Annotated in this window: 53 protein-coding genes and 1 pseudogene (1 of these 54 cut by a window edge); 49 read left to right on the top strand and 5 right to left on the bottom strand. The window is 63.1% G+C overall.

All coding sequences use genetic code 11. The features are described 5' to 3' along the window. From KJQ12_RS08045 to ytxJ, 7 genes are all read left to right on the top strand, one after another. Window positions 1–255 carry the 3' portion of a DinB family protein gene (locus KJQ12_RS08045; protein WP_213484202.1) on the top strand. 240 nt of this gene lie to the left of the window's left edge, so only the last 255 of its 495 coding nucleotides appear in the window; its start codon lies beyond the left edge, outside the window; the stop codon is at window positions 253–255. Then, window positions 252–1,214 carry a serine hydrolase domain-containing protein gene (locus tag KJQ12_RS08040; protein ID WP_015254488.1) on the top strand — a complete coding sequence of 321 codons (963 nt, stop codon included), beginning with the start codon at window positions 252–254 and terminating at the stop codon, window positions 1,212–1,214. The genes KJQ12_RS08045 and KJQ12_RS08040 overlap by 4 nt, the downstream gene beginning before the upstream one ends. A 101-nt stretch (window positions 1,215–1,315) precedes the next feature. Next, window positions 1,316–2,230: a peptidylprolyl isomerase gene (locus KJQ12_RS08035; protein WP_213484201.1), complete on the top strand. Its 915-nt coding sequence runs from the start codon at window positions 1,316–1,318 to the stop codon at window positions 2,228–2,230. Between the two features lie 81 nt (window positions 2,231–2,311). Further along, the gene (locus KJQ12_RS08030; protein ID WP_015254490.1) at window positions 2,312–2,800 is read left to right on the top strand and encodes a metallophosphoesterase family protein; all 489 of its coding nucleotides are present in this window, start codon (window positions 2,312–2,314) and stop codon (window positions 2,798–2,800) included. Between the two features lie 93 nt (window positions 2,801–2,893). Beyond that, complete coding sequence (locus KJQ12_RS08025; RefSeq protein ID WP_213484199.1) at window positions 2,894–4,117, top strand: metallophosphoesterase; 1,224 nt, start codon at window positions 2,894–2,896, stop codon at window positions 4,115–4,117. 14 nt (window positions 4,118–4,131) lie between these two features. Further along, window positions 4,132–4,668, top strand: a complete 537-nt coding sequence (locus tag KJQ12_RS08020; RefSeq protein ID WP_015254492.1) for a DUF420 domain-containing protein — start codon at window positions 4,132–4,134, stop codon at window positions 4,666–4,668. Window positions 4,669–4,705: 37 nt separating this feature from the next. Continuing rightward, window positions 4,706–5,047, top strand: a complete 342-nt coding sequence (gene ytxJ, locus KJQ12_RS08015; RefSeq protein WP_015254493.1) for a bacillithiol system redox-active protein YtxJ — start codon at window positions 4,706–4,708, stop codon at window positions 5,045–5,047. 73 nt (window positions 5,048–5,120) lie between these two features. Here ytxJ and KJQ12_RS08010 read toward each other — a convergent pair whose 3' ends face one another. Beyond that, a complete protein-coding gene (locus KJQ12_RS08010; protein WP_213484198.1) occupies window positions 5,121–5,579 on the bottom strand; it encodes a chemotaxis protein CheX in 459 nt (152 codons plus the stop codon). Between the two features lie 473 nt (window positions 5,580–6,052). Here KJQ12_RS08010 and KJQ12_RS08005 point away from each other — a divergent pair, with 473 nt between their 5' ends. The 27 genes and pseudogenes from KJQ12_RS08005 (at window position 6,053) to KJQ12_RS07880 (ending at window position 35,334) form a co-directional block, all read left to right on the top strand. Next, window positions 6,053–6,703 carry a chromate transporter gene (locus KJQ12_RS08005; protein WP_244860509.1) on the top strand — a complete coding sequence of 217 codons (651 nt, stop codon included), beginning with the start codon at window positions 6,053–6,055 and terminating at the stop codon, window positions 6,701–6,703. A gap of 51 nt (window positions 6,704–6,754) precedes the next feature. Then, window positions 6,755–7,606, top strand: coding sequence for a hypothetical protein (locus KJQ12_RS08000; protein ID WP_213484196.1), 852 nt, complete (start codon window positions 6,755–6,757; stop codon window positions 7,604–7,606). Between the two features lie 48 nt (window positions 7,607–7,654). Then, window positions 7,655–8,995 carry an amidohydrolase gene (locus KJQ12_RS07995; RefSeq protein WP_213484195.1) on the top strand — a complete coding sequence of 447 codons (1,341 nt, stop codon included), beginning with the start codon at window positions 7,655–7,657 and terminating at the stop codon, window positions 8,993–8,995. Between the two features lie 38 nt (window positions 8,996–9,033). Then, window positions 9,034–10,263: an aromatic ring-hydroxylating oxygenase subunit alpha gene (locus KJQ12_RS07990; protein WP_213484193.1), complete on the top strand. Its 1,230-nt coding sequence runs from the start codon at window positions 9,034–9,036 to the stop codon at window positions 10,261–10,263. Further along, the gene (locus KJQ12_RS07985; RefSeq protein WP_213484192.1) at window positions 10,241–11,044 is read left to right on the top strand and encodes an alpha/beta fold hydrolase; all 804 of its coding nucleotides are present in this window, start codon (window positions 10,241–10,243) and stop codon (window positions 11,042–11,044) included. The genes KJQ12_RS07990 and KJQ12_RS07985 overlap by 23 nt, the downstream gene beginning before the upstream one ends. A 4-nt stretch (window positions 11,045–11,048) precedes the next feature. Further along, window positions 11,049–12,419, top strand: coding sequence for a RidA family protein (locus KJQ12_RS07980; RefSeq protein ID WP_213484191.1), 1,371 nt, complete (start codon window positions 11,049–11,051; stop codon window positions 12,417–12,419). A 13-nt stretch (window positions 12,420–12,432) separates the two neighbouring features. Next, entirely contained in the window at window positions 12,433–13,227 is a 795-nt protein-coding gene (locus KJQ12_RS07975) for a maleate cis-trans isomerase family protein (protein ID WP_213484190.1), read from the top strand. Between the two features lie 162 nt (window positions 13,228–13,389). Beyond that, on the top strand, window positions 13,390–14,994 hold the full coding sequence (locus KJQ12_RS07970) for a PucR family transcriptional regulator (protein ID WP_213484189.1): 1,605 nt from the start codon (window positions 13,390–13,392) through the stop codon (window positions 14,992–14,994). Window positions 14,995–15,009: 15 nt separating this feature from the next. Continuing rightward, on the top strand, window positions 15,010–16,332 hold the full coding sequence (locus KJQ12_RS07965) for a 5'-deoxyadenosine deaminase (protein WP_213484188.1): 1,323 nt from the start codon (window positions 15,010–15,012) through the stop codon (window positions 16,330–16,332). A gap of 25 nt (window positions 16,333–16,357) precedes the next feature. Continuing rightward, window positions 16,358–17,389, top strand: a complete 1,032-nt coding sequence (locus KJQ12_RS07960) for an XdhC family protein (RefSeq protein ID WP_213484187.1) — start codon at window positions 16,358–16,360, stop codon at window positions 17,387–17,389. Beyond that, on the top strand, window positions 17,319–18,014 hold the full coding sequence (locus tag KJQ12_RS07955) for a nucleotidyltransferase family protein (RefSeq protein ID WP_213484186.1): 696 nt from the start codon (window positions 17,319–17,321) through the stop codon (window positions 18,012–18,014). The genes KJQ12_RS07960 and KJQ12_RS07955 overlap by 71 nt, the downstream gene beginning before the upstream one ends. Window positions 18,015–18,087: 73 nt before the next feature. Continuing rightward, the gene (locus KJQ12_RS07950) at window positions 18,088–19,284 is read left to right on the top strand and encodes a BMP family ABC transporter substrate-binding protein (protein WP_213484185.1); all 1,197 of its coding nucleotides are present in this window, start codon (window positions 18,088–18,090) and stop codon (window positions 19,282–19,284) included. A 59-nt stretch (window positions 19,285–19,343) separates the two neighbouring features. Further along, window positions 19,344–20,882, top strand: a complete 1,539-nt coding sequence (locus KJQ12_RS07945) for an ABC transporter ATP-binding protein (RefSeq protein WP_213484184.1) — start codon at window positions 19,344–19,346, stop codon at window positions 20,880–20,882. Then, entirely contained in the window at window positions 20,879–21,997 is a 1,119-nt protein-coding gene (locus KJQ12_RS07940) for an ABC transporter permease (RefSeq protein ID WP_213484183.1), read from the top strand. The genes KJQ12_RS07945 and KJQ12_RS07940 overlap by 4 nt, the downstream gene beginning before the upstream one ends. A 31-nt stretch (window positions 21,998–22,028) precedes the next feature. Next, on the top strand, window positions 22,029–22,958 hold the full coding sequence (locus KJQ12_RS07935; protein WP_213484182.1) for an ABC transporter permease: 930 nt from the start codon (window positions 22,029–22,031) through the stop codon (window positions 22,956–22,958). Window positions 22,959–23,011: 53 nt separating this feature from the next. Next, window positions 23,012–23,929 carry an FAD binding domain-containing protein gene (locus tag KJQ12_RS07930; RefSeq protein ID WP_213484181.1) on the top strand — a complete coding sequence of 306 codons (918 nt, stop codon included), beginning with the start codon at window positions 23,012–23,014 and terminating at the stop codon, window positions 23,927–23,929. Next, a complete protein-coding gene (gene pucD, locus KJQ12_RS07925; RefSeq protein WP_213484180.1) occupies window positions 23,926–26,310 on the top strand; it encodes a xanthine dehydrogenase subunit D in 2,385 nt (794 codons plus the stop codon). Before KJQ12_RS07930 ends, pucD begins: the two co-directional genes overlap by 4 nt. After that, window positions 26,307–26,825 carry a (2Fe-2S)-binding protein gene (locus tag KJQ12_RS07920; RefSeq protein WP_213484179.1) on the top strand — a complete coding sequence of 173 codons (519 nt, stop codon included), beginning with the start codon at window positions 26,307–26,309 and terminating at the stop codon, window positions 26,823–26,825. The genes pucD and KJQ12_RS07920 overlap by 4 nt, the downstream gene beginning before the upstream one ends. Further along, on the top strand, window positions 26,818–27,312 hold the full coding sequence (locus KJQ12_RS07915; RefSeq protein ID WP_244860507.1) for a nucleoside deaminase: 495 nt from the start codon (window positions 26,818–26,820) through the stop codon (window positions 27,310–27,312). The genes KJQ12_RS07920 and KJQ12_RS07915 overlap by 8 nt, the downstream gene beginning before the upstream one ends. After that, window positions 27,207–27,788, top strand: a pseudogene (uraD, locus tag KJQ12_RS19595) (2-oxo-4-hydroxy-4-carboxy-5-ureidoimidazoline decarboxylase); the annotation flags it as partial. The gene KJQ12_RS07915 and the pseudogene uraD, both read left to right, overlap by 106 nt. A 135-nt stretch (window positions 27,789–27,923) precedes the next feature. Beyond that, window positions 27,924–28,310 carry a hydroxyisourate hydrolase gene (uraH, locus tag KJQ12_RS19590; protein ID WP_280529254.1) on the top strand — a complete coding sequence of 129 codons (387 nt, stop codon included), beginning with the start codon at window positions 27,924–27,926 and terminating at the stop codon, window positions 28,308–28,310. Between the two features lie 11 nt (window positions 28,311–28,321). Continuing rightward, entirely contained in the window at window positions 28,322–29,695 is a 1,374-nt protein-coding gene (allB, locus tag KJQ12_RS07905; RefSeq protein WP_213484178.1) for an allantoinase AllB, read from the top strand. A gap of 50 nt (window positions 29,696–29,745) precedes the next feature. Next, the gene (allC, locus tag KJQ12_RS07900; protein ID WP_213484177.1) at window positions 29,746–31,014 is read left to right on the top strand and encodes an allantoate deiminase; all 1,269 of its coding nucleotides are present in this window, start codon (window positions 29,746–29,748) and stop codon (window positions 31,012–31,014) included. Continuing rightward, window positions 31,011–32,255, top strand: a complete 1,245-nt coding sequence (locus tag KJQ12_RS07895; RefSeq protein WP_213484176.1) for a pyridoxal-phosphate-dependent aminotransferase family protein — start codon at window positions 31,011–31,013, stop codon at window positions 32,253–32,255. Before allC ends, KJQ12_RS07895 begins: the two co-directional genes overlap by 4 nt. 77 nt (window positions 32,256–32,332) lie before the next feature. Then, on the top strand, window positions 32,333–32,728 hold the full coding sequence (locus KJQ12_RS07890; RefSeq protein ID WP_213484175.1) for a hypothetical protein: 396 nt from the start codon (window positions 32,333–32,335) through the stop codon (window positions 32,726–32,728). Window positions 32,729–32,896: 168 nt separating this feature from the next. Further along, window positions 32,897–33,793: a type II pantothenate kinase gene (gene coaW / locus KJQ12_RS07885; RefSeq protein ID WP_213484174.1), complete on the top strand. Its 897-nt coding sequence runs from the start codon at window positions 32,897–32,899 to the stop codon at window positions 33,791–33,793. Window positions 33,794–34,008: 215 nt separating this feature from the next. Continuing rightward, window positions 34,009–35,334 (top strand): deoxyguanosinetriphosphate triphosphohydrolase family protein, encoded by a 1,326-nt coding sequence (locus KJQ12_RS07880; protein ID WP_213484173.1) that lies wholly within the window; start codon window positions 34,009–34,011, stop codon window positions 35,332–35,334. A 25-nt stretch (window positions 35,335–35,359) separates the two neighbouring features. On the opposite strand, the gene modA is transcribed toward KJQ12_RS07880, so the two are convergent. Then, window positions 35,360–36,181 carry a molybdate ABC transporter substrate-binding protein gene (modA, locus tag KJQ12_RS07875; protein WP_213484172.1) on the bottom strand — a complete coding sequence of 274 codons (822 nt, stop codon included), beginning with the start codon at window positions 36,179–36,181 and terminating at the stop codon, window positions 35,360–35,362. A 186-nt stretch (window positions 36,182–36,367) separates the two neighbouring features. Between modA and KJQ12_RS07870 the strand changes: the two genes are divergently transcribed. The 6 genes from KJQ12_RS07870 (at window position 36,368) to KJQ12_RS19585 (ending at window position 42,089) form a co-directional block, all read left to right on the top strand. Then, on the top strand, window positions 36,368–37,534 hold the full coding sequence (locus KJQ12_RS07870) for an iron-containing alcohol dehydrogenase (RefSeq protein ID WP_213484171.1): 1,167 nt from the start codon (window positions 36,368–36,370) through the stop codon (window positions 37,532–37,534). 76 nt (window positions 37,535–37,610) lie between these two features. Beyond that, complete coding sequence (locus KJQ12_RS07865; protein ID WP_015254500.1) at window positions 37,611–37,946, top strand: hypothetical protein; 336 nt, start codon at window positions 37,611–37,613, stop codon at window positions 37,944–37,946. Between the two features lie 177 nt (window positions 37,947–38,123). After that, complete coding sequence (locus KJQ12_RS07860; protein WP_213484170.1) at window positions 38,124–39,086, top strand: AAA family ATPase; 963 nt, start codon at window positions 38,124–38,126, stop codon at window positions 39,084–39,086. 10 nt (window positions 39,087–39,096) lie between these two features. Further along, window positions 39,097–40,224, top strand: a complete 1,128-nt coding sequence (locus KJQ12_RS07855) for a DUF58 domain-containing protein (protein ID WP_213484169.1) — start codon at window positions 39,097–39,099, stop codon at window positions 40,222–40,224. Next, window positions 40,221–41,498, top strand: coding sequence for a DUF4129 domain-containing protein (locus tag KJQ12_RS07850; protein ID WP_213484168.1), 1,278 nt, complete (start codon window positions 40,221–40,223; stop codon window positions 41,496–41,498). Before KJQ12_RS07855 ends, KJQ12_RS07850 begins: the two co-directional genes overlap by 4 nt. Window positions 41,499–41,666: 168 nt before the next feature. Then, entirely contained in the window at window positions 41,667–42,089 is a 423-nt protein-coding gene (locus tag KJQ12_RS19585) for a WGxxGxxG family protein (RefSeq protein WP_244860506.1), read from the top strand. Between the two features lie 58 nt (window positions 42,090–42,147). Here the strand turns inward: KJQ12_RS19585 and xerS are convergent, their stop codons facing one another. The 3 genes from xerS to KJQ12_RS07830 all read right to left on the bottom strand — a co-directional run bounded on the left by xerS (window position 42,148) and on the right by KJQ12_RS07830 (window position 44,673). Continuing rightward, entirely contained in the window at window positions 42,148–43,233 is a 1,086-nt protein-coding gene (gene xerS / locus KJQ12_RS07840; protein WP_213484167.1) for a tyrosine recombinase XerS, read from the bottom strand. A 103-nt stretch (window positions 43,234–43,336) separates the two neighbouring features. Continuing rightward, entirely contained in the window at window positions 43,337–43,786 is a 450-nt protein-coding gene (locus KJQ12_RS07835; RefSeq protein WP_213484166.1) for a GNAT family N-acetyltransferase, read from the bottom strand. A 77-nt stretch (window positions 43,787–43,863) separates the two neighbouring features. Continuing rightward, entirely contained in the window at window positions 43,864–44,673 is an 810-nt protein-coding gene (locus KJQ12_RS07830; RefSeq protein WP_213484165.1) for a GNAT family N-acetyltransferase, read from the bottom strand. A 172-nt stretch (window positions 44,674–44,845) separates the two neighbouring features. Here KJQ12_RS07830 and KJQ12_RS07825 point away from each other — a divergent pair, with 172 nt between their 5' ends. From KJQ12_RS07825 to KJQ12_RS07785, 9 genes are all read left to right on the top strand, one after another. After that, window positions 44,846–45,454, top strand: coding sequence for a Type 1 glutamine amidotransferase-like domain-containing protein (locus KJQ12_RS07825; RefSeq protein WP_244860504.1), 609 nt, complete (start codon window positions 44,846–44,848; stop codon window positions 45,452–45,454). 524 nt (window positions 45,455–45,978) lie between these two features. Continuing rightward, entirely contained in the window at window positions 45,979–47,274 is a 1,296-nt protein-coding gene (locus KJQ12_RS07820) for a M20 metallopeptidase family protein (RefSeq protein WP_244860502.1), read from the top strand. Between the two features lies 1 nt (window position 47,275). Beyond that, entirely contained in the window at window positions 47,276–48,931 is a 1,656-nt protein-coding gene (locus tag KJQ12_RS07815) for an ABC transporter substrate-binding protein (protein ID WP_213484163.1), read from the top strand. 194 nt (window positions 48,932–49,125) lie between these two features. Beyond that, window positions 49,126–50,814 (top strand): ABC transporter substrate-binding protein, encoded by a 1,689-nt coding sequence (locus KJQ12_RS07810; RefSeq protein WP_213484162.1) that lies wholly within the window; start codon window positions 49,126–49,128, stop codon window positions 50,812–50,814. A 12-nt stretch (window positions 50,815–50,826) separates the two neighbouring features. After that, complete coding sequence (locus tag KJQ12_RS07805) at window positions 50,827–51,771, top strand: ABC transporter permease (protein ID WP_213484258.1); 945 nt, start codon at window positions 50,827–50,829, stop codon at window positions 51,769–51,771. Beyond that, window positions 51,768–52,667 (top strand): ABC transporter permease, encoded by a 900-nt coding sequence (locus KJQ12_RS07800; RefSeq protein WP_425315966.1) that lies wholly within the window; start codon window positions 51,768–51,770, stop codon window positions 52,665–52,667. The genes KJQ12_RS07805 and KJQ12_RS07800 overlap by 4 nt, the downstream gene beginning before the upstream one ends. Window positions 52,668–52,683: 16 nt before the next feature. Continuing rightward, a complete protein-coding gene (locus KJQ12_RS07795; RefSeq protein ID WP_213484161.1) occupies window positions 52,684–54,684 on the top strand; it encodes an ABC transporter ATP-binding protein in 2,001 nt (666 codons plus the stop codon). Between the two features lie 32 nt (window positions 54,685–54,716). Then, the gene (locus KJQ12_RS07790; protein ID WP_213484160.1) at window positions 54,717–55,901 is read left to right on the top strand and encodes an MFS transporter; all 1,185 of its coding nucleotides are present in this window, start codon (window positions 54,717–54,719) and stop codon (window positions 55,899–55,901) included. Window positions 55,902–56,230: 329 nt separating this feature from the next. Next, entirely contained in the window at window positions 56,231–57,643 is a 1,413-nt protein-coding gene (locus tag KJQ12_RS07785) for an extracellular solute-binding protein (RefSeq protein WP_213484159.1), read from the top strand. The last annotated feature ends 28 nt before the right edge of the window (window positions 57,644–57,671 follow it).

Below are 57,671 nucleotides of genomic sequence, written 5' to 3'. Positions count from 1 at the left end.
CGGCTCAGGCCGTTCGTGGAAGAGACGGTCAGGTCCTGGACGCCGGAACGCGACCGCGAAATCCGGGTTGTGCAGCATGAGGACGGAACGGCATCCGAGTTGGTGTTCGGTGACATTCTGCGCTGGCTCGTCCAGCATGAGGCCTATCACGCCGGACAGCTCACGGTCTGGTCGCGGGAGCTTGGATTCGATCCGGTCCCGCTTGCCTGCGCTTGGCCGGCGGGCGACTCGATGGATGCGGAAGGAGCCGGATGAAGAAGATGGGCCGCATCGCGTGGGACTTCGAGCGGCTGGAAGCGATGCGCGGTCTTCTTGAAGACCGCGGCATGCGGAGCATCGCGGTGGCCGAGGGCGGAGAGACGGTCTGGTCCTGGCATGCGTCGGGGCAGGACAGGCTGTCGGCGGTCTATTCGATCACGAAGAGCGTCCTGTCGCTGCTCGTCGGCATTGCGATTCATGAGGGGTTGATCGGCGGGCCGGACGACCGGATCGGCGACTATCTGCTGCTGCCGAAGGACGGGCATCCGCGGTTGTCGTCGATCCGGCTTCGCCATCTGCTGACGATGACGTCCGGCATCGATTGGCCCGATTTCGACAAGCCTTACTGGGCGATGAAACGAAGCGCGGACGGCGTAAAATTCGTATTGTCCCGGCCGGTCGCGCATGAGCCGGGAACGGTGTTCGCGTACAATACCGGCGGTTCCCATCTGCTCGCGGCGATTCTCGCGGCGGCGGCGGGCTCAAGCGTGCTGGATTACGCCCGCAAGCGGCTGTTCGAACCGCTGGGCATCCGCCGCGTCAAGTGGAATGCACTGCACGGCATCCACGAGGGCGGCACCGGGCTGTACCTCAAGACGGAGGATTTGCTCAAGATCGGGATGCTGACCGTTCAGGAAGGCGTATGGGAAGGCCGGCGGATCGTGCCGGCGGAGTGGATCCGGGAATCGACCCGGCCCGCGTCGAAAGGGCTGGCGCTGTACAAACCGCCGATCTTCGGCCGGTACGGCTTCCACTGGTGGGTCGCGGATCCCGCGGAAGACCGGCCGGGGTACGCCTTCGCGCTCGGCTTCAGCGGCCAATATCTGGCGGTCGTGCCTTCGCTCGGCATCGCCGCCGTGCTGCGCCGGAATGCCACCACGCGGGCGGATTCGATGAAGTCGCGGTCGCTGCTCGACGAGTACATTTTGCGCGCGGCAACGGGATCCCGGACATGAAATCGGGTGACGGGTGACATTTTTCAGGTTCATTTAAGGCAAGCGTTCTCCATTCGTGGTACAGTGGTTGACGTACGCGAATGGAGAGGAGCAATTGGACGATGAATGAACGCAACCATGACCAACCGACGGCGGGAACCCTCGGCTGGAAAATTTCGACCGCCGTGCTGGCCGTGCTTCTGATCGTCTCGCTTCTGCTGCATGTTTTCGGCAGCCGGGCGGGAAGCGCCGAAGCCGTGGCGACCGTGAACGGGGTCAAGATTACGAAGGACGAGCTGTTCGATGAAATGGCGGCATACGGCGGGAGCAGCGTGCTCGACGATCTGATCCGTCAGGAAGTGATCCGGCAGGCGGTCGAGGAAGCCGGAACGACGGCATCTGATGAAGAAGTGCAGGCGCGGATGGAGAAATTCGCCGAGCCCTACGGATCGATGGACGCGTTCCTGGCAGAGATCGCGTATTACGGCTATTCCGAGGAAATGCTGCGGGAGCAGGTTGCAACGCAGATCAAGATCGAGAAAATCATCGGGGCGGACGTCGCCGTCACGGACGAAGAAATCGCGGCGTATTTCGAAGAGAACAAGGACAGCTTCGACCAGCCGGAGACGGTGAGGGCGTCGCACATCCTGGTCGAGACACGGGAAGAAGCGGAATCACTGCTCAAGCAGCTGGAGGCGGGAGCGGATTTCGCCGAGCTTGCCGCCGAGCATACGCTCGATGAAATGACGAAAGAAAGCGGCGGCGATGTCGGCGATTTCGCACGCGGCGAGATGGAGGAAGGATTCGAGGAAACGGCGTTCGGCCTTGAAATCGGCGAAACGGCCATCGCCGAGACGAGCTACGGCTTTCACGTCGTTCGCGTGACGGACAAGTCCGCCGCGCAGGAAGCGACGCTGGAATCGGCGCGCGAAGAGATCGTCGATTATTTGACCCAATCGAAGCTTGCCGATCTGGTCGACGGCTGGATCGCGGATCGCGAAGCGGAAGCGGACATCGAGTATCTGATGGAATGGTAACGGGCTCGGCACGGGGTGACTCCGCGGCGCTTGCGGCGCATACAATGTCTGTTAGATCAATCAACCGGAAGGAGGGCGGCCATGCGGATTATCGTCGTATCGGACACGCATATGCCGCGCAGCGCGAAATCGATACCGGCTCCGCTGCGGGAAGCGCTGACAACGGCGGACTATATTCTGCACGCCGGCGATTGGTGCGTGCCGGACGCGGTCCGGGCGTTCGAAGCATACGCCCCGGTCGACGGCGTAGCCGGCAACAACGATGTCCGGGAACTGGCGGAGCGGTTCGGCTGGCGGAAACGGCTGAATCTGGGCGGCATCCGCATCGGAATCGTGCACGGTCACGGCACGGGCGGAACGACCGAGTCGAGGGCGCGGCAGGCGTTCAAGAACGAGAAGGTGGATGTCATCCTGTTCGGCCATTCCCATGTACCGCTCAACCGGCGGGACGGAGGCGTCCTGATGTTCAATCCGGGCTCGCCGACCGCGCGGCGGAGGCAGCCCCATCATTCATTCGGCATCTGGGACATCGAGGACGGTATTCTGCAGGTGAGGCACGTCTTTTTCTGACGAATGAAGCGGCGGCGCATTTGAGGGCAGCGCTCCGGATATGATACGATGGTATTTGAACCTGTTTCCGGAACAAGGGGTCGTCATTTCGTCATGAAACGGATGCTGTTCGCGCTGCCGTTAATCCTCATTCTCTACATCGGCCTGAATGTCTATATCGGATGGAACTTGCGGATGTTCCTGGAATGGCTGGCCGGACCGATTCCGGGAGCGGTCTTCTGGATTCCGTTCCTGCTCGTCGCCTTCGGCTTCCCGATCGGCCGGATCGGGCGCGGCGCCGGCCCCGTCCTGCGTCTGCTCAAAGTGGCCGGCGCCTACTATTTTGCCCTGTTCGAATACGGCTGCCTGCTGCTGCCTCCGGCCGACATCGCGGGCTGGCTGCTCAGGGAAGCCGGGTACGGCGCATCGATACATATCGGCGTGCCGGGCGCGGCCGTTGCGATGGTGCTGCTTGTGCTGTTCATCACCGGCAGCATCAACGCCTGGTCGCCCGTGGTGCGTGAATATCGCCTTGAAGTGCCGAAGGATGCGGGGGGCCTCGGCTCGCTGCGCATTCTGGCCGCTTCGGACCTGCACCTCGGCAATATCGTGGGCAACCGGCACCTGCGCCGGCTGATCGGGGCGGCGGAAGCAAGGAAGCCGGATCTGATTCTGCTGGCCGGCGATGTCATTGACGATGACATCGAACCGTTCATCCGCAACCGGATGGACGAGACGCTCGGCCGGTTGAAAGCGCCATACGGCATCTATGCCGTCCTCGGCAACCATGAATATTACGGCGGCCAGATCGAAGCCTATGTGCGGCGCGCCGCGGATGCCGGCATTCGCGTGCTGCGCGACGAGGCGGTGACGATTGACGGCTGCTTCCAAATCGCGGGCCGGAAGGACAAGACGGCGGAAGGCGCCGGGCCGGACGGACGGCTGCCGGTGAGCCGGCTGCTGGAACCGCTCGATCCGAAGCTGCCGATTCTCCTGATGGATCACCAGCCGCTGGCTCTCGGCGAGGCGGCGCAGGCGGGAGCGGATCTTCTGCTGTCCGGCCATACCCACCGCGGCCAGTTCGCGCCCAACCATCTGGTGACCAGGCGGCTTTTCGAACTCGATTGGGGCTACAAGCGGATCGGCGGCATGCACGCCCTTGTCTCGTCCGGCTTCGGCACATGGGGACCGGCCATCCGGCTCGCCAGCCGCTCCGAGCTGCTGGACATCACACTCGTCTTCACGGGAAGCCAACGTTCGGAAAATCGTGACAAACCGGGCGGCGCGGAAGCCGGAGGATCGTTTACAATAGAGGATGGACAAGCCGCCAATTCGTGAAGGAGGGGCCGTCTGTGCCTTCGGTACGTGAACGCAACTGGATTCCGCTCATTTTCATTTTCACCTTTGTTCTCGTCGGCATCATCACGCTGCTGTTTTTCCTGCCGGGGTACGAGGGCGAAGTCGGTTTTGACGTGACGGTGCTGCCGCTCCTGAACGCGGTCTACAACTGCTTCACCTTCAGCTTCCTGGTCATCGCGCTGGTTGCCGTGAAGCGGAAAAATATCAAGATGCACCGCACCTTCATCTGGGCCGCATTCGTTACCACGGCGCTGTTTCTCGTCACTTACGTGGTCTATCACTACCTGACGGAGCCGACTGCATACGGCGGCAGCGAAGTGATGCGCTATATTTATCTGTTCGTCCTGGCCACGCACATCATCCTGGCGATCGTCAATGTGCCGCTGGCGCTGATCTCAGTCACGCTCGGGCTGGGAGGACGCATCAAGCAGCATCGCCGCATCGGGAAATGGACGATGCCGATCTGGCTGTACGTCAGCTTTACGGGCATTGTTGTCTATCTGCTCATTTCGCCGTATTATGGATCTTGACGCTTGAACCGGCATGCCGGTTGGGAGGAGGATGCATATGACGGCATGGCAGGAGATTTCGACACTGGAAGCGTGGGACAAGGTGAGATCGGATTCCGCAAACCGGCAGATCATCGTGCTCAAGCACAGCACCCGTTGTCCCGTATCGGCCAGCGCACTCGAGGAATTTGAGGCTTATCTGGCGGACAAACCGAATCCGGATACAGACTACTATCTCGTCAAGGTGATCGAGTCCCGCCCGGTATCGAACAAGATTGCCGAAGACCTGGGCGTTGTCCATGCTTCGCCGCAGATGATTCTGGTGAAAGACGGCAAAGCGGTATGGAACACGTCGCACTGGTCGGTGACGAAGAAACATATGACCGCCGTGCTGGATTGAAGCAGCCGGCAAGGCAGCAACACCCCCGCTGCGCCCGTTCAAGGCGCGGCGGGGGTGTTGCCGTTCCGGTATGTCATGCGCTCTCTGCAAACATGTAAATGTTGAATTTGCCGATATCCGACAGATCGAGCGGAATCGCAATCGCCTTCTTCTCCACGTAGCGGCTGTGATCCGCCACGATGTCGGGCGGGGTGATGTCGACGGCGATGCCTTCGTTGGAGAGCATGGTGGTGGCGTTGCCGCTGATCATGTTTCCGAGTTCGGCGATGGCGCTGCAGCACATGTCATCGAGTTCGGAAACCGGGTATCCGCCCATCATGACCGAGACGATGCGCAGAGCCACCTGGTGCGGGAAACTGAAGACGACGTCGCCCTGAAATTGACCGAGTATGCCGATCTTGAGCAGCAGGGAATCGCTGCGGCTGTCCACGGATTGCAGCGCGACCTGGCCGACGGACGGCTTCACTAGCATCATGGCTTCAATGACGTGAATGGATGATGCGAGAAACGGGTTGATGTAATTGACGTTCATGGCTGCTGCCTTCTGTTGCATGATTTGAACCCCATATGAAAAAGCGCTTCCGGAACCGGAAGACGCTGATGTTCGGAAGCTGAGCCTGTCCGTCTGATCGGGCTCCCGGCCACGCGGGAAAACCGATCCGGTCCGGCGGCATTGCGTCCCCCTGTCTAATGTCTGGTCTGCGGTTGTCAATTGAAGGGTCTTGCGGACTATTGGTTGTGAATGCCAGGTCCGCTGTATCCCATGTTATCACAAGGAAAGTATGACGAAAAGTACAAATTGCTTGCCCGATGGCAAACCCGCTTTCCTCGTCGGCTTCCGGCATCATTCGTCCGCACCATGACTTTCGTCCGACGCCTCATGCACGGCAACCAAGCAATTCATTCCCGATTGGGTGATCTTACAAAATCCCGGCCCGTTCATTGAAGCGGTTTTTCGCTTCGCCTTACAATGGGGAAGCCAACCGGAACGGGAGGATCGTGAATGTGGAATCTGATGTCCCGCTGCGGCATGGCAGCGGCGCTGCCGATCCGCGGGCGAAGGGCGCGGTCGATTGGCAAGCCGGAAGGGAGGTGGCGGCGATGCTTTCGGATTTGTGGCGGCTGTTTGTCGCATTCGGCACGGCGACGATGCTCGGGTACGGCGGCGGCCCCTCCATCATTCCGCTGTACGAGTCGCAGGTTGTCGACCGGTACGGGTGGATGACGACGGACGAATTCGGGCGGGCGCTCGCGTTCGGAAACGCGCTCCCCGGACCGATCGCGACGAAATTGGCCGCCTACATCGGATTCAAGGTCGCGGGCTGGGCCGGAGCTGCCGTCGCGCTCGCGGCGGTCGTGCTGCCGACGGCGATCCTGATGGCCGCACTGGCCGGCATCATGATGAAATTGTCCGGGCATCCGGTCGTCCGCGGCATGATCCGCGGCGTGCAGCCGGCGATCTTCGTCATGATGGCCATGCTGGCCTACGATTTCGCCCAGTATGTCTTCAGGCCTGCGGGCGGCGCGCTGCCGTTCCTGACGCTGCTTATCGCCGTGGTTTATTTCGTGATGGTGCATTATTACCAGCTGAATGCGGTATGGGGGATTCTGTTCGCGCTGGCGGTCGGCGCGCTCTTCCTCCGGGGGGACGCTTGACCGGAAGAAGCGGAATCGGCCGTCGCGACCGCGTCCATAACGCCGGAGGAGGTGATTTCCATCTGCACGATCGGCGCCATGCGATGCATGAAGGAGGACGGCACGCCCGCCGTGTTCGGATTCAAAACGTCGGATTCACCGCCGGTCTTGTTCTGGCACGGGAAGGCCGCCGGACCGTCGCGACACGCCATCCTGGCGTACGGACTGGCGCCGCAGCAGGGCATCAATGCCGGACTCAACGATCAGGGGCTGCTGCTCATCAGTTCGTACTTCGATTATGCCGATCCTTCGGAACCGTCCGCTCTCCGCGAGACTGCCGACTATTGGCAGGGCGATCTGCGCGGCCGGCTCCAGGCTGAAGCGCTCGCGGTCTGTACGGACGCCCGGGGCGCGCTGGAAGTGCTGGAACGGGGCATCGCGGAAGGCGGGCCGTCCATCGGGGGAAGCCACATCATCGCCGACAAGAACGGCACGATCCTTGTATTTGAGCATTGCCGGGGACGGACCGCCTGGCAGGACGCGTCGTCGGCCGGATGGGCGGTGCGGAGCAACCAGGCGTTCGGACTGTTCCCGGGAAAGCAGCGGCGTATGTCCGCCCGGCTGCGCGCAGACCGCGGGCGGCGGTACGAGACAGCGTCGGCGGCGCTGCGTCTGCTCGCCGGCAGGCCGTTGGACAGCCGGACGGCCGTGGACGCGCTGAAACGGCTGACCGCGACCCATGAACGGGACGGCACGGGCAGCGGCAGCATCTGCGCCCACGGCATCCTGCACGGGAGGTCGAATGCGCCGCTTCCGCATATGACGCTCAGCGCGATGGTCTGGGACGTCACGGCAGGCGAGATGCACTACACGTCGGGCAGGCCGTGCGTTTCCGGGTGGAAGCGCATGGCGTTCGCGGAGTAGATGCCGTGTCGCGCACGGAGATCATTTTTCCGGAAGGGAGATGGCGATATGGACGTTAAGCCGCTGCTCATCACCGGCGGCACGGTTCTGACGGTGAACGGGCAGGACGAAACGATCGAAAGCGGCGCGCTGCTCATTGAAGGCACGCGGATCGTCGACATCGGACCGGCGGATGTACTCGGGGCGCGCTATCCGGCGGCGGAGCGGCTGGACGCGTCCGGTTCCGTCATCATGCCCGGCCTGGTCAACCTGCACATGCATTCGGGACTGATCCGCGGCACGGCTGAAGATCTGCCGGTGTTCGAATGGCTGGCGAAGCATGTCGATCCGAAACATCGGGCTTTGACCGAGGATCTTGCGCACGCGGCGGCTCGGCTCTGCTACGCCGAAGCGCTGTTGTCCGGCACCACCTGCGTGCTCGACATGTACCGCTTCATGCACAAATGCGCGGTTGCGGCGGACGAGCTCGGACTTCGCGCCGTGCTGGCGCCGTACGTCGTCGACAAACCGGGCATGGATTGGTTCGAGACGCTCGAGACGAACCGGCGGCTCGTCGAGGAGCGGAACGGCACATCGGAAGGACGGATTCACGTCTGGTTCGCCCTCGAGCATCTGACCTACAACACGGAGGAAGCGTACCGGAAAGCGGCCGAACTTGCAGCGAAGTACGACACCGGCATCCATACCCACGGTGAGGAATCGCGGGACATGGCGATCAGCCTGAAACTCCGGACGGGGAGATGGCCTGTGGAACTGTTCCACGACCGCGGCATCCTCGGACCGCGGACCGTGCTGGCCCACTGCGTCTGGCTCCGCCGGGAAGAGCGCGAGCTGCTGGCCCGGACGGGCACCGCCGTCGCCCATTGTCCCGTCAGCAATCTGAAGCTGGCGTCCGGCATCGCGCCGGTCAAGGAACTGCTCGAGATGGGCGTGACGGTCGGCATCGGCACCGACGGGGTGAAGGAGAACAACAACCTCGACATGCTCGAGGAGATGAAGTTCGTTCCGCTGCTGCAGAAGGCGCGGCTGCTTGACGCCCGCGTCATGCCGGCGGAAACGGTGATCCGGATGGCCACGATAGGCGGCGCGAAGGCGCTCGGACTGGACCGCGAGATCGGTTCGCTGGAGGTCGGCAAGAAAGCAGACCTGATCGTCATCGATTTTCGGAAGCCCCATTTGACGCCCGTCATGGGCGGAAAATACAACAACGCCGCGAGCAACGTCGTCTACGCCGCAACCGGTGCCGACGTGAAGCATGTGTTCATCGACGGACGGCAGGTTGTACGGGACCATCGGCTGGTCCGCGCCGACGTGTCGGAGATCATCGCTTCCGGCCAGACGGCGGCAGAGCGGCTGTTCAGGCTGCGCGAGCCGTTCGTCCCGGCTTGACGGCCGACCGATCATCAAGATCAAGGAGGTTGTGAGGCATGGGTTACAAACCGACCGAAGAGGTGCTCGAGATTCTGGCCGAACTCGGACCGTCGCTCATCGAATCGAAGGAGGCGCGTTCGCTTCCGCCCGCATGCTATACGTCGCAGGCGTTCTTCGAATTCGAGAAGGAAGCGATCTATTACCGGAACTGGCTGTGCATCGGCCGGCAGGAAATGGTGCCGAATCCCGGCGACTATTTCACGCTGACGCTGCTCGACGATCCGCTCATCGTGGCGCGGGGCCATGACGGCAATATCCATGTCCTGTCCGCCGTCTGCCAGCATCGCGGCCATCTGGTGGCGGAGGGCAAGGGCAACTGCAGCTCGTTCCGCTGCCCGCTCCACTGGTGGACGTACGGGCTGGACGGAGAGCTCTTGTCCGCCCCTGAGATGATCCGCATCGAGCCGTTCGAGATTTTGCGCCATGACCACAGCCTGCCCCGATTGAAGGTCGAAATCTGGAACGGGTTCATTTTCTGCCACTTTGATCCCGACGCCCCTCCGCTTGCCCCGACGCTTCAGAAATTGGACGATGAAATGCGCAACTACCGGATGACCGAACTCGTCTCCATGCCGACGGTCGACCTGACCGATCTTCCCTGGAACTGGAAAATCATGATCGAATCTTCCCTCGAACCGTACCACACGAACTACCTGCACAAAGGGCCGCACGATTTCGCGCCGAGCCGCCTGGCCACCTTCATTGAATTCGAAGACGATGACGGACAGATCATGCATCCGACCGGATTCACCCATATGGACGCCGGCTTCTCGCCGGACATGAAGGCGATTTTCCCGCCGATGCCCGGGCTGACGGAGGAGCAGCGGCAGCGGATGATGATCGCATCGGTGCCGCCGATGCTCACGCTCGGCCTGATGCCGGATCAGGTGTGGTACAACATCATCCTGCCGCGCGGCCCGCACCATATCGAATTTCGGTCCGGCTTGCTGTACCCGCCGGAGACGATCGCCTTGCCGGATTTCGAAGAACGCTACAAGCTGGCGAATGACAGCGTCCAGCTCATCAATGCGCAAGATCTGGAGGCGAATGCCTCGCTGATGCGCGGCTATTTCGCGAAGCTGTCGAGCCGCGGCCGGTATGCGGAACTGGAACGGACGCTGCCGCAGTTCAACCGGTGGCTGGCGAAACGCTATTTCAGGTATCTGGACGAGCTCGGCATCCGGGTGAAGTTGGAGATGCCCGATGATGAAGCGCATCGCGTTTGACGAGATCGGGATCGAGGCAGGCGGCGTTCAGCTGTACGCCGCCGCATGCGGCGATCCGGGCGGCGAGCCGGTCATCTTCCTGCACGGCATTTCGGAGAACGGCAGCGCGTTCGGGCCGATCATGGCGGCGCTGCCGCAGCACCGGCGGTACATCGCCCTCGACCTGCGCGGCCGCGGCCGCTCGGGCAAGCCGGCTTCCGGCTACGCGATGCGGGATTACATCGCCGATCTGCTCGCGCTGTGGAACGCGCTGCCCGGCGGCGGCAAGCCGGCGCTGATCGGGCATTCGATGGGGGCCCGCATCGCGGCGGCGTTCGCGGCCGCTTACCCGGAGCTGACCGGCCGGGTCATGATGATCGATCCGCCGCTGTCGGGTCCGGGGCGTCCGCCGTTTCCGCTGCCGCTTGCCCGCTTCACGGTTCCAAAGGCAATGCTAGACGCCGGCGATCTGGAAGCGTTCCGCGCGCATTACGCCGCCATCGGGATCGATCCGGAAGCGAAGGCGCGGGAGCTTAAGGCATGCGCGCCGGAGGCGATCGAGCAGTCGTACCTCGCGATGAACGAAGAGCCGTTCCACGTCTGGTACCGGCTGCTCCGCGTTCCCGCCCGTCTGGTCGCCTGCGGCGGCGCGCCGTTCATCGGTCCGGCCGAAGCGCGCGAGCTGGAGGCGCTCAATCCGTCGGTCGACATCCGGTATTTGCCGGAGGCGGGGCATGAACTGCACAAGCGGGAGCCGGAGACGACGATCCGGCTGATCCGCGAATTTCTGGAAGGGCGGTGACGGCATGGACAGAAGCGCGATTGCGAAAGGAGCCATCACGGAAATCTGGCCCGACGGGATGCCGCGACCCGGCATCCCGTACAGCCCGGCCGTCCGGGCCGGCGATTGGCTGTTCTATTCCGGGCAGTCGGCGTCGGATCTGGTGAGCGGGCTGGCGGAGGAGGCGGCCGTTCCGGGCCATTTTCCCTACTATGAGAGCGCGATGGGCAAGCAGGCCGCATACCTGTACCGGCGCGTGGCGGCGATCACGGAGGCGGCCGGCGCCTCGCCCGAACAGATCGTGCGGGTCAATCAATGGTATCTTGCGGGTATGGCGTCGCCGGACTACCGGACCGGCGATTTGACGGTGAACAACCGGCGGTACGTGGAGACGAAGAACCGGTACTTCCAGAGACTCAGCCCGCCGTCGACCGGCATCGGCGTGCGCCGGCTGCTCGTGGAAAGCGCGCTGGTGGAGGCCGATTTCACCGCGCGGCTTGCGGCGTCCGGCGAACGGCCCGAACCGGTCTCGGCACCCGGATTGCCGAAGCCGGCAGCCGGCCATGCGGAAGGCGTGCGGGTCGGGCACTGGTTGTTCCTGTCCGGCGACATCGCGACCGACTGGGCCGGGAACTGGGGCCAGCCCGGCTATGAAGGCGAATTGCACGCGCTGGCGCCGGAAGCCCGCACGAACCGCCTGTTCTGGGGCGATGAGCCGGCCGCGCGCCAGACGGATTATATTCTCAAGCGGCTGGCGAACGTCGCGGAAGCGGCGGGCACGAGCCTGGACCATGCGGTGAAGGCGTGGGTGTTCCTTGCGGATCCGAACGATTTCGCCGCGGTGGAGGACGTCTGGCAGCGCTGGTTTCCCGATCCCGGGAAGGCGCCGGCCCGGCTGATCGTGCCGCGCGTCGAGATCGGTGCGCGGGGGTGCCGCGTCGAGATCGCGATGGATCTGCTCATGCCGGAGGCGGCGCATCTGAAGTCGACCGTGACGGGCGGCTGGACGCCGAAGAGCCGGGAGCCGGCGGCGGTGCGGGCGGACGACCTGATCTATTTCAGCGGGCTGATGGCGACCGACCCCGCCGTCGGGCTGGCGAAGGAAGCGTCGCTCACTCCCGGTCTGCCGTACTTCGGTTTGGACGGGAAGAAGCAGATGGCCTACATCCTCGAGAAGGCGCGGCGGATCTGCGCGGCGGCCGGCGCGGACGTCCGTCAGATCGTCAAGGCGACGCTCTATTTCACGGACCTGAACCTGTACGCCGGCGCGATGGAGGCGTGGCGCGAGACGTTCGCCGATTCGCACAAGCCGGCGGTGACGGCCGTCGAAATCGGCGGCGGCCTGTGGGTGCCGGGCTGCGGCGTCATGGCCGATTTCGTGCTGTATGATCCGTAAGGGAGGGAGCGGCGTGGAAACCGTGAGGATCGGCATGCTTATCCCGTCGTCCAATACCGTTGCGGGACCTGTCACGAACCGGCTGCTGCATGGCGTTCCCGGCGTCAGCGTCCATTACGCGCGGGTGCGCGTGACGGAAATCGCGCTGTCCCCGGCGTCGGACGCGCAGTTCGCGGCGGGACCGATGCTCGAAGCGGCCTCGCTGCTGGCGGACGCCGGCGTGAGGCTGATTGTCTGGAACGGCACCGCGGGAAGCTGGCTCGGCATCGATCATGACCGGCGGCTGTGCGAAGCGATCGAGCGCGGCACGGGAATTCCCGCGACAACTTCGACGATGGCCATTCTGGATGCCGTGCGCGCGTGCGGGATCAGGCGTCTGGCCATCGTCACGCCGTATACGGCGGATGTGAACGAGCGGATTGCCGCCGTCTACGAAGGCTTCGGCATCCGCTCCGCGGGAGCGGTCGGACGCGGGTTGACGGTCAACCGTTCGTTCGCGGATCTCTCGGAAGATGAGATCGTCCGGATGATCGGGGAAGCCGCCGCCATGCCAGGCGCCGACGGTGTCGCCGTCGTCTGCACGAACATGCGCGGGGCGCGCGCGGCGGCGGAAGCGGAGCGGCGGTTGAAAGTGCCGGTGGTTGATTCGGTTGCGGTAACCGTCGGGCACGCGCTTCGTCTTGCCGGATACGGCGGCGTTCGGCCGGAAAAAAACCGGGGCTGCATTTCTGCCGGGAGGCGGAGGGGAGGACAAGGAACGGACTGGCCGGCTGATGCGGAGGTGCCGGGGCATTGTCGCCGACGATGATCGTCCAATCGCGTTGGATGCCGAACGTAACGGGCAGCGGAATTGAAAGGCAAAATGTTTATGTAAATAAATATAACATAAATATTGCAATAAACGCTTTTTGTGCAATATTATGTTATATATAATGACATACACATTCCGCTGCATTGCGAGGTGACATCCATGCACATGACCGTCGAGCAGGCCCTGTCCGTCTATCCGTTGACCGAGGCGCGTCTGGTTGCGGGAGATGCCGGAAAAAACCGCATTGTCAAGGCGGTCAACGTCATGGACGCTCCGGACATTACGGACTGGATCAAGGAAGGCGAGATGGTCTTCACGACCGCGTATCTGTTCAAGGACCGTCCGGGTGAAGCCGCCGAACTGGTGCGCAAGCTCGACCGGCGCGGCTCATCCGGCCTGGGCGTCAAGCTCGGCCGTTTCTGGAGCGCCATCCCGGAAGAAATGATCGCGGCCGCTGACGACCTCGGTTTTCCGCTCATCGAACTGCCCTATCCGTTCACCTTCTCCGACCAGATGAACGCCTTGTTCCGCGAAGAGCTGAGGCGAAGTACCGTCGAACTGCAGACCGTTCTGGACAAACAGGTCCGGCTGATGCGGTTCGCGCTGCAGTCCGGCCATATCCGTCAGCTGTTCGAGTCCGTCATGGAGGTGATCGGCTGCCCGATCGCGGTCATCGGCTCGCGCGGACAGGTGGTGTTCAACGGGACGGGGCATGCGGATTCGGGGCTTGTCGAACTGTGGCCGTGGAAACCGCTGGCCCAGCGGGTCCGGACGGCCGCAGGCCAGGCGTTCCGGGTGCCGCTCATGAAGCAGGCGCAGTGCACGGGCTTCGTGCTCTTCTATTACAAGAGCCCCGTGCTCTCGCCGGTTGAAGAAAATCTGTATCTGCAGGCCGCTGAACTCATCGGTTTCCATAAAGATTTCAAAATCGAAGATTATGTTGAATGGACGGTCCGCCGTGACATCGGGCTGCTTATCAAGCGCCATCTGAAGCACGGTCTTACGCTCGAGAAGCTGGAGGAGTGCCTCGACCGCTGGGAGATCGATCTGCTCGGCCGCCCGTACCGCTGCGTACTGACCGACATTCCGGGGCCGTCGATCGCGTCCATGCGCGCCGAACGGCTGCAGCAGCTGAAACGGGAGATGCAGCATTACGCCGGTCTGGAACCGTTCGGCGGCGTTCACGTCGTGCTGGAGGAAGGGCTGCTGTCGGTGTACCGGGACGATCCGGAAGACCCGGACGGGCCGCTCGAGACGGCGCTCGCCGATTGCCTGGCCGCATGGCCGTCCGGCCAGGGCAAGCCGCGCGCCTGCTGCAGCACGCGCAAGCAGCATGCGGGCGATCTTCGCGCCGCATTCGCCGAATGCCTCGAAGCGCAGCGGACGTCGGATGCCTGGGCGATCGCCGCTTCCGTCGTGAACTACGAGACGATCGATCTCGCGATCCTGTTCGAGCAGGTGGACGCGAACCGGATGCGCGCGTTCTGCAGACGGCTGCTCGGCGGGCTGCAAAGCAAAGATGCCGACTATACCGCCGAGATGCTGCGGACGCTCGAGACATACCTGGAATGCGACGGACAGCTTGGGGAGACGGCAAGGCGGCTCTATATTCATCGCAACACGGCCGCATACCGCATCGAGAAATTGAGCGAGATGCTGGATATCGATTTCAAGAAAACCGACGATCTGCTGCGGCTCAAGCTGGCGTTCCTGTTCCGGCGCCGGCTCGGCTCCGGCGATGCGCGGACGGCAATGGAGCGGTAGAGGGAGGAATGCATCATGGCGACGACCGTAATCCGCGACGCGCTCATCGTGACGATGAATGCCGCGGATGACATCGTGCGGGGCGATGTGAAGATTGAAGGCAACACCATAACGGCCGTCGGCGGAAAACTGGACGCGGACGGCGGGCGGGTCATTGAAGCCGGGGGCAGGGTGCTGCTGCCCGGCTTCGTGCAGACGCACGTTCATCTGTGCCAGACGCTGTTCAGAGGCTGCGCCGACGATCTGGAGCTGATGGATTGGCTCAGGAAGCGGATCTGGCCGCTTGAGGCGGCGCACGACGCGGATTCGGTCTATTACTCCGCGCTGCTCGGCGCCGGAGAACTGATCCGCAGCGGCACGACAACCATCCTTGACATGGAGACGGTGCACCACGCCGATTCGGCGTTCGAAGCGATCCGCGAAAGCGGCATCCGCGCCGTGTCCGGGAAAGCGATGATGGATCACGGGGAGCAGGTGCCGCCGGCGCTGCTGGAGAAGACGGAGGATTCGCTTGCCGAGAGCGTCCGGCTGCTGGAGAAATGGAACGGGGCTGCCGGCGGACGCATCCGCTACGCATTCTCCCCGAGATTCGTCGTCTCCTGCTCGGAGGATCTGCTGACCGCCGTGCGCGACCTGGCGGATCAATACCGCGTTCCGGTACACACGCATGCGGCGGAGAACCGGGAAGAGATCGCGGTCGTCGAAGCCGAGCGCGGCATGCGCAACGTCGTCTACCTCGACGCGATCGGTCTGGCGCGGCCGAACCTGATTCTCGCGCATGCCATCTGGCTCGACGAAGAAGAGAAACGGATCATCCGGGAACGGGGCGTGAAGGTGACGCACTGCCCGGGCTCGAACCTGAAGCTTGCGTCGGGCATCGCGGACGTGCCTTCGCTGCTCGAAGCGGGCGTGCCCGTCGGATTCGGCGCCGACGGCGCGCCGTGCAACAACAATCTCGACATGTTCCAGGAGATGCGGCTCGCCTCCTTCATCCAGAAAGTGCGGCTCGGCCCGACGGTCATGCGCGCGCGCCAGGTGCTGCGCATGGCGACGATGGGCGGGGCGGAAGTGCTCGGCATGGCGGATATGATCGGCAGCATCGAGCCGGGCAAGCGGGCCGATCTGCAGATCCTCGATCTCGAAGATTTCCACGTCTACCCGTCTGCGGGCGCCGATCCGTATTCGCGCATCGTCTACGCCGCTACCCGCGGCGACGTCGACACGGTGCTGATCGACGGCGAGGTCGTGATGGAAGGCAAGGAAGTGCGGACGATCGACAAGGCGAGGGTGCTGCGGGAAGCGGACCGGAGCCTCACGCGGCTGATGGGCCGGATTTGAAGTTTCTGCGGAAGGAGCGATGGAGATGGACGATTGGGCGCTGCTCCGCGCGGCTTCCGAACCGTCGTTCAGCGGCGCGCTGGCGACGGTCGCTTCCGCCGCCGGCCACGCGTACCGCAAGGCGGGCGCGGCCATGCTGCTGCATGCGGACGGCCGGCGGACGGGGTGCATCAGCCCGGGCTGCCTCGAAGACGACCTGCAGCAGCGGGCGGAGCGGCTGGCCGGACGGAGGACGCACGAGCTGATCACGTACAATCTGCATCCGGACGAAGATCCGATCTGGGGCAGCGAGCTCGGCTGCGGCGGCGTGATCACCGTTCTGCTTGAGCCGGTCGAAGGCGGACTGCGCCGCTCGCTGCGCGCCGCGTGGTCGCGCGTCCGCGCGGGTGAAGCCGTCCGCCTCGTGCGCCGCATGGCGGGCGGGACGATCCGGCATGCGGTCGTCCCGCTCGCGGCGGGCGCAGGCGATGCTGCCGCGGAGCCGGACGAACTGCCCGCCAGCGTGTTCCTGCCGCGCCCCCGCCTGATCCTGTTCGGCGCGGGCGCCGACGCGCCGCCGATCTGCGACGCGGCGGCCCGGATCGGCTTCCGGGTGACGGTGGCGGACTGGCGGGAGCCGCTGCTCCGCCCCGAACGATTCCCGCTGGCCGAATCGTTCGCCGCCGGTCCGGGCGGCGTCGGGCTCGCGGACGCGCTCGGCATCGGCGCCGGCGACTACGTGCTGCTCTGCAGCCATCATCTGCGGCATGACCGGGGCATGCTGGAGGCCGTGCTGCCCCGGAAGCCGGTATATGTCGGCGTTCTCGGCTCGAGGAAGCGCGCCGCGGCGCTGCTGGACGGCCTGCCGGCGGACGGGCGAGTCCGCGCGCCGGTCGGCCTGCCGATCGGCGCCGTCGGGCCGGCCGAAATTGCCGTCAGCATCGCGGCCGAACTGACGGCTGTCCGCTCGGTGCAGCGCGCAATGCTTGGGAAGGAGGCGGCGGACGATGCGAATGCCGGCCATCTGCCTGGCGGCGGGCAGCGGATCGCGGCTGGGGCGTGCGAAACCTGCGGTTGAGTTGGCTGCCGGGACGCCCCTCGGCGCGGCGGTCGTACTGGCGCTCGCCCGCGCGGGCTTCTCGCCGGTCATCGTTGTCGTGCGGCCGGATGACGATCTCGCCTGGCTTGACGTGCTGCCGGCCGGACTTTCCGTCCGGCCGTTCGTCTGCGCCGACGCCGCGCTCGGCATGTCCCGCTCGATCCGGTGCGGCGTCATGGCGGCCATGGACGGCGGCGAGCCGCCCGACGCGGTCATGATCGCGCTGGCCGACATGCCGTTCCTGACAGCGGGTAAGCTGGCTGAATGGCGTGCGGTCTGGACGCTTAAACCCGAACGCGATTTCGTGGCGGGACGATCCGGCGGCACGATCTTGCCGCCGGTGCTTTGGCCGCGCAGGCGGTTCGGCGATCTGCTGCATCTCGAAGGCGATGCCGGCGCGGGCGCCTTGATCCGATCCGGCGCGCTGCGCGGCGCGTTCGTGGAAATGACCGGACCGGAGAGCCTCGATCTCGATACCCCTGAGCAGCTTGAACATGCCCGCGCCATCTGGCAAGCCCTCATGAACGTGCACGATGCACAATCAATCCCGAATTCTTTCATTCCCAAGGCCAATTCGATGTCATGTAAATTGACGCATTCCTGACGCGTTCTTATAGTGAAAGTACATCACGACCGTTGCATCGGATCAAAGATCGCTCGTTCGGGGGAGGAACCAAATGAAACGTCAATCGGGATCGAGGTTGGCACGCATGTTGTGGATCATTCCGCTGCTTGTCGTCCTTGCGGCCTGCGGAAGCGGCGGAAGCGGAGGAAGCGGCGGTTCCGGCGGGAATTCGGGCGGCCCCGCTTCGACCGGCTCACCCTCATCCGGTGAATCCGGGGGCGGCGACTCGGCCGCCGCGCCGGGTGAAGAGGCGTCCGGCAAACCGAGCGTCGCGTTCGTCTACATCGGCACGCCGGGGGACGGCGGCTGGACGTACGAGCACGACCAGGGCCGCAAATATATGGAGGAAGTGCACGGGATCAAGGCAACCGTCGTCGAGAACGTGCCGGAAAGCGCCGACGCCGAGCGGATTATCGAGGAACTGGCGCAGAACCACGACATCGTCATCACGACCAGCTTCGGGTACATGGACCAGACGCTCAGCGTGGCGCAGCGTTATCCCGATGTCGTCTTTCTTCACTGCGGCGGCTACAAAACGGCGGACAACATGACGAACTACTTCGGCAAAAACTACGAAGCCAGCTACCTGACAGGCATCGCCGCCGGGAAAATGACGAAAAGCAACATCATCGGCTACGTCGGGGCGTTCCCGATTCCGGAAGTCATCTACAACATCAACGCGTTCAAGCTCGGCATCGAGAGCGTGAACCCGGATGCCGTCGTCCATGTCGTCTGGTCGAACACCTGGTATGATCCGACGGTCGAACGGCAGGCCGCCATCAGCCTGCTGGACCTGGGCGCCGACGTGCTGCTCGCTTACCAGGATTCGCCCGCGACGATCCAGGCCGCCGCCGAGCGCGGCGCGCTGGCCGGAGGCAACGACTCCGACATGACGCGTTTCGCGCCGGAAGCGTATCTGACCAACCCGACCTGGAATTGGGGGCCGTACTACGCGCAGGCCGTCCAGGAAGTGATGGACGGCACGTGGACGAACGAGCCGGTCTCCGGCTCGATGGGGGACGGCATGGTCGGTCTGGCGCCGCTCGGTCCGAGCATCCCGGACGATGTGAAAGAGTTGGTTGAGTCGGCGAAAGAGCAGATTCTGAACGGAGCATTTGATGTGTTCAAAGGTCCGCTCGTCGATCAGGAAGGAACGCTCAGGGTCGAGGAAGGCCGCGTGCTCACTTTGGAAGAGATTCTGGAGATGAACTGGTTCCTGAAAGGAATCGAGGGCAAGATTCCGCAATAGGGCGGTTGAAGCGGGCGCGGAAGCCGCACGCCCTGGTCTCATGGAGGAGGTGCGCAGGAATGAATGAACCGCATGCCGTGGAAATGCGGCGGATCTGCAAGCAATTCGGAGCCCTTGTCGCGAACGACAACATCGATTTCGCGGCGAAGCCGGGTGAAGTGCATGCGCTTCTCGGCGAGAACGGCGCGGGCAAGAGCACGCTGATGAGCATGTTGTCCGGCGTGTACCGGCCGACAAGCGGCGAAATTCTGATCCGCGGCCGCAGTGTGAACATCCGCTCGCCGAAAGATGCGCTTGCGCTGGGCATCGGCATGGTGTTCCAGCAGTTCAGGCTCGTGCACACGTTGACCGCCGCGGAAAACATCGTGCTCGGCGAGAAATCGTCCGTCTGGCGCGGCGCATCCTGGATGCGCCGCAAGACGGAGGAGATCGGGGCGGTCGCGGAGCGGTTCGGGCTGAAAATTCCCGTCGAGCGTCCGGTCTGGCAGCTGTCCGTCGGCGAGCAGCAGCGGGTCGAGATCGTCAAGGTGCTGTACCGGGGCGCCGATCTCATTCTGCTCGACGAGCCGACCTCGGTGCTGACGCCGGGCGAGGCCGACCAGCTGTTCGAGATGCTCCGTCAGCTCCGTGACGCGGGGAAGACGGTCATTCTGACCACGCACAAGCTGAGGGAAGTGATGGAGATCGCCGACCGGATCTCCGTCATGCGCAAGGGACGGATGGTGGGCACGATGAACCGCTATGAGACGAACGAGCGCGAGCTGGCGCAGCTTATGGTCGGAAGGGCCCCCGCCGGCGTCATGAGGCCGGCGGGGAGGCCGCCGGGCAAGCCGCTGCTCGAAGCGGAAGGGCTCACGGTGGAAGCCGGCAAAGGGCGGACGGCGGTCCGGGACCTCTCCCTCACGGTGCGGGAAGGCGAGATCGTCGGCATCGCCGGCGTCGCGGGCAACGGGCAGTCCGAACTGGCCGAAGTGCTGGCGGGCCTCCGGCCGTGGAGAGGCGGCACGATCCGCGTCTGCGGCCGGGAATGGAAGTGGGCGTCGGTGCGGACGGCGATCGAGTCCGGCATTTCCCATGTGCCGGAGAACCGGATGAAGAGCGGCATGGCCGGCAGTCTGGGCATCGTCGACAATCTGCTGCTCAAGACGTACCGCCACCCCGAACGGTCGCGTTTCGGCATGCTGCGAAGCCGGCGGAACCGGGCCTGGGCCCGGTCGCTGGTCGAGCGGTTCGACGTCAAGGCGGCCGGCCTGGACACGCCCGTCCGCCAGCTGTCGGGCGGCAACCAGCAGAAGCTGCTGTTCGCGCGGGAAGTGGACCGCGATCCGAAACTGATGATTGCCGTCCACCCGACCCAGGGGCTCGACATCGGCGCGGCGGAAAGCGTCCACCGGCTGCTGCTTGAGCTTCGGGCCGCGGGGCGGGGCGTGCTGCTCATCTCGGAAGATCTGGACGAAGTGATGCAGCTGTCCGACCGGATGCTCGTCATGTTCGGCGGCACGATCGTCGGCGAGATGAGCCGGGAGAACGCGGATCGCGAGCGGATCGGCCTGTATATGGCCGGTCTGCAGGATGCGCCGGGGGAGGAAGCGTCATGAACGGCAAAGCGGCCGCCGCGGGGATGGACGGCGACGCCGGAAGCGCGCGGCGGCGGCCGGCTGTTCCCCGGCTGAGATTCGAGTTCGATCCCGTCCGCACCGGAAGTCCGTGGTGGATGCCGCTTGCCGCCGTCTTCGCGGCGCTCGCGGTCTGCGCCGTGTTCATTGCGGCCGGCGGCACGGACCCGCTGGCCGTGTACAAGAAAATGCTGACGGGCGCGTTCGGCACCCGGTTCGGTCTGACCGAGACGCTGGTCAAGGCGATTCCGCTGCTGCTCTGCGGCATCGGCGTTTCGATCGCCTACCGGATCTCGTTCTGGAACATCGGGGCGGAAGGGCAGTTTCTTGCCGGGGCGATGGCGGCGACCGCGGTGACGATCTACATGCCGGATCTGCCGGCGGTCCTCGCGCTGCCGCTCATGACCGCCGCGGGCATCGCGGCCGGCGGCCTCTGGGGACTGCTGACCGCCTTGCCCCGCGCTTATTTCCAGGTCAATGAACTGATCTCTTCGCTCATGCTCAATTACATCGCGCTGCTCTTGCTCGATTATGTCGTGTTCGGTCCGTGGCGCGATCCGGGCGGCCTCAATTTTCCCGGCAGTCCGATGTTCACGGCGGATCAGTCGCTCCCCGCATTCGGCAGCACCCGGCTGCATTTCGGCCTCGTCTTCGCGCTTGCCGCGGCTCTGCTGTACGCTTTCACGTTCCGGCATACCCGCTGGGGTTACGAATTGCGCCTGATCGGCGCCAATCCGGAAGCCGCGCGGAACGCCGGCATCAGCCTGAACAAGCATTTGCTGCTCGTCATGCTGGCAAGCGGCGGACTGGCGGGACTCGCCGGCATGGCGGAAGTGTCCGGCGTCGCGCACCGGCTGATGTACGGCATATCGCCGGGATACGGCTACACGGCGATCATCGTCGCCTGGATCGCCCGGCTGCATCCGGTCGGCCTGATCGTGTCGGCGTTTCTGTTCGGCGGTCTGATTGTCGGCGGCTACAGCGTGCAGACGCTCGGTCTCCCGTCGGCAACTTCGGAGATGCTGCAGGGCGCCGTCCTGTTCTTCCTCATCGCCGGCGCCGCGTTCGGCATGATTCGCATCCGCCGGGTGCGGTGAGCCCCGGACGCCTTGAAAGGAGGCTGCGATCATGGATCTGATCCTCCAGATTGTCGCGGCGGCCATGTCGTCCGGCACGCCGCTCCTGTTCGCCGTGCTGGGCGGCATTCTGATCGAGCGGTCGGGCATCATCCAGCTCGGCGCCGAAGGCATCATGCTGATGGGCGCGGTGACCGCGGCCCTGCTCTATCTCCGCACGGGAAGCCTCGCCGCGGCGCTGCCGGCCGTGCTTGCGGTCAGCGCTGCGCTCGGCCTTCTGCACGCGTTCCTGACGGTGACGCTGCGCGTCAACCAGATCGTCAGCGGTCTGGCGATGACGCTGTTCGGCTCCGGACTGAGCGCCTTTCTCGGCAGGGCGATCGCCGGCCAGCCGATGCCGGGCGCCGTGCCGAAGCTCGACATGCCCGTGCTCGACGGGGTGCCGGTCATCGGCGTCCTTGTCGCCCATCTGGATGTGCTGACCTGGCTCAGCTTCGCCCTGGTCATCGCGCTGCACCTGTACATCTACCGCACCTCCTGGGGGCTTCATCTGCGGGCGCTCGGCGACAGTCCGCCGACCGCGGATGTGATGGGCATCCCGGTGACGGCGTTCCGGTACGGATGCGTCATCGCCGGCACGATGCTGATCGGGCTGGGAGGCGCCGACCTGCTGCTCGTCTTCTCGCCGGCGTGGATCGAGGACATGACCGCCGGACGGGGATGGATTGCCGTTGCGCTGATCATTTTTGCCCGCTGGAATCCGCTGCGCGCGCTGCTGTGCGCCTACTTCTTCGGCGCGCTTGACGCGCTGGGCTTTCGCATCCAGCTCATCGGCAGCAGCATTCCGTCCTATTTCCTGAAAATGATACCGTATGCGGTGACCATTCTCGTGCTTATGTACCTCGGTTGGCGGAACAGGGGAAAGCCGTCCGGGTCGCCGGAATCGCTCGGCGTGCCGTATATCCGGGAGCAGCGGCTGTAATCCTGCGGGAATTGCGGAAATTCGTGCCTTGCTGAAACGGGAGGCGATGCCGTATGGCCATGAAGGAACAGGCGCCCGGGCGCTGCCCGGAAGTCTGGCGGCCGCGCGATGCGGCCGAGGCGTGCCGGCTGAAAACGGCGTTCGGCCCGGACGGCGTGTTCACCGCCGGCGGCACGCTGCTGCGCACGCAGTGGGAATCGGGCTCGGCGGCGATGCCCGGAACACTCATCGATCTGACCGCGATCCCCGGTCTGGCGGGCATCCGGGCGGACGAAGGACAGCTTGTAATCGGACCGCTCGTGAAGCTTTCGGAGCTGATGCGGACGGAGGCCGTTGCAACAGCCTTCCCGCTGCTGGCGGAGGCGGTGCGGCGGATCGGCGCGCCGTCGGTCCGGAATCTGGCAACGATCGGCGGCAATGTTGCAAGTGCGGTCGGCGACGCGCTGCCGGCGCTTCTCGTCCATGAAGCCGAATTGCTCTGGCATACGGGCGGACGGACTGAAACGACGGCCCTGGAAGACTGGCTGGCCGATCCCGGCCGTGCGCAGGGCGTCCGGCTGCTTACAGGCATCCGGCTGAAACGGACGGATGCGGAAGCGCCCGGCGGACCACCCGGGCGAATCGTCGGCGCGTATCGCAAGCTTGGACGACGGGAGGCGTTCACCCCGTCGCTTGTGACGATCGCCGTGCTGGGCCGATTGTCGGAAGACGGCACGCTCACCGGCGTGCGGATGGCGGCCGGCGGCGGATCGGCGGTGCCGATGCGGCTGCGCGCCGCGGAGACGGTGCTGGAAGGTGCGCGCGTCACCCCGGATGCTCTGGTCCGGGTGAGCGAAGCCGTGCTCGCGGAATACCGGCCGGCTTCCGACGCGTTCGCCGGCGCGGAATACCGGCGGACGGCCGCCGCGAATCTGATCGCCGCCGAATGGCTGAGGCTGGCCGGCGCGGGAAGGGAGGGGGACGGACGATGATGCTGTCGCGGGAGACGGCCGGCGGACGGTGGCGGATCCGTCCCGACGGTCCGGACAAGGTGACCGGCAGGCTGGCCTATCTGACCGATCTTGCGGCTCCGGACATGCTGTACGGACTCGTGCTGCGCAGCCCGCATCTGCACGCGCGCATCCGCGCGATCCGGACGGAGCTCGCAGCGGCGCTGCCCGGCGTGCACGCCGTGCTGACGCATCGCGACGTGCCGGGGTTGAACGCGTTCGGCATCTCCAGGCAGGATCAGCCGGTCTTCTGTTTCGACCTCGTCCGTTACGTCGGCGACGCCGTCGCGGCCGTCGCCGCGGAGACGATCGAGACGGCGGAGCGCGCGCTCGAACTCATCGAGGTTGAGTACGAGCCGCTCCCCGTGCTGGACACGCCGGAGAAGGCGCTCGCGGAAGATGCGCCGAAGCTGCATCCGCAAGGCAATGTGATGCACAGCAACGCATACAAGCGCGGGGATGTCGAAGCCGCGTTCGCCGCATGCGCCCATGTGGTGGAGGAAACCTATTCGACTCCGCGCCAGATGCACACATATATGGAAACGGAAGGCGGGCTGTTCGTGCCGGAACCGGACGGCCGGCTGACCGTGTACGCGCCGACGCAGCACGGTCTGCTCGACCGGCTGCAGCTTGCGCGCATTCTGGCCGTGCCGGAAGAGCGCATCCGCGTCGTGTCCAGCCCGATCGGCGGATCGTTCGGCGGCAAGGACGAGCTGAACATCCAGCCCTACGGCGCGCTGCTCGCGCTGGCCGCGGGCCGGCCGGTCAAAATCCACAATTCCCGGCGCGAATCGGTGCGAGCGGGCCTCAAGCGCCATCCGATGACGATCGCGATGAAGACCGGCATCGACGCCTCCGGACGGCTGCTTGCCCACCGGGTTCGGATTGTCGCCGACACCGGGCCGTATGCCACGCTCGGCGCGGAGGTGCTCAACTTCGCCGCGGAGCATGCCATCGGTCCGTACCGTTACGCGAATGTCGATGTCGAGAGCGTGTCCGTCTACACGAACAACGGCATGTCCGGCGAATTCCGCGGGTTCGGCGGCAATCAGGCGATCTTCGCGCTGGAAGGGCAGATGGACCGGCTGGCGGAGCTCATCGGCATGGATCCGTGGGAATTCCGGCTTCTCAATCTGCGCCGGATGGGAGATCCCGGCCCGTACGGGCAAACCATCGCCCAGACGGACGGGGCGTACCAGGTGTGGCAGAAGCTCAAGGAGAGTGCGCTCTGGCACCAACGGAAAATTGGCGGCCGTTGCGCCGGCGGCAGAGATGCGGATGTCCGGGATGCGGGCGGCAAGGGATCGGGCGAGCGGAAGACAGCGGCGTCCGCCGCGGCCGTTCCGGGGAATTCGGGCGGAAATGCCCGCCCGCCATGGATCCGCACCGGCATCGGCGCCGCCCTGGTCATGCACGGATTCGGCTTCGGCGTCGGTCTGCCGGACCCCGCCGCCGGCAGGCTGCGGCTTGCGGAAGACGGCAGGATCGAGGCGGTGTTCGGCTACGAGGAATTCGGCCAGGGGCTGCTCGCGACGCTCGAAACGCTCATGATCGAAACGTTCGGTTTCGCGCCGGACGATCTCCGGCTCGTCATCGGCGACACGGACCGGGTGCCGGACAGCGGCTCCAGCACCGCATCACGCACGACGGCCATGATGTGGCAGGCGCTGCGGCAGATGGAAAGGCCGTTCAGGCGGAAATTGCTCGAGGCGGCTGCCGGTCTGATCGGCAAACCGGTCGAATCGCTCGCGCTCGGCCCCGGCGGCGTCATGAGCGCGAACGGTGGACAACGGCTTATCCGGTATGCCGATATCGCCGGAAAGACGGCGGAGCCGATTGCGGTCGAGACGCATTTTCATTTTCCGACGAGCGACACTGACAAGTTCGGCGCGCATTTCCTGTACTCCTATTCCGCCGTGGCCGTAAAGGTGGAGGTCGATGAGCTGACCGGCCGCGTGCGTGTGCTTGAGCAGTACCATGCGGTCGCGGCGGGACCGGTCGTCAATCCGCAGGGATACATCGGGCAGATCGAGGGCGGCAGCGGCATGGCGCTCGGCTATGCGCTGATGGAGGATGCGATCATGGAAAACGGGCGCTATCTGACCGGCAACCTGGACACCTATCTGATTCCGACGATTGCCGATTTGAGCGGTAGCACCGCGGTCGAACCGATTGAAGATCTGCCGGACGGCGACCCTTACGGTCCGCGCGGGATCGGCGAGATCGGTTCCGTCGGACTCGCGCCGGCAATCGCGGCGGCGGTGTATGATGCGACGGGCGTCCGGGTCAATCGGCTGCCGATCAATCCGGCGCTTCTGATCCGAAAGCCTGAAGAGCTGTGGAAGGCGGTGAGCGGGCAATGATCGACAGGACCAATCCGGTCCCGGTTCAGACGGGCAGCCCCGTCTTCGCATTCACGCTGAACGGAGAGCCGGTTGCCGTGACGGCTCCGCCGTCGAGGCGGCTGTTGGACGTGCTGCGTCACGATCTCCTGCTCACCGGAACGAAGATCGGCTGCGAAATCGGCCGCTGCGGCGCCTGCATGGTGCTCCTGGACGGAAAGCCGGTGAACGCGTGCCTGACGATGCTCTATCAGGTCGAAGGCCGGCGGGTGACGACGATCGAGGGCATCGCGGGCGGCAAGGACGCCCTGCATGGCGTCCAGCGTGCGTTTCTGGAGGAAGGCGGCTATCAATGCGGCTATTGCACGCCGGGGATGATCGTGTCCGCGGCGGCGCTGCTGGCCGAGCGGCCGGATCCGACCGACGAGGAAATCATCGAGGCGCTGTCCGGCAATCTGTGCCGCTGCACCGGGTACGGCGGCATTCTGCGCGCCGTAAGGCGCGCGGCGGCCATCGGGAGGGAAGCCGATGGGTGAGATCAACAATCGGGAGCGGCATATTGAACTGCTTCGGCGCTGCGTCGAGGTGTCGGTCCGGGCGAAGGCGTCCGGCAACCATCCGTTCGGTGCGCTGCTCGCCGACGCGGACGGGAATGTGCTGCTCGAGCAGGGCAACATCGAGGTGACCGAAGGCGTGTGCACGGGCCATGCGGAAGCTTCGCTGGCGGCCGAAGCGTCGCGGCGATACCCGAAGGAGCGGCTTCGGACGTACACCCTCTACACGACCGCCGAGCCGTGCGCGATGTGCGCGGGCGACATCTATTGGTCCGGCATCGGCCGGGTCGTCTACGGCATCAGCGAGCGGCGGCTCGCCGGGCTGACGGGCGAAGACAAGCGCAACCTGACGCTCGACCTGCCATGCCGGATCGTCTTCGGGGCCGGCCGCCGGCCGATCGAGGTGCTCGGCCCGTTCCCGGAAGTGGAGGCGGAGACGGTCGCCGTCCATGCGGGGTATTGGTCATGATGCGGCGCATGTCCCTGCCGGAGGTCAACGCGCTGGATCGGGACGCATTCGTTGCGCGCTTCGGCGGCGTCTTCGAGCATTCGCCCTGGGCAGCCGAGGCGGCTTGGGAGGCGAGGCCGTTCGCATCGGCCGACGCGCTGCTCGAAGCGATGCTGCAGGCGGTGCGGGAGGCGCCGGAAGATCGGCAGACGGCGCTGATCAAGGTGCATCCCGATCTCGGCAGCAGGCTCGCGATGTCGGATGCGTCGACGCGCGAGCAGCAGGGAGCCGGGCTCGACCGGCTGACCCCGGCGGAATACGGTGAGCTGTCCGCCTTGAACCGGTCTTACGCGGCGAAGTTCGGTTTTCCGTTCATTCTGGCGGTCCGCGGCAAGACGAAGGAGGAGATCGTCGCCGCCATGCGGGCGAGGGTCGGCCGGAGCGCGGAAGAGGAACGTGAGGAAGCGCTGCGGCAGATCGGGCGGATCGCCGCGTTCCGCATCGCCGAGCTGGTCGTGGAAGATGCCGGACCTGCTGCCGGGGAAATCGGGGGAGAAGCCGGCGCAGTCGTCGATACGGCTGCGGGAACCGACGGGTCGTCAGGAGTTGCTGCAGGCGCAGCCGGTGAGGCGATTGCCGAAGATTATACCGTCCCGGGCAGCGGCAAGCCGTCGGGGCGGCTGACGACCCATGTGCTCGATCTCCAGCGGGGACGGCCGGCCGCCGGCATGCGGATCAAGCTGTACCGGATGGTCGAAGGCGGCGCCCGCGAATTGGTGCGGGAAATGTCGACGAACGCGGACGGCCGGACGGATGAACCGCTCCTTGCGGGAGAGGAGATGCGGGCTGGCCTGTACGAACTCCTGTTTTACGCGGGCGACTATTTCCGTGAAACGGCGGCGGATGCCGGATTTCTGGCCGAGGTGCCGGTCCGGTTCCGCATTGCCGATCCGGGCGCCCATTATCATGTGCCGCTGCTGGCCGCTCCGGGCGGGTACAGCACGTACCGCGGCAGTTAGGAGGATGGACCGTGAAGCGATTCGATCTCATCTTGCGCGGCGGCATGGTCGTGCTGCCGGATGCCGTCCGGCGTCTGGACATCGGCGTCCGGGACGGAAAGATTGCCGAGCTGGCGGAAGAACTGGACCCGGGCGACGCGGCGGCGTCGGCAGACGCGCGGGGGTGCCATGTGCTGCCGGGAATGATCGATGCGCATGTCCATCTGAACGAGCCGGGCAACGGCCATTGGGAAGGGTTTGAGACCGGCTCGGCCGCGCTGGCGGCGGGCGGCTGTACGACCTATCTCGACATGCCGCTGAACGGCATCCCGCCGGCGGTCACCGCGGACGCGCTCCGGAAGAAGGCAGGGCTCGCCCGGGGGCGGTCCGCCGTTGATTACGCGTTCTGGGGCGGTCTCATGCCCGGCCATGTGCGCGATCTGCCGGAACTGGCCGCCGCGGGAGCCGTCGCGTTCAAGGCATTCATGTCCGAACCGGGCGGCGAGGAAGCGGAACGGTTCCGGGCTGTCGACGACTGGACGCTCTATGAAGGCATGGCCAGAATCGCGGAGCTGGGCGGACTTCTCGCCGTGCATGCCGAGAACGACGCGATCACGTCCGGGCTGGCGGCGCGGCTCAAGGCGGCCGGGTGCGTCTCCGCACGGGATTACGCCGCTTCGCGGCCGCCGGAAGCGGAGCTCGAGGCGGTGCACCGCGCGCTGTTTTTCGCCGAGCGCACCGGGTGCCGGGTGCATTTCGTCCACGTCAGCACGGCGGACGCGCTGCTCATGATCGATGCGGCGAAGCGGCGCGGCGTCGACGCGTCGGCGGAAACCTGCCCGCACTATCTGCTGCTGACGGAAGCGGACATGGAGCGGATCGGCCCTGCCGCGAAATGCGCGCCGCCCCTGCGCGGCGAAGCGGAGCGGGAACGGATGTGGCGGATGCTCGCCGAAGGATATGTCGATCTGATCGCTTCCGATCACTCGCCCTGCCCGGACGAGTGGAAACAGCTTGGTCCGGGGCGGACATTCTTCGACGCATGGGGCGGGATTGCCGCGGCGCAGAGCAGTCTGGAACTGATGGTCAGTGAAGGCGTCCGGCGCGGTCTGACGCTGCCCGCGATCGCCGGACTTCTCGCGGAGAGGCCGGCGCGGCGGTTCGGCCTTTCGACGAAAGGCAAGATTGCGGAAGGCTTTGACGCGGATTTCGCCGTCGTCGACCTGAACCGGAGCTATGTGCTCATGCGGGAACAACTGTTGCAGCGCCACAAGCACAGTCCCTATGCGGGCCGCACGATCGGGTGCAAGGTGAAGGAGACGTACGTCCGCGGGCGGCGCGTATATGCGGAAGACCGCGGCATCACGGAGTCGGGGCACGGCGTCCAGGTTCGTCCGTCCGCTTGAGACGCCGGGCTGCCCGGCCTTACATTTTTCATGCGAGAGGAGTGCGTCACATGCTGAAGCTGGATCTGCAGGCAGACTTCGCGAAATCGGTCGTCGGACTTCTGGATGAATTGGCGCAGTGCGGTGCGGAACGTGACGGCGGCGTGACGCGGCTCTTGTACACGCCATCCTGGCTGGACGCGCAGCGGCTGCTGGAGCGACGGATGGCGGAAGCCGGTCTTGCGGTGCGATACGATTGCGTCGGCAATCTGTTCGGCCGTCTGGCCGGGCGGGGCGCCGAGTCCGGCGTCGTCCTGACCGGATCGCACATCGATACGGTGCGCTGCGGCGGGAAGTATGACGGCGCGTACGGCATCGCCGCCTCGCTGACCGCCGTCCGGTATTTGCACGAGACATTCGGACAGCCGATCCGGCCGATCGAGGTCGTCTCGTTCTGCGAGGAAGAAGGGAGCCGTTTTCAGCTTGCCTATTGGGGTTCGGGCAATGTCAGCGGCGTGTTCAAGCCGGAGCAGGCGGACGGCATCGTCGATGCGCAAGGGGTGACGATGCGCGAAGCCATGGAATCAGCGGGGTTCGGCCGGACCGGGACGGGCGAGCTGCCGACCGCGAAGCGCACCGACCTGAGCGCGTTCGTGGAAGTGCACGTCGAGCAGGGGATCACGCTCGAGCGGTTCGGCGAGCGGATCGGCATCGTCGAGACGATTGCCGGCCAGCGCCGGTATGTCGTCACCGTCGCCGGGGAGACGAACCATGCCGGAACGACGCCGATGACGCTGCGGCGCGATGCGATGGCGGGCGCCGCGGAGATGATCCTGTTCCTTGAGCGCGCGGCACAGAAGGCGGGCGAACCGCTCGTCGCGACGGTCGGCAGCATCGCCAGCGACCCGAACGTGCCGAACGTCATTCCCGGTTCGGTCGAGTTCACGCTCGATATCCGCCACTTGTCCGAGACGCTGCTCACCGGTTTCTGCGATACCGTGCTCGGGACGTTCCGGATGATCGCGGAGCGGCGCGGCCTGAAGATCCGGGTCCGTTCCGTCCTGCATACGCGCCCGGCGCCGATGGATTCCGTGCTCGCGGGACGGCTGGAGCGGATCTGCACCTCCCGCGGCATTCCGTACCGGCGCATGATGAGCGGCGCCGGCCACGATGCGCAGATGTTCCGTTCCGTCTGTCCTACGGCGATGCTGTTCGTGCCGAGCCGCGGCGGCATCAGCCACTCGCCTGATGAATATACGGCGCCGGAAGATCTTGCCCTCGGCACGGCGGTGCTGGCGGAACTGCTGTACGAACTGGCCTACGAGGAGAAGACGCCATGAACGAACATGCGTTTTGGCCGCCGCCGCCGCGGACGATCATGACGCCGGGGCCGGTGGAAGCGGACCCGCGCGTGCTGCGCGCGATGTCGTATCCGATCCTCGGCCAGTTCGACCCGGCGTTCACGGCGATGATGAACGAGCTGATGGGGATGCTCCGCCGGCTGTTCCGCACCTCGAACCGGCAGGCCTACCCGGTGGACGGCACGTCCCGGGCCGGTCTGGAAGCGGTGCTCGCCGGCGTCATCGAGCCGGGCGACCGGGTGCTTGTGCCGATCTGCGGCCGATTCGGGCATCTGCTGCACGAGATCGCGGAGCGGTACGGCGCGGAGGTGACGGTGATCGAGCGGGAATGGGGCACGGCATTCGATCCGGAGGAGATCATCCGCGCCATCCGGCGCCATCGTCCGAAAGTGGTCGCGCTCGTGCACGGCGAGACGTCGACCGGCCGCCTGCAACCGTTGGACGGCATCGGCGCGGCGTGCCGGGAATACGATGCGCTGCTCGTCGTCGACGCCGTCGCGACCATCGGCGGCGTGCCGGTCAACACCGACGACTGGCAGCTGGACGCCGTAGTGGGCGGCACGCAGAAATGTCTGTCCGTGCCGAGCGGCATGGCGCCGCTCACGTACAACGCGCGCGTCGAGCGGCTGCTCGCCGGACGCAGGCGGATTGAACGCGGGCTGCGGTCCGCCGGAGAGGGAACGTCCGCACGGCCGTACATCCGGAGCAACTATCTCGACCTCTGCCAGCTCCAGGATTACTGGGGCCCGGAACGTCTCAATCATCACACCGAGATGACCGCGATGCTCTACGGCCTGTACGAAGGGGTCCGCATCGTGCTGGAAGAAGGGCTCGAAGCGCGGTTCAGGCGGCACCGGATGCATGAGCGGGCGCTGACGGCCGGTCTTGCGGCAATGGGACTCAGGCTGTTCGGCGACCCGTCCTGCAAGCTTCCGGTCGTCACCTGCGTCAACATTCCGGAAGGCATAGACGGCGAATCGGTGCGGTCGATGCTGCTGGATGCGTTCGGGATCGAGATCGCCGGCTCGTTCGGCCCGCTCAAAGGCCGCATCTGGCGCATCGGCACGATGGGATACAGCTGCAACATGCGCAATGTGCTGCTGACGCTCGGCGCGCTGGAAGCGGCGCTCCTCCGCCACGGCATGCGCGTTCCGGCCGGCCAGGCGGTCCAGGCGGCCATGGATGTCTATGCGGAAGAGCAGGCGGTGCAGACCGGATAGTCGGGGGAATTGGCGTCCTCCCATGCAGATTTTCTCGGGGTATGGTATGCTTGGGAGAATCGAGGGGAGGATCTGCCGTGAACCGGGACTTTATCCAGCTGCGGGGTCTTGAAGGCGAACTCAAGGTCTCGCAGAAAAAACGGGAGTACGGATTGACCGTCTCGACGCGCGAAATTGTATTTCACAAGCCGCATGTCAACTATCACATCAAGTACGACGACATCGTCAGCATCGTGCCGTTCGAGCCGCAGGGACGGAGAACCCGGGTATCGGTCCGCAATTCGTCGGGCAGCGCCGTCGAATATGCGAGTCAGCGCGCGGACACGGACCAGTACCGGCTGTATGCGAGCCGCGTGACGGTCCATAACCGCAGCGGCTTGGCCGCAATGGGCGCGATGCAGTTCGTGTTGCCGATTCCGCCGAAGCTGATGGCGGTGATCGCGGAATTCAGCGGCCTGGACCGCGTCATCTGATTCCCCCTGCCTGCGGTCGCGGCATGCATTCCGGCACCGACAAAACTTGACACCCGTCCGATCCGTGCTATAATTCAACGCGATGCGTTGACGCGGCCGGCCATTCCGCACCGGAAGGCCGGCTGCTCCGCCTTGCAGCCTGGATGCAGAGGGGACTTGACAGCGGAAATGGATGCGACACAAACGACGGAATGGCATGCGGCGCCGCACTTCGAAGGCCGGGACGGCCGGCCCGGCGACGCGGCGGGCATTGACGCGGGCGGAACGTTGGTCAAAATTGCGTATGTCAAAGGCGGCGTCCGCCGGCTGTGCAAGTTCCGCTCGGACCGGCTGACGGAGGCGGCGGATTGGCTGCGGAAGGAGCTGCCGGCTGCGCCGCTCTGTCTGACGGGCGGCAAAGGGGCGAAGCTGGCGGCGCTGATCGGCAGGGACACGGAAATGATGCCGGAGTTCGAGGCGACCTGCGCCGGCATTCGTCTGCTGCTTCCGCCGGCCCTGGGTGAAAGCGCGTTCCTGCTGGCGAATGTCGGCACGGGGACATCCGTGCACGTCATTGACGGTGAACGCAATCTCCGCATCGGCGGCACGGGGCTCGGCGGCGGGACGATCGTCGGGCTGGCTCGCCTGCTTACCGGCCTTGACGAATATGAAGCGATCGTCACGGCGGCGGCGAAGGGCGACAGAGGCACGGCCGACCTGAAGGTTCGCCATATCTATGAAGGGATGGAGCCGCCGATTGACGGCGACCTGACGGCCAGCAATTTCGGACGGGTGTTTCCCGGGGCCGTGATCGGCAGCGGCGAAGAGGGCTCCATCTCGCGTGAGGATGCGCTCGCCTCGGTCATCGGCATGGTCGGGGAAGCGGTGGCGACGCTGTGTGTGCACGCCGCCGCCGCGCACGGCGTGAAGACGATCGTCTATATCGGTTCGTCCTTCAACGGCAACGCGCCGCTGCGTCAGGCCGTCGAATCCTATACCCGCTTCCGCGGCGGGGAACCGCATTTTGTCGAAAACGGCGAATTCAGCGGCGCGCTGGGCGCATTGCTGCGGCTCGGTCGCGGCTGAAGGACGGCGGACGCCGGCGGTATGCGAAGGTCTGCGGGGAAGGTATTGGCATGTTCCGGTTCGGGACATGCTTTTTCTGTTGCCCGAACGTTCGGATTTGTTGCAAGAAAGTTTGTGTTTTGTGTCAGCATACCTGACATTTTGCCGGGACTTGCGATATGATGGAAGTATGAGGGTTGGCGGAGATCTTGTTTTGCACACGGGAGGTGGAAGGAATGGATATCCGCAAAATCCGGCTGGATGAAGGCGGGAAAGTGCATACGAGCGAGGCGCGGGACGAGTACGAGAAAGACTACGCCCGGCTTGTGCAGTCGCCCGCTTTCCGGCGTCTGCAGGGAAAGTCGCAGGTGTTCGGGGCGGGCACCGGGGACTATTACCGCACCCGGTTGACGCATTCGCTCGAAGTGTCCCAGATCGCCCGCGAGTCGGCGCGCCGGCTGCACCGGTCGTATCCGATGCTGCAGAAGCCCGAGCATCCCGGGCTGATGATGGAGCCGGAAGTCGTCGAATGCGCCGCGCTCGCCCACGATCTCGGCCATCCGCCGTTCGGCCACAAGGGCGAGGAAGTGCTGCACCGGCTGCTCAGCAAGCGGCACGGCATGCCCTATGAGGGCAATGCGCAGAACTTCCGCATTCTCATGTTCCTCGAAAAGCGCGCCGGCAGCGACAGCGGGCTCGATCTGACCGCGGCCGTGCTGCTGGCGATCAACAAATATCCGCACTGTCTGAACGAGCCCGGCGTCACCAAAGGGGTCTACGAGATGGAATGGGAAGGCGGCATCCGCAGGCTGCGGGAGCTGTGGGACATGCCGAAAGGCCGGGCGACGCTCGAGGCGCAGCTGATGGATCTGTGCGACGACATCGCCTACTCGACGCACGATATCGAAGACGGCATCCGCGCCGGCAAGATTCTGATGAGTCCCGGGTTTTTCGAGGACGACCGGCTGGCGGAGCTGATCGTGCAGGAGATCGAGCACGATCCGTCCGGACCGAACCGCGCCTGGGACGGCATTGACCGGGAGCGGATGACCGGGATGGTCAAGCGGGTGCTGGCCGAATATTACGAGCAGTGGACGACGGTTTTTCGGGAAACCGGCCGGGAGCCTTCGCGCACCCGCCGCGAGATGAAGGCGCGCTGGGTCGGCCTGTTCGCGAGCCGGGTCGGCATCCTCGACGACGGCCAGGGCTGGAAGCGCGTTACGTTCGTGAAGGACGGCGAGGAAGACATGGATCTGCTGCGGACGATGGAAATTCTCAAGAAGCTGGCGTGGGTGACGCTCATCAAAGATTTCCGCGTGCAGCGGCTGCAGAAACGGAGTGAGATCATGCTGACCCGGCTGTGGGAAAGTTTCGCGGACCGCGAGACGGGGAAGCTGCTGCTGCCGCCGGACTGGGTCCAAAGCTATGAGCGGCAGAAGGGCTCATGGCCATGGGAGCGGCTTGCGGCGGATTATATCGCGGGGATGACCGACGCATACGCGGAGAAGGTGTACACGGAACTGTACGCGAGCCGGTCCGGCTCGATCTACGAGCGGGACTAGGCTGCGGCTTCCCGCATGGTGGCGGTCAGGACGACTCGCCGTCGGGCGAATACAGGAAGACGAATCCGTCCGCTTCGAAGATGCGCCGCGCCGCATCGCCCGTGAGGAACGCGAAAAATCGAGCGGCTGCTTCCGGATGAGCCGTCGCCTTCACGATCCCGGCCGGGTAGCGGATCGGCGCGTGAAGATCGTCCGGCAGCGTGAACGCTTCCCGGGCGGCGCCCGACAGCAGCGCGTCCGTCCGGTAGACGAAACCGGCGTCCGCATTGCCGGATTCGACATAGGTGAGCACCTGGCGGACGTCTTTGCCGTAGACAAGCTTCGGTTCGAGCGTCTCCAGCAGGCCGGCATGGCGAAGCGCCTCGGCCGCATAGGCGCCGGCGGGCACCGTATTCGGATCGCCGATGGCGACGGCGCGGTATTCGCCGGCGGCGAGATCCTCCAGGGTTTCGGGGAGGTTATCGCTCCGATCCGCCGGCACGACGACGGTCAGCCGGTTGCCGAGCAGAACGGCTTGCCTGGCGATCAGGCCGTCGTCCGCCAGCCGATCCATCTGCACCGTATCGGCGGAAATGAACAGATCCGCCGGCGCGCCTTCGGCGATCTGCTGCCGGAGTGCGCCGGACGAGCCGTAATTCATCGTGATTCGGATGTCGGGATGCGCCTGCTCGAACGCTTCGCCGATCCGGTCCATGCTGCGCTGCAGGCTGACGGCGGCGGAGACGAGCAATTCGATGCGCTCATCGGGTTTCCGTTCGTCCGTCGTCCGGCAGCCCGAAAGCAGGGTCAAGCTTGTCAACATCGCCGCCAATGATGCCATCCACACAGCCTGCCGCCGTTTGTCCATTTCGTCTTCTCCACTCCGGTTCGTCTTCCGCGTTGATGGCATTAATTCTAACACAGGGGGGACAGGCGCTCAATTTGAACGGCTTGGTCCGCGGCGCCGGCGATTGTCTTACCGCACGTTTTCGACTATGCTTAAGGATGGAAAAAGAATTACGGCATGGGATTACGAGGAGGTAAACACGCGTTTATGAACAATTTTGCGTTCTACAACCCGACGAAGATTGTGTTCGGCCGCGGAACGGTTACCGAACTCGGCGGACTGGTGGAGCCTTACGGCAAGCGCGTGCTGCTCGTCTACGGAGGAGGCAGCATCAAGCGGAACGGTCTTTACGATCAGGTGCTTCGGCAGCTCAAGGGCATCGGCGCGGAAGTGTACGAGCTTCCGGGCGTCGAGCCGAACCCGCGCCTGACGTCCGTCCACCGCGGGATTGAACTCTGCCGCGAGCACGATGTGCAATTCATCCTCGGGGTCGGCGGCGGCAGCGTCATCGACGCGGCCAAGGCGATCGCGGCCGGCGTGCCGTATGAAGGGGATGTGTGGGACTTCTATGCCCGGAAGGCGCGCGTCGAGAAGGCGCTGCCGCTCGGCGCGGTGCTGACGCTGGCGGCGACCGGCACGGAGATGAACGGCAATACGGTCATCACGAACTGGGAAATCAATCAGAAGCGCGGCATGGGCAGCATTCACGTGTACCCGAAGTTCTCGATTCTCGATCCGGAGCTGACGTTCACGGTGCCCGCCGACCAGACGGCGAACGGCATCGTCGACATGATGTCGCACGTGTTCGAGCAATATTTCAGCCTGACGACCGACACCCCGCTGCAGGAGCGGCTCTGCGAGTCGATTCTGAAGACGGTCATCGAGAACGGCGAATTGGCCATCCGCGAACCGGACAATTACGCCGCCCGCGCAAACCTGATGCTGTGCGGCACCTACGCGCTGAACGGCGGCATGATCAGCGTCGGCGTGCAGCAGGACTGGGCGTCGCATGAGATCGAGCACGCGATCAGCGCCGTCTATGACATTGCACACGGAGCGGGCCTGTCGATCGTGTTCCCGAACTGGATGAAATATGTCTACCGCTCGCGCATCGACCGGTTCGTGCAGTACGCCGTCCGCGTCTGGGATATCGATCCCGCGGGCAAGTCCGACGAGGAAATCGCGCTCGCCGGCATCCAGGCAACCCGCGATTACTTCACCCGGATCGGCGCGCCCGCGACGCTGGGCGAAGCCGGCATCGGCCGGGAGAAGCTCGATGTGATGGCGGAGGACGCCGTCCGCTTCGGTCCGCTCGGTTCGTTCCGCAAGCTGGAGAAGGACGACGTCAAGGCGATTCTGGAGATGGCGCTGTAACGGAGGCATATTTTTCCTTGCGGCAGGGCATGTTAACGGTGAATGTCATTCCGATCTGCCGACAAGGAGGATCCCCATGCAGCAATCGCAACCGGCGGGCGGCACGGGCTTCGTGCCGCAGCAGATGACCTACGAACAGTTTCAGGAGCAGCAGCGCATCCGCCAGGAGCAGGAACAGGCGATGGCGCGGGAAGCGCTGCTTCGGGCGGGCGCGGACCGTTATTCCGACCGGCTCCGCACGCTGCTCGTCGAACTGCAGAATCTGAACGCGGAGATCGCACGCGCGGAGAATCAGGTCCAGGTGCAGATGGACGCGCAGCTCCGGCAGCTGCAGGCGATCCGCGAACGCGTCCGCCAGGCGGAACACGCGATGCAGTCGGTGCTTTCGACTTCGCCGGGCATTCGGCAGTGAAAGGCAATCCGCTGGCGGCGTTGCAAAGCCGTCAGCGGTCCGGCTGCCGGCAATTGACGGTTCCGACCCGAATGGGCTACACTGGAAAAAATGACTCCCGCCGCGCCTTCCTCGTACGTGCGTCTGTTGGCGGGATTTTTTTTCATCGAGAGGGTGCGGCAGAAAGGAATTTCAGCCATGGATCTGACGCCGATTCGCGACATGGCCGAAGCCATCCGCGCGAACGTCGCGCGGGTGATCGTCGGCAAGGAGACAATGATTGACCGCCTGCTGATCGCCATCATCACCTCCGGCCACGTGCTGCTTGAAGATGTGCCCGGCACCGGCAAAACGCTTACTGCGAAAGCGCTTGCAGTTTCGCTGGACTGCACGTTCAAGCGGATCCAGTTCACGCCGGACCTTCTGCCTTCGGATTTGACGGGCATTCATTTCTTCAATCAAAAGCTTGGCGAATTTGAATTCCGTCCCGGTCCGCTGTTCGCCAACATCGTGCTGGCGGACGAGATCAACCGGGCGACGCCGCGCACGCAATCGAGCCTGCTCGAATGCATGGAAGAGCGCCAGCTCAGCATTGACGGGCATACGCATGCGCTTGAGCGGCCGTTCCTCGTCATCGCGACGCAGAATCCGGTCGAGAACCAGGGCACGTTCCCGCTGCCGGAAGCGCAGCTCGACCGGTTCCTGTTCAAGCTGCGCATGGGTTATCCGGACAGCAAGGAGGCGCTTCATATTCTGAAGCGGTTCATGGACGCGAGCCCGCTGGAGGAGATCAGCCCCGTCGTGGGGCGGGAGGCGATCCTGGAAGCGCAGCGGCTGTATGCGAAAGTCGCGGTGCATGACGATCTGCTGCGGTATATCGTGGGCATCGTGGAGCGGACGCGGTCGCACGTTGACGTGCACGTCGGCGTCAGCCCGCGCGGCAGCCAGGCGCTGCTCAAGGCGGCGCAGGCCTATGCGGCGCTGCAGGGCCGGGCATACGTCGTGCCGGATGACATCAAGACGATGGCGCCCGATGTGCTGGCCCACCGGATTGTGCTGCGCAGCGCGACCCGCTCGAAGCAGGAAGCCGCCGAGGCGGTCATCCGGCAAGTGCTCGACGAGGTTCCGGTGCCTGCGGAGGAAACGCTGGGCGCCCGTTAGGAGGCCGAAGATGGCTTTTCATTTCATCCTGCTGACCTTCATCCTGCTGATGCTGCTGCAGGCTTACCTGTTCCGCCGTACCGGACTCCTCCGCATCCGGTACGACCGCCGTCTCAGCGTGAGATCGTGCCACGAGGGCGACGAGATCGAGATGGTGGAGACGATCGAGAACCGCAAGTGGCTGCCCGTGCCGTGGCTGCGCGTGGAGTCACAGATGCCGGCGGCGCTCAGCTTCGGGACGCAGGCGAACTTCGACGTCAGCGCGGGGAATATTTATCAGAACCACAAAAGTCTGTTCAGCCTGATGCCCTATACGCGCATTACGCGTCGGCATACGGTAAAGTGCATAAAACGAGGCTATTACCGCGCCGAATCCGTCTCGATGACGGCGGGTGACCTGTTCGGCTTCGCCTCGGCGACCCGGCGCATCGATATCGGATTCGAACTGATCGTCTATCCGAAGCCGCTGCTGCCCGAGGAGTGGGATCTGCCGGCCCACAGCTGGATGGGGGAAGCGGTCGTCCGGCGCTGGATCGTCGACGACCCGTTCCTGATCGCGGGCACGCGCGAATACCGGTACGGCGACCCGCTGAAGGGCATCAACTGGAAGGCGTCGGCGCGCACCGGGAAGCTGCAGGTGCACAAGCGCGATTATTCGGCCGACCATCGGCTGATGATTGTCCTGAATGTGGAGGATCATGAAGGCATGTGGAGCGTCGCGACGGATGACGAGCTGGTCGAATACGGTTTGTCGGCGGCGGCGGGCATGGCCCGGCATGCCGTGGAGAACGGCCTGGAAGCCGGATTTGCGGCGAACGCCGCGGAGGCGGGACGAACCGGCGAGGAAAAGCCGGCGTACGTCGAGCCGGATGCGGGCCACCCGCATCTGACGGCGATCTTCGAGTCGATGGCCCGGCTCAAGACGGAACGGCTTCTTCCGCTGCATGAGCTGCTGCAGATGATCGGCGAGCGGCTGGCCGGCCGTACGGATATCGCCATACTGACGTCCTATGAAAACGACCGGATCGCCGAAGCGGCGCGGAAGCTGGAGCAGCAGGGCCATGCGGTGCGCATCTTGCCGCTTCGCCTGCCCGACCGCAACGCATCGGGCAAGAAGAAAGCGGGGCAACCGGCATGAACGCGCGGAGACTTCTGCTCGCCGTCTGGCTTGGCTCAACGACGACGATCATCTGGCTGCCGGTGCCGGTGTTTGTCTCTTCATGGGGGCTGCCGGCATCCGTATTTTATGTTTTCTTGGCGGCGCTTCCGATATGTTATGCGGCAGGCGAAAGGCTGACGGCGCGATGGAACCGGATGCGGCGGGCCTCGCGTTTCGCATTGGCGGCGGCCATAGGAGCCGGCATCGGGTTGGCGCTTCGTCCGTACGGTTTCGGTGCGCTGCCCGCGGGTCTCGTTGCGGCTGCCTTTGTCCTGCACGGGATGTCACCGGTGCTGCCTGACGACCGGCGGATGCGCGATATGCTGACGCCTGCGCTGATCCTCTATTTCATCGCATCGATTGCCGCAGGGTTTATGGACAGCATGGAGCCTTACCGGATGCTGCTGGCGGCAGGCGGCGTCATGACGCTGCTCTTGACCATCCGGCGCGTAAACCGGATTGCGCTCATGGATGCCAACCTGGATCAGAGCGGCGGATCGGTGCCCCGGGCCGTCAGGGTTCGCAACCGTAGTCTGGCGGCCGCTTTTACGGCCATTGCGCTGTTCATTGCGTTCTTCCGCCATCTGGAGGCGCTCTGGCATATGTTCATCGGCTGGCTCAGACGGCTGATCGAGTGGCTGACCGGCAAGATCGGCGATCCGGTTCCGGACGAATTGCCGGCAGATCCGGGCGCTCAACCGATGATGCCCGGGCTGCCAATGCCCGAGGAAAGCGAGCCGAACTGGTTCTTGCTGCTGCTGGAACGAATCGCGATCGCCATCGGCGTACTGGCGCTGATCGCGCTTGCCGTCCTGGCGCTCAGGCAGTTGCTGCGCATTCCGGCCTTGGCGCGGCTGATCGCCCGCTGGCTGGCCGCCTGGCGGGAACGGACGCGATCCGCGGATACCGGCGGTTATGTGGACGAGGTCGAGCGGCTGACCGGGGAATCCATGGCTGCCGGCGTCATCCGGCGGCTGCGGTCGATCGGCCGCCGGGAATCCTGGGCGGCCATGTCGCCGGAAGAGCGGGTTCGCTGGCTGTTCCGGCGCAGATTTCAGCTTGCCGGGAAACGGGGATTCCGCTACCGCTTAAGCTGGACGCCGCGGGAGAATATCAGCGCCTTGCAGGAGATCGACGGCGATAACCGGGATGCGGACAGCCGGCTGGATCAGGTTTATGAAGAAGTGCGCTACGGCGGCCGTCCGGCCGCGAAGGAGGAGGCCGAGGCGCTGAAATCGCGATTGGGCTTGTGAATCAGCATGCATCGTGCATGCGGCTGTCCTTCGCGGCAATCCGCCATCAACTTCCTGATCCCGTTCGAATCGGATTGTTGTCTACGGGGCATACCATAGTTGAGCCAGGCGGAGAATAGTGCCCGACGCTCAATCCATCCCTGGAGAGAAAGGTGGCAGCCGATTCGAATGAGACGTACTTTGAAAGGTGCGGTCGCCGCAACAGCCCTGATGTTGGCGTTATCTTCCCCTGTATTCGCGGAGGGCGGTGTGAATAGCTCGACGGGCAAAGGCCACACATCCGCGTACACGGGAACGGGCGTGAACAAATCGGGGACGAGCGGTTACACCAACCGTATGATGGAAGACCCGGCAACGACCAATTTCATGGACAATGACCGCAACTTCCGCCGCAACAACGTTAACGGCGACAACAACGGGTTGATTGATCGTACGGTTCGCGGTACGGAACGTATGGTTCGCGGTACGGAACGTACGGTCCGCGCGGCGGCTACTGACAACAACAACGATTTTGACTGGGGCTGGCTGGGCCTGCTCGGTCTGATCGGACTTGCGGGTCTTCGCGGCCGCAATCGTGAGACGGGCCGCTGAAATAGCGGCAAAGCCGAGCGTTCTTCGGCAAGAAGAACCCTCGGCTTTTTCATTGTCGTCACGCATCCGCTCTCGGACGGTCGATCGCCTCGGCCATCGTCTTGTCGGTCAGATGGGCGTAAATTTGCGTCGTCTCCGGCGAGGCGTGTCCGAGCTGTTCCTGCGTCTTGTAAAGATCGTTCCGCAAGTAGTAGTCGGTCGCAAAAGAGTGGCGCAGCTTGTGCACGGACAGATACGGCTTGCCGAACCGTTTCGCGTATTTGACGACCATCTCCTGGATCGCCCGTTTCGTCATGCGGGAGCCTTCCGTCCTGCCGTTCGCCACGGCAAGGAACAGCGCTTTCTCCTTCTTCGGCGCGTTGTAGCGGCTCTCCCTCAGCTGCAGGTAGTTTCTCAGGTCATCAACCGCGTCCTGCCGGAAGTAAACGGGCGTCTTGAACGTGTCGTCGTTGGCGCCTTTGCGGTACACGTAGACCAGCTTGCGCTTCAGATCGACGTCGTCGACGTTCAGGTTGACGACTTCGGACACCCGCAGGCCGGAGTGGAGGATCAGACTGACGATGCAGGCATCCCGGATTCTGTTGCGCTCGTAGGCCGCAAGCGCCTGTTTGTTGCCCGCAAGGTCGCCGGCATAGTTTTCCCTCACATACCGCAAAAATTCCGCGATCTCGTCTTCCTGCAGCAGCTTGCCTTCCAGTCGGGCCGCCGAATCCTTCGGTTTGTGCGTCCGCTTGATCGACACTTTCGCCATGACGTTTCGTTTGAGCAGCGGATAAAAATTTTCGTCCTCGGCGATCTGGCTCAAATAATGGAACAACGAGCGGAGCGAGGACAATTTGCGCGAGATCGTCGTCCGGCTGTTGGACCTGTCTTTGTGCGCGGCGAGATACATTTTATAATGGTCGATCGTCTCCATGCGCAAATGCTCGAGATCGGAAAGCGGAATGTCCTTCATCTCCCGCGCTTCCGTCAGCCCCTCCGCCATCAGCCAGCGGAAGAACGTCTCGTAATCGCGCACGTATTCGAGCAGGGAAGAGGGGGACAGGTCGGGCAGCTTGTAGTTGATGAACTGCTCGACATACCAGGGCATCGAAGGCACGCGCCGGTCGAGCTCCTGCCTGTCTTTCAGCTTGATGACGTTCAAGGCGATCCCTCCGTGTGGGACGATGCTGTTGACAAGTTTTATTGTACCATCAGAGGGGGTGGATGTTAACCGGCATCAAAAGACATAATAAATATTATGTATACTATTTGGCGAAGGTGTAACACCGGATCACCTCGCCGCCAATGATTTCGCCCGTCTCACGGAACCCCGCTTTCGCATACAATGCGGCCGCGGCGGCATTATCGGGGCGGTGTCCGAGCACGAGCCGGTCGGCGTCATGATTCGCTCTGAAGTATTCCAGGAAGGCTGCGATGGCCTGTTTTCCGTAACCTTTGCCTTGATGTTGCCCGTCGATCATGAAGGTGATCAGCCAATACCGGCCGTCGTCCGGGTCCTGACCGTAAACGAGGAAACCGATCATGGCTTCGCCGAGATAAATCGCTTTCGTCCGGTAGTGCGATTCGAACATCGACTCGGCGATCCAGTAGACAACCGGACACGGGTAGACGGCGGTCTGATCGTCGCGCACCCGAAGCCGGGTGGCTTCAAACCAGTTGTCTCTCGTGATGTCGTCAATTCGGATTTGGCTCAAAACCAATCAACTCCCGTATGTTGGTGTTGGTGGAACCATTATACAGGAGTTGATGCGCCCATTGTTTTCTATAACAATTATTTACCGGTCCACAACGTTTTGAGAAAGCCGATCTTCATGCCGATTCGCTCCATGTTTCGGTGGCTTTGGGACAGGAAGGCACATTGGCTGACGGCCAGCGTGCAGCCATTTCGCTTCGCGTCCGCGATTCTCCTATCGAGCAGGCGGCGGTGCAGACCCAGCCTGCGATATTCGGGCAGCGTGGCGGCGAAGGTGAGGGAAGCGATGCCGTCCTTCATGTGCATGACAGCGGCAGCCGCAGGCTGTTCGTTTACATAAGCCATGTAGAATTTCCATTCCGGCCGATTGTACAGCACCCGGTTGTTCGCCGAGACGTAAGGAATGCCGTTGTCCGGCAATCCGGTGCCTCTGCAATGGATGGCGGCATATTGATCGAACTCGTCTTCGCGCAGTTCGCGAATGGCGATGGAATCGGACGGTTCGAATGGGTACTCCATGGGCTCGGTGAACAGCGACGCGTGAAATCCCGACTGGTAAAACCCCCGGTCCGATAGCGCCTTGAGCAGATCGCGATCCACCCTCGAGGGCACAATCTCAAATTGTGGCGTACGGTCGAACGAACGATAAAAGTCGAGGATGGCATCAATCTGTCCGATCTCTTCACTTGTCAATCCTTTGACTGTATTGAATGAAGGCCAATGCATTGTACGGCTGTACAAACAGAGGGCGTTGCCGAATTGCCCGATTTCAACGCCTTCCGGATTGCCCGGCCGACCTCGGATGGCCAGCATGCGGTCGTACATGTAGTCGATTTCCGATTGCTCGATCGCACGGATCAACTCAAGGGATGGAACGGATTGGTTCATCAGACCACCTCATTCTGGCAGATAATATAATTTTCTAATCATCGATAGTATCAGGCTTCATATGTTTACATAATATTAAATATGTAAAATCTTTATACTTCTCTATGAGATACCATAGTCTGACAATATAATAGAAATCATAACATGGTTCCAGAGATGGGGGAAGATGAAATTGAAACTGCTGCTGACCTCCAACGGTTTCTACACGGATGAGATCAAGAAGTGTTTTCTGAAGTTGGTTGGAAATGAGGTTTCTCAAAAGGATGCCGTGATCGTCACCACCGCGTCACCGTTGAAAGAGAATAATCCGTTCGCGAAAAAAGCGAAAGACGATTTGATCAACATGGGGTTCGGGCGCATTGATTTTCTGGATATCGAGTTTGAAAAGCCTGAAATTCTCCTGGACAAAGCGGTTATTTATCTTAATGGCGGCAATCCGTTCGGTTTATTGCATCATTTGAAGCATAGTGGTGCGGATCGCGTTTTTCGGGAGATGAAAGACAGAGACGTTGTCGTGGTGGGGGCGAGCGCCGGAGCGGTGATATTGGGGCCGAACATCAAAGTCGTCCACTTCTTCACGCCGCAGTTGGACATGTATGACACCATGGATTTTAGCGCGCTGAACCTGACAGACAAACTCATCTTTCCGCATTACGATAGAGAAGATCTGTTTCCGGATCCCGCGAACCGAACGATCGAAGACAGGCTGCGGGAATTCGAAACCCGGGAAGGCTGTGCGGTTACAAGACTGAATGATGATGGATGGGTATCTTTATCGTAACGGACAGTTCGCTTGATTGCCGGCACCATGTCACATGCTTTATGCAACATTGATTTACATAATATTTATTATGAAGTCTATTGGTTGTCTTTGCGGGTTTGCGAGCTTTCCGGCAACAACCGCGAAAACAACACATTTATGAAAAAACACCATTCCTTTCTTTTCACCCCGTTTGATAACAACCCCGCTTCGCCAACTCCTGAGCAAACCGCGATCTTCAGGAAGTTGATTCGACCGGTTGCGGCCAAATCTGCGACAGACCAATTCACATACAAAAGTAATGCCGAAACCGTCTGTAACGAGGACACCTCGTTACAGGAGCGCGCGGAGCCCGGCGGAAGCAGCTGTAACGAGGATACCTCGTTACAACAGCATGCGAAGTCGAACCGTAGGTGCCGCAATGTGCATGCCGCGCTGCAAATGAGGATCTCTGACTACAGTATGGATAGCCCATAAAATACACTAAAACGATAAGAAATCTTTGTATTTTACATGACGGGAGGTTCGGGCATGGGGAGGAACAGTTGAAACCGGGCGCAAATCTGGACACCGCTCCCATCCTGGCCGTTATTCGTTCGCTGCAAAGCGAGATGGTGGCGTGGCGTCGCGAGATTCACCGGCATCCGGAAGTGATGTATGATGTGCCGCGCACCGCGTCGTTTGTCGCGGAGCTTCTGGAATCCTGGGGATTGGATGTGGAACGGAATGTCGGCAGACATTTCGGCCGGGGGGTGGTCGCCACCCTGCGCGGCGGCCTTCCGGGAGCAACGCTGCTGCTTCGGGCGGATATGGATGCGCTCCCGATTCGCGAGGAAAATGACGTTCCGTACCGGTCGTTGAAGGACGGGGCGATGCACGCCTGCGGCCATGACGCGCACACCGCCATGCTGCTGGGCGCCGCCCGGGCGTTGAGCCGCTTCCGCAGCGAAGTGCCGGGGATCGTCAAGTTTGTGTTTCAGCCGGCTGAAGAAGGAGCGGCGGCAAGTCCCGTCGACGGCGTCCTGCGCAGCGGCGCCGCGGATCTGATCGAGGCCGGCGTTCTGGAAGGGGTGGAGCGGTGCATCGCCCTTCATGTCTGGCTCGAACTTGCGGCGGGCACCATCGGCATCCACCGCTCTTATGTGATGGCGGCGTCAACGCATTTTCGCGTGGTGTTCCATGGCACGCCGGGACACCACAGCCAGCCCCACGCCGCCGCGGATGCCATCATGATGGCCGCGCACTGGATCATGGACATGAAGGCGTTCATGTCCACTGCGGTTGACCCGCTCAGCCCGGCGGTGCTGGCGTTCGGCAAGCTGCGGGCGGGGACCGCGGCAAACGCGATTGCCGACAGATGCGAAGTCGGCGGTACGTACCGCGCGTTTGAGCCGGACGTGGTGAATATGATCCGCGAGGCGATCGGGCGACGCTCGCGGACGATCGCCGCCCTGTACGGCGGCAGCGCCGAATCCGTATTCCGCATGGGAACGGCGCTCAGGAACGACCCGCTCGCGGCGGAAGCGGCAATCGAAGCCGGCTGTCGGGTGTTCGGCAGTCAGCGGACGATTGTGCTTGACAGGCCGAGTCTCGCGGGCGAAGATTTCGCTTTCTACGCACGAGAGGTGCCGTCGGTAATGGGGCTGCTCGGGATACGGAACGAAGCCAAACAGTGCGTCTTCCCGCTTCATCATCCGAAGTTCGATCTGGACGAAGATGTGCTGAAGGACGGCGCAAGCTGGTTCGTCGAGATGATCGGTTCGTTCTACCGGCAGCGGCACAGCGGTCAATCCGTATCAGATTCAGATAAAGGAGTGCAGCACCATGAGGTCAAGGAGTAAGATGCGCAGATGGAAAATGGCCGTGTTGGGGGTTAACGCCTTGCTGTTGGTTCTGGCCGGCTGTCAGACACAGCGCGGGGAACCCGGCGCCCCGCCGGAAGGTCAGGCGGCTTCGGCAAACGGCGTCGACCCCGTCCAGCCGGCCGGCGGTGAGCTGACCTTCGCGCTGGCGACAAGCCCCGATTCGCTGGACCCGCACCGCAGCGGACTGGCCGTTGCCGTGCGGGTGATCCGCACCATTCATGACAGTCTGGTCGTGCAGGACGACAACGGTCAGATCAAACCGTGGCTCGCGGAAAGCTGGGACATTTCCGACGACGGATTGACGTACACGTTCAAGCTGCGCGAAGACGTGAAATTCCATGACGGCACGCCGTTCAACGCGGAGGCGGTCAAATACAACTTCGACCGGATCGTCAATCCGGAGACGAAAGCGAGAAACGCGGTTGCGCTGCTGCGCCCGTACGAGTCCTCCGAGGTGGTGGACGAGCACACGATCCGCGTGCATCTGTTCGAGCCGTCCAGCGCTTTCCTCGGCAACTTGAGCCAGGCGCTGCTCGGCATCGTCTCGCCGACCGCCGCGGAGAAGTACGGCGAGGATCTGGTGCGCCATCCCGTCGGCACCGGGCCGTTCAAATTCGTGAGCTGGTCCGAGAACGCGTCCATTACCGTGGAACGGAATGAAGACTACCATTGGGCGCCGGAGACGGTGCAAAACGCCGGAGTGCCGTATTTGGACCGGATCACGTTTCACATCATTCCGGAAGAAGCGACGCGGATCGGCAGCGTGCAGAGCGGACAGGTGCTGGCCGCGGAGACGGTGCCCCCGCAGAACATTGCATCTCTCGAGCAAGATCCGGGCATCCAGATTTTCAAGACAGACACGAACGGTCTGCCTTATACGCTGTTCATCAATCAGTCCCGCGAGCCGTGGAACGAGCTGAAAGCCCGGAAGGCGCTGCTCTACGGCGTCAACGTCGATGCGATCATCAAAAGCCTGTATCTGGGCACGTATGAACGGGCCTGGTCGCCGCTGGCTCCCGGCATGCTCGGATACAACAAGGCGCTGGAGAACAGCTTCTCCTACGATCCCGGCAAGGCGGCCGCATTGCTGGACGAACTCGGATGGAAAGCCGGCGGGGACGGCATTCGCGAGAAAGACGGCAAGAAACTGACGCTTCATTATGTGGAAGTATCGCCGAACCGCGAGAAACGCAACGACATCGCGGCGATGATCCAGCAGCAGCTCAAGCAGATCGGCATCGACGTCAAAGTGGAGATCACCAAAGATTATCGCACGGTCGTGTTCGAGAACGGGGATTATGATCTGTACGGCAACAGCCAGGTCAACTCCGATCCGGAGGCGCTGCGCAGCTTCTATCATTCGTCGTCCACGTCGGTGGCGGGCAAGCAAAGCCTGTCCGGACTGAAAGACCCGGCCGTTGACCGGCTGCTCGACGAGGGCAATGTGGAGACCGACACGGCGAAACGGATCAAAATTTACGAACAGGTTCAGCAGGAAATCATGGACCGTGCGGCGATCATCCCCATCTATGTGTTTCCGTACACCGTGGCGGCATCGCGCAGCGTATCCGGTCTGTCCTTCGATTATCTGGGCTATCCGATTTTCAATGACGTGGTCCTGCAGGAGAAGTGAGGATCAGAAGATAGATATTTTCAATTTATGAATTGAAATTTTTGATAACCCGCTTGCGACTTACAGGGTTTACAGTATTTGTAGCCGCCAAATTGCACTAAACTGATCAGAAATATGTGCAATTAATCCATAGGCGGATGGCAGCGGATTGGCCATTATTTTTGAAGAGGATTTGGATAGGGAGTGTAAGCAACATGTCAAGTAACAGGATTCGCAGAGGGAAAATCACCGTACTGAGCATGATCGCTTTGCTATTGCTGCTCACCGGCTGCCAGACCGAGCCCGCAGAACGAAACCCTGACCAGACGGAAAGCCGCACGGCATCGGCACCCCTTTCGGACAGCAGCGGCGAAAACACCGTCAAACCCGCAGGCGGGGAACTCACCTACGCACTGTCGACAAGCCCCGATTCGCTGGACCCGCATCGCAGCGGAATTGCCGTCGCGGGACGGGTGTTCCGCACGATTTACGACAGCCTTGTGGCGATGGGTGCAGACGGGCAGATCAAGCCGTGGCTCGCGGAGAGCTGGGACATTTCCGATGACGGCCTGACCTACACGTTCAAACTGCGCGAAGACGTGAAGTTCCACGACGGGACGCCGTTCAACGCGGAAGCGGTCAAATACAACTTCGACCGGATTCTCGATCCGGAGACGAAGGCGCGAAACGCGGCCGCCATGCTCCGTTCCTTCGAATCCGCCGAAGTGGTGGATGACTATACGGTCCGCCTGCATTTGAAAGAGCGGTCGAACGCGTTCCTCGGTTATCTGAGCCAGGCTTACCTCGGCATTGTGTCGCCGACCGCCGCTGAAGAATACGGAGAAGATCTGGTGCGCCATCCCGTCGGCACCGGGCCGTTCAAATTCGTGAGCTGGTCCGAGAATACGTCCATCACCGTCGAACGCAATGAAGACTACAAATGGGCGCCGGGAACGGTGACGAATGCCGGTGCGCCTTACGTGGACCGCATCACGTTCCACATCATCCCCGAAGAATCGACGCGGATCGGCAGCGTGCAGAGCGGTCAGGTGCTGCTGGCGGAATCGGTGCCGCCGCAGAACATCCCGGCTCTCGAACAGGATGCCGATATCGAGCTTTACAACGTGGTCACGAACGGACTGCCTTTCACCCTGTTCATCAACCAATCCCGCGAGCCGTGGAATGAGCTGAAAGCCCGGCAGGCGCTGCTGTACGGCATTGATGTGGATTCGATCGTCAAGAGCTTGTACCTCGGCTACTATGAACGGTCATGGACGCCGCTCACGCCGAAAATGCTCGGATACAACAAGGCGCTGGAAAACAGCTTCTCTTATGATCCCGACAAAGCGGCCGCGCTGCTGGATGAACTCGGGTGGAATGTCGGCGCGGACGGCATCCGGGAGAAGGACGGCAAGAAACTGACGCTTCATTATGTGGAAATATCGCCGAACCGCGAGAAACGGAACGACATCGCGGTGATGGTCCAGCAGCAGCTCAAGCAGATCGGCATTGCGGTTGAAGTGGAGATCACGAAGGATTACAGAACCGTCGTGTTTGAAAACGGCGACTACGATCTGTACGGCAACAGCATGGTGAATACCGATCCGGAATCGCTGCGGAGCTTCTACCATTCCGCCAGCACGAACGTAGCGGGCAAGCAAAACCTGGCCGGAATGAAAGATCCGGTCATCGACCAGCTGCTCGAAGCCGGCACGGTGGAGCCCGATCCGGAAAAGCGGGTGCAAATCTACGAGCAGGTATCGCAGGAAATCATGGACCGCGCGGCCGTGATTCCGATTTTCGTCTCGCCCTATACGGTGGCGGCATCCAAACACGTGACCGGTCTGAATTTCGACTTCCTCGGTTATCCGATTTTCAATGATGTGGTCTTGCAAGGGAAGTGATGCGGAATGGGAATGGCCCGGGCCATTCTGTTGCGCGCGGCGGCATCCCTGATGGTGATCTTCGGCACGATGGCGCTGGTGTTCGTCATCGTGTACATGCTGCCCGGCGATCCGGTCTACCAGATCGTTGACCCGGAATCCGTGACGCCGGATGTGATCGAGAATTTGCGCCGGCAACTCGGGACGGACAAACCGCTGGCCGTTCAATTCGCAAACTATATGTCCAAATTGATGCAGGGCGACTTCGGCCGTTCCATCCTCAACGGCGATCCGGTGCTGCCCAAGATCATCGAGCATTTTCCCGCCACGCTGTCGCTGACGGTGTGCAGCGCCCTCTTCGCCGCGCTGATCGGGATATGGCTGGGCGTGCTGTCGGCCATCCATCGCAACGGCTTGATCGATATCGCCGCGCGCACGCTCGGATTGTTCGGAATTTCGATGCCGACGTTCTGGACGGGAATTCTGCTCATCCTGCTTTTCTCCATCCGGCTGGGCTGGTTCCCGGCCATGGGCTCCGACGGGTGGAGGACATTGGTGCTGCCGTCCCTCGCGCTCGGAATCGTGGCGTCGGGATTCATCATCCGGCTGGTCCGCAACAGCATGCTGGAAGTGCTCGGCGAACCGTTCATTCTCACGCTGCGCGCCAAAGGGCTCGCCGAACGGATGGTCATGTACCGCCATGCCCTGCGCAATGCGCTGCTTCCCGCGCTGACCATGATCGGGGTGCTCATCGGCGATCTGATGGCCGGCTCCGTCGTCATTGAAACGGTGTTCTCCAGGCAGGGCATCGGCAGAATCGTCGCCGATGCCCTGACGGCCAAAGACATGCCGGTCATCCAGGGCGTGATCCTGTTCACCGCCGTCATGTACGTGCTGGTGAATCTGCTGGTGGATCTGTCATACGCCATTGTCGATCCGAGAGTCAGAAGGCTCAAGTCAGGAGGTGGCCGCTTGTGACCGTGAAAGATTTCGTACTCGGCAAAACCGTATGGCGGGAAAGCAAACGGCAGACGGCTGCGCGGCCCAGGCTGCGATCACTCGGGACAGGCGACTGGCTGGCGGCCGTATCCGGCGTTATTCTGGCCTTCGCCGCCCTGTGCGCGCTGTTTCCCGGATGGATTGCGCCGTATTCGCCGACCAGCATGGAGGCGGACCGCGTCCTGCTTCCGCCGGGCGCGGCCCACTATTTCGGCACGGATTATTTCGGGCGCGACATCTTCAGCGTTGTGGTGTACGGCGCCAGAGATTCGCTGCTGATCGGAGTCGCTTCCGTATTGGCCGGCGGGCTTGCGGGCTGCATCATCGGAGCCGCGGCCGGCATTGCGGGAGGCGTCATCGATCTCATCTTGATGCGCTTCATCGAGATCGTCATGACCATTCCCGGCATTCTGCTGGCGCTGGCCATTGCGGCGGTACTCGGTCCGAATCTGTTCAACATGATTTTCGCCGTCGCCGTCTCCATGGTGCCCGGATTTGCCCGCGTCTTCCGCAGTCAGATCATCAGTGTCAAAGGACGGGCGTTCATTACGGCGGCCCGTTCGATCGGCATGCCGGCGCCGCGCATCTTCTTCCGGCATGTGCTGCCCAATGCTTGGTCGCCGGTGCTGGTCATGGCGACGATCGGTCTGGGCACGTCGATCTTGACCGCCGCGGGACTCAGCTTTCTCGGACTCGGTGTCGTCAAGGAAATTCCGGATTGGGGGACGCTGCTTTCGCAGGGCAGGGGATATTTGACCGTAGCCTGGTGGATTTCCACGTTCCCGGGTATCGCAATCACGCTGCTCGTGCTGTCGGGCAACATTCTCGGAGACTGGCTGCGGGACCGGCTCGACCCGAAACGGGAGCAGCGGTGACGAGGAGGCAGCAGAGTTGAAACAACCATTGCTGACGGCTGATCATTTGTCGGTCCAGTATCCGGGGAAAAACGGTCTGCTGGACGCGATTACGGATATATCCCTTCATATCCGGACCGGCGAGACCGTCTGCCTGGTCGGCGAATCCGGCAGCGGCAAGACGATCGCCGCCAAGACGTTCATGCGGCTCATCGACTACGAACGCGGCCGGATCGCCGCAGGACACGTTCAATTTGCCGATCAGGATCTCGTGCGGCTGACCGACAAGGAGCTGCGCAGGCTGCGCGGCCGGAAGATCGCCATGGTGTTCCAGGAGCCGATGACCGCCTTTGATCCGATCTTCACGATCGGCAGCCAGTTGATCGAGACGATCCTGCGCCATCAGCGTGTGACCCGCCAGGAAGCCTGGCGCAGGTCGGTCGATCTGCTGCGCCGGGTCGGCCTGTCGGAGCCGGAAGCCCGGATGCATCAATATCCGGGCGAATTGTCCGGAGGCATGCTGCAGCGGGCGATGATCGCGATGGCGCTGTCGTGCAGCCCGGATCTTCTTATAGCCGACGAACCGACGACGGCTCTCGATATGACGATTCAGGCCCAGATTCTGCAATTGCTCAAGGAGCTGCAGCGGGAATACGGCATGGCGATGCTGCTCATTACGCACGACCTCGTCATCGCCGCGGAAGCGGCGGACCGCATCGTCGTCATGTATGCGGGGCGCATCGCGGAGCAGGCCGAGACGCAGGATCTGTTCCGCGAGCCTTATCATCCGTACACAAAAGGTTTGCTCCAATCGATCACCGCCCCCGACAGCATGCGCAAATCGAAGCTTTATTCCATCGAAGGATCGATTCCCGGATTGCATGACATGCCGTCCGGATGCCGTTTTCATCCCCGGTGCCCGCATGCGGTCGAGCGATGCAGAAGCGAAGTTCCGGAGTTGACCGGCCTGAACGGACGGCTGGTCGCCTGCTGGCGCGCGGAAGAGCTGCGGCATTCCGGGAATGTCCAGGCTCGCCCGGCGGTGATTGAAGCTGAGCCGATGACGTCCGAGAGGAAGGAGACGCTGATTGAAGCGGTCGGGCTCAGCAAGTGGTATCCGCTCAAGCGGGGAACAGGGGGAAAGGAGCGCTTTATCCGGGCGGTTGACGATGTATCGCTCGCGATACGCGCAGGCGAAACGTTCGGCCTGGTGGGGGAATCCGGGAGCGGAAAATCGACGCTCGGCCGCGTCATCCTGCAGCTGGAACGGGCGACGAAAGGGGAAGTATATTTCCGCGGCGAGCCGCTGACGCAGCTTTCCGGGGCCCGGCTGCGCAACATGCGCCGCCACATGCAGATGGTGTTCCAGGATGCCGGCAGCTCGATGAATCCGAGATGGAAAGCAGGGGACATCATCGGCGAACCGCTCGATGTGCATGAATCGCTGAGCCGCAAGGAGCGCAAAGCGCGGATTGAAGAACTGCTGCAGATCGTCGGTCTGAGTCCCGACATGGCCGACCGCTACCCGCATCAATTTTCCGGAGGGCAGCGGCAGCGGCTCGGCATCGCACGCGCCATCGCGCTGAACCCGGCTTTTCTGCTGCTGGATGAACCGGTGTCGGCGCTCGATGTCTCCGTTCAGGCGCAGATTGTGAATTTGCTGCTGGACATTCAGGAGCGTATGGGGCTCACGTATCTGTTCATCGGGCACGGGCTGCATGTGGTGCGCCATCTGTCCGACCGGATCGGTGTGATGTATCTCGGACAGCTTGTTGAAGTGGCGGACAGCGCGGAATTGTTCCTGCATCCGGCCCATCACTACACAAGGGCGCTCATCGCCTCGATCCCGCATCCGGATCCCGCCGGCAGAGGAACGGCCCGGGTGATCGAAGGGGAAGTCCCGTCGCCCGCCGCGCCGCCTTCCGGCTGCCGGTTCCATCCGCGCTGTCCGGCGGCGACGGAGCGTTGCAAGCTGGAGGCTCCCGAGCTTCAGGAAATCGGTCCGGGTCATTACGCGGCCTGCCATTTTCCGGCCTGATCAAATAAAATTCCGATGTGGAGAGATACAAGATGGAGCATTTTGAGCCGGAGACGGGCAATTCCGGCAGCCGCCCTTCGGGCTGGAGCGGGCAGTTCGCCTTGATTGCCGGCTCATTTGTCGGCATCTACCATACGGTGTCGCTGAACGTGTCCATCCCGGCATTCGCCGGCATTTTCGACGCGGACCCGGCGTCCCTGCAATGGCTGGTCACGTGCTTTATGCTGGCCGCCGGCATGATCGCGCCGATCAGCGGGTATTTGGGCTCGCGGTTCGGGTACAGGCGCATTTTCGCCGTATGCATGGCGGGTTTGACGCTGACGTCCGTATGCTGCGGCATTGCCTGGAACCTCGGCTCGCTGGTCGTGTTCCGGACGATCCAGGGCGTGTTCTCGGGGCTTGTTCAGCCCGTCACGCTGGCTCTGCTGTATCAGAATGTACCAAGGGCAAAACAGCCGCAGGCCGTCTCCGTATGGTCTGCGGCTTCGATTACCGCTACCGCCGTAGCGCCGAGCGCAAGCGGGTGGTTTCAAGGCGTGTACTGGCCGATGATGTTCTGGGTGACCGTCATCCCCAGCGCAGCCGCGATGTTGATCGGCCTTCGGTATTTGCCCGAAGCGGCTTTGCCCCGGCGTCCCGGACTGGACGGGTGGGGCATGTTTCTGGCAGCGGCCGCCAGCGCGGCTTATCTCATGGTATTCGGAAATCTCCACGCCTGGGGACTGGGTTCGCCCGCAGCGATCATCGGGCTGCTGGCGGGAACGCTGGCTTTCATCGTGTTCGTTGTCCATGTACACCCCATTCGAAGTCGGACTGCTCTTCCTGCCGGGCGCATGCGCGGTAACCGCCGCAACGATTGCCGCCGGCAGATTGAGCGGCAGCGTCCGCGCATTCTCGTTGATTGCGGCGGGTACAGTGCTTCTTCTCATCAGCACCTGGGCGTTTGCGGGTTTCGGGCCCGCCACGGGAACGGCGTATGCGGTATTCTGGATGTGCATGCGCAATGTCGGCATCGGCTTGTCGCTGACGCCGCTGTTGAACGTCGGCATGCAGGCGGTTGCGAGGGAGATGTCGGGACACGCTTCGGCGCTTTTGCACTGGGTGAGGCAAGTATTTGGCGGAATCGGCGTCGGCTGCTTCGTTTCTTATTTTTATCAGCGTCTGGAAGCAAGATCCCGATCGCTGCAAGGTCCCGGGAGCATTCCGGCGGGCAGTGAAGGCGGCGAGGCGAACCCGGTCGTATATATGGCCGGGCTGCAAGACACCTTCCTGCTCATCGTCATTTTTCTTGCAGTTGCCATGCCGATTCTGTTGATGCTGCGCCGTAAGCCGCCGAGTGAACCATGCGCAAGCCGCGGCGAGAACGTTCATATCCGGTCATAATGGAGTGCACAACTCTTGTCCTTTCATGCAGGCCTTTGGCGACCCAACCGCAGCTATTCAAGAAATTTATCCCGTAATCATGGAATTATGTATCTTCTGCCGAACGCCGACCTCTCTCTATAATTGAAACTGTGATACGAAACCACAGACGGGAGGCCAGTCGATGAAAAAAAGGTTGGGAATCGCCGTCATGGTCCTGTTCCTCGCCCTGTCCGCGGCGCTTGCGGCATGCGGTTCGAACAAAAATGAAAACGCAACCAACGGAAACGGCGTCAGCGATTCGCCTGGCGCGTCGGAAAGCGGCGGGACCGGCGGCGAGACGTCCGGGAAGGAGCCGCAGGCGGACGCCGAGCCGTTCACCGTTTCGCTCCGGCATATTCAAATCGGCGAAGCGCAAAAATTCCGGAAAGCGATTCTGGACGACGTGGTGAAACAAACGGAAGCGGAAGTCCCCGGCCTGAAGTTCGAGCTCGACGGCGTCGAGGACCAGGTCAACCGCTTCACGAAGCTGCCGGCCGAGATGGCCGCGGGCAATCCGCCGAAAATCTTCGACCTGTTCGGCGGCGCGGGCGACGCGCTGAAGTACGCCAAAGCCGGCAGGCTGCTCGATGTGACGCCGATCATCGAAGAGCTGGGCATCGCCGACAAGTTCCTCAATCTGAGCCAGTTTACGCTGGACGGCAAAGTGTACGGCCTGCCGATCGGCGGCAGCACGGAAGGATTTTTCTACAGCATCCCGCTGTTCGAGCAGTACAACATCAAGGTGCCGACGACGTGGGAGGAGCTGGAGGCGGCCGCGGAAACGCTCAAACAGAACGGGATCACCCCGTTCGCCATGGGGTCGAAAGGCGCGTGGGTGCCGCTCATGATGGTCAACACGCTGATCGGCCGCTACGCCGGCCCCGAGGCGATCGACGGTTTCCCCGCCGGCACGCACGCGTGGAATTCGCCGGAAGTGACGGCCGCGTTCGCGAAATATGAAGAATGGGTCAACAAAGGGTACTTCACCAAAGGCGAGCTCGGCCTCGAGTACGCCGACATGCTGAACCAGTTCGTGACGGGCAAGGCGGGCATGATGTTCGACGGCAGCTGGCGTTCGTCCGTGTTCAAGGATCCGGAGCAGGCGGGCGAGCTCACCGGCAAGGTCGGATTTTTCCCGATGCCTCCCGTGCCCGGCGGCAAAGGGGATCAAACGTTCGTAAACGGGAACTACAGCAACGGCTACGGGTTCTCCGCCGATTTGAACGAACGCGAGCTGGCCGCCGTAAAGGCGTTCATCAAAAACATGTACAGCGAAGAAATGCAGCTCAGGGGACTGCTGGAAGACGGCGTGCTGCCGTCGATGAAGCTGTCCGATGACGCGATCGGCAAAGTGGAGGACCCGCTTGTCAAGCAGATCATGGAAACGATGCGGCAAACCGGCGGCGCGTTCTCGCACTTCGACTCCACCGTCTCATCGGATGTTTACAAGGAATCCGAAGCGCAAATCCAGAAGCTGATCGCCGGCCAGGCGACCGCCGCGCAGGTGACGGAAGCGCTGCAGAAAGTCCAGCAGGAGGCCAACGCGAAGTCATAAGTGCCGCAAGAGAGCCGGGTCCGAGTCC

It is taken from the genome of Thermobacillus xylanilyticus (assembly GCF_907165215.1).
GTDB lineage: Bacteria > Bacillota > Bacilli > Paenibacillales > Paenibacillaceae > Thermobacillus > Thermobacillus xylanilyticus.
This window is presented reverse-complemented; position numbering and strand designations above follow the sequence as displayed.

Coding starts and splice junctions, on each gene's coding strand:
- KJQ12_RS08040 (WP_015254488.1), top strand. CDS start 252: ATGAAGAAGATGGGCCGCATCGCGTGGGACTTCGAGCGGCTGGAAGCG.
- KJQ12_RS08035 (WP_213484201.1), top strand. CDS start 1,316: ATGAATGAACGCAACCATGACCAACCGACGGCGGGAACCCTCGGCTGG.
- KJQ12_RS08030 (WP_015254490.1), top strand. CDS start 2,312: ATGCGGATTATCGTCGTATCGGACACGCATATGCCGCGCAGCGCGAAA.
- KJQ12_RS08025 (WP_213484199.1), top strand. CDS start 2,894: ATGAAACGGATGCTGTTCGCGCTGCCGTTAATCCTCATTCTCTACATC.
- ytxJ (WP_015254493.1), top strand. CDS start 4,706: ATGACGGCATGGCAGGAGATTTCGACACTGGAAGCGTGGGACAAGGTG.
- KJQ12_RS08010 (WP_213484198.1), bottom strand. CDS start 5,579: ATGAACGTCAATTACATCAACCCGTTTCTCGCATCATCCATTCACGTC.
- KJQ12_RS07995 (WP_213484195.1), top strand. CDS start 7,655: ATGGACGTTAAGCCGCTGCTCATCACCGGCGGCACGGTTCTGACGGTG.
- KJQ12_RS07990 (WP_213484193.1), top strand. CDS start 9,034: ATGGGTTACAAACCGACCGAAGAGGTGCTCGAGATTCTGGCCGAACTC.
- KJQ12_RS07985 (WP_213484192.1), top strand. CDS start 10,241: ATGATGAAGCGCATCGCGTTTGACGAGATCGGGATCGAGGCAGGCGGC.
- KJQ12_RS07980 (WP_213484191.1), top strand. CDS start 11,049: ATGGACAGAAGCGCGATTGCGAAAGGAGCCATCACGGAAATCTGGCCC.
- KJQ12_RS07970 (WP_213484189.1), top strand. CDS start 13,390: ATGCACATGACCGTCGAGCAGGCCCTGTCCGTCTATCCGTTGACCGAG.
- KJQ12_RS07965 (WP_213484188.1), top strand. CDS start 15,010: ATGGCGACGACCGTAATCCGCGACGCGCTCATCGTGACGATGAATGCC.
- KJQ12_RS07960 (WP_213484187.1), top strand. CDS start 16,358: ATGGACGATTGGGCGCTGCTCCGCGCGGCTTCCGAACCGTCGTTCAGC.
- KJQ12_RS07955 (WP_213484186.1), top strand. CDS start 17,319: ATGCGAATGCCGGCCATCTGCCTGGCGGCGGGCAGCGGATCGCGGCTG.
- KJQ12_RS07950 (WP_213484185.1), top strand. CDS start 18,088: ATGAAACGTCAATCGGGATCGAGGTTGGCACGCATGTTGTGGATCATT.
- KJQ12_RS07945 (WP_213484184.1), top strand. CDS start 19,344: ATGAATGAACCGCATGCCGTGGAAATGCGGCGGATCTGCAAGCAATTC.
- KJQ12_RS07940 (WP_213484183.1), top strand. CDS start 20,879: ATGAACGGCAAAGCGGCCGCCGCGGGGATGGACGGCGACGCCGGAAGC.
- KJQ12_RS07935 (WP_213484182.1), top strand. CDS start 22,029: ATGGATCTGATCCTCCAGATTGTCGCGGCGGCCATGTCGTCCGGCACG.
- KJQ12_RS07930 (WP_213484181.1), top strand. CDS start 23,012: ATGGCCATGAAGGAACAGGCGCCCGGGCGCTGCCCGGAAGTCTGGCGG.
- pucD (WP_213484180.1), top strand. CDS start 23,926: ATGATGCTGTCGCGGGAGACGGCCGGCGGACGGTGGCGGATCCGTCCC.
- KJQ12_RS07920 (WP_213484179.1), top strand. CDS start 26,307: ATGATCGACAGGACCAATCCGGTCCCGGTTCAGACGGGCAGCCCCGTC.
- KJQ12_RS07915 (WP_244860507.1), top strand. CDS start 26,818: ATGGGTGAGATCAACAATCGGGAGCGGCATATTGAACTGCTTCGGCGC.
- allC (WP_213484177.1), top strand. CDS start 29,746: ATGCTGAAGCTGGATCTGCAGGCAGACTTCGCGAAATCGGTCGTCGGA.
- KJQ12_RS07895 (WP_213484176.1), top strand. CDS start 31,011: ATGAACGAACATGCGTTTTGGCCGCCGCCGCCGCGGACGATCATGACG.
- coaW (WP_213484174.1), top strand. CDS start 32,897: ATGGATGCGACACAAACGACGGAATGGCATGCGGCGCCGCACTTCGAA.
- KJQ12_RS07880 (WP_213484173.1), top strand. CDS start 34,009: ATGGATATCCGCAAAATCCGGCTGGATGAAGGCGGGAAAGTGCATACG.
- modA (WP_213484172.1), bottom strand. CDS start 36,181: ATGGACAAACGGCGGCAGGCTGTGTGGATGGCATCATTGGCGGCGATG.
- KJQ12_RS07870 (WP_213484171.1), top strand. CDS start 36,368: ATGAACAATTTTGCGTTCTACAACCCGACGAAGATTGTGTTCGGCCGC.
- KJQ12_RS07865 (WP_015254500.1), top strand. CDS start 37,611: ATGCAGCAATCGCAACCGGCGGGCGGCACGGGCTTCGTGCCGCAGCAG.
- KJQ12_RS07860 (WP_213484170.1), top strand. CDS start 38,124: ATGGATCTGACGCCGATTCGCGACATGGCCGAAGCCATCCGCGCGAAC.
- KJQ12_RS07855 (WP_213484169.1), top strand. CDS start 39,097: ATGGCTTTTCATTTCATCCTGCTGACCTTCATCCTGCTGATGCTGCTG.
- KJQ12_RS07850 (WP_213484168.1), top strand. CDS start 40,221: ATGAACGCGCGGAGACTTCTGCTCGCCGTCTGGCTTGGCTCAACGACG.
- KJQ12_RS19585 (WP_244860506.1), top strand. CDS start 41,667: ATGAGACGTACTTTGAAAGGTGCGGTCGCCGCAACAGCCCTGATGTTG.
- KJQ12_RS07830 (WP_213484165.1), bottom strand. CDS start 44,673: ATGAACCAATCCGTTCCATCCCTTGAGTTGATCCGTGCGATCGAGCAA.
- KJQ12_RS07815 (WP_213484163.1), top strand. CDS start 47,276: ATGCGCAGATGGAAAATGGCCGTGTTGGGGGTTAACGCCTTGCTGTTG.
- KJQ12_RS07810 (WP_213484162.1), top strand. CDS start 49,126: ATGTCAAGTAACAGGATTCGCAGAGGGAAAATCACCGTACTGAGCATG.
- KJQ12_RS07805 (WP_213484258.1), top strand. CDS start 50,827: ATGGCCCGGGCCATTCTGTTGCGCGCGGCGGCATCCCTGATGGTGATC.
- KJQ12_RS07790 (WP_213484160.1), top strand. CDS start 54,717: ATGGAGCATTTTGAGCCGGAGACGGGCAATTCCGGCAGCCGCCCTTCG.
- KJQ12_RS07785 (WP_213484159.1), top strand. CDS start 56,231: ATGAAAAAAAGGTTGGGAATCGCCGTCATGGTCCTGTTCCTCGCCCTG.